This is a genomic window from Streptomyces sp. NEAU-174 (assembly GCF_052665095.1).
Map to the genome: position 1 here is coordinate 115,343 of NZ_JBQTCE010000004.1, position 57,671 is coordinate 173,013.

Annotated in this window: 39 protein-coding genes and 2 pseudogenes (2 of these 41 running past the window's edge); 14 read left to right on the top strand and 27 right to left on the bottom strand. The window is 71.9% G+C overall.

Going from position 1 to position 57,671, the window contains the following annotated elements; genetic code table 11:
- From ACT2CW_RS13515 to hemA, 4 genes are all read right to left on the bottom strand, one after another.
- Positions 1-10,621: the 5' portion of an SDR family NAD(P)-dependent oxidoreductase gene (locus tag ACT2CW_RS13515; RefSeq protein ID WP_445516720.1), read on the bottom strand. It extends 7,472 nt beyond the left edge of the window; only the first 10,621 of its 18,093 coding nucleotides appear in the window; it begins with the start codon at positions 10,619-10,621; the stop codon falls past the left edge of the window.
- Positions 10,622-10,886: 265 nt separating this feature from the next.
- Complete coding sequence (locus ACT2CW_RS13520) at positions 10,887-11,954, bottom strand: arylcarboxylate reductase (RefSeq protein ID WP_445516721.1); 1,068 nt, start codon at positions 11,952-11,954, stop codon at positions 10,887-10,889.
- Positions 11,951-12,892 carry an ACP S-malonyltransferase gene (locus ACT2CW_RS13525; RefSeq protein ID WP_138912789.1) on the bottom strand — a complete coding sequence of 314 codons (942 nt, stop codon included), beginning with the start codon at positions 12,890-12,892 and terminating at the stop codon, positions 11,951-11,953. Before ACT2CW_RS13525 ends, ACT2CW_RS13520 begins: the two co-directional genes overlap by 4 nt.
- A 226-nt stretch (positions 12,893-13,118) precedes the next feature.
- Entirely contained in the window at positions 13,119-14,366 is a 1,248-nt protein-coding gene (gene hemA / locus ACT2CW_RS13530; protein WP_182467301.1) for a 5-aminolevulinate synthase, read from the bottom strand.
- A gap of 260 nt (positions 14,367-14,626) precedes the next feature.
- Here hemA and ACT2CW_RS13535 point away from each other — a divergent pair, with 260 nt between their 5' ends.
- The 3 genes from ACT2CW_RS13535 (at position 14,627) to ACT2CW_RS13545 (ending at position 19,607) form a co-directional block, all read left to right on the top strand.
- Positions 14,627-16,168, top strand: coding sequence for a class I adenylate-forming enzyme family protein (locus ACT2CW_RS13535; protein ID WP_445516722.1), 1,542 nt, complete (start codon positions 14,627-14,629; stop codon positions 16,166-16,168).
- Entirely contained in the window at positions 16,165-17,721 is a 1,557-nt protein-coding gene (locus tag ACT2CW_RS13540) for a long-chain-fatty-acid--CoA ligase (protein WP_445516723.1), read from the top strand. Before ACT2CW_RS13535 ends, ACT2CW_RS13540 begins: the two co-directional genes overlap by 4 nt.
- 122 nt (positions 17,722-17,843) lie before the next feature.
- Positions 17,844-19,607, top strand: coding sequence for a ricin-type beta-trefoil lectin domain protein (locus ACT2CW_RS13545; protein WP_445516724.1), 1,764 nt, complete (start codon positions 17,844-17,846; stop codon positions 19,605-19,607).
- A 14-nt stretch (positions 19,608-19,621) separates the two neighbouring features.
- Here ACT2CW_RS13545 and ACT2CW_RS13550 read toward each other — a convergent pair whose 3' ends face one another.
- The 9 genes and pseudogenes from ACT2CW_RS13550 to speB all read right to left on the bottom strand — a co-directional run bounded on the left by ACT2CW_RS13550 (position 19,622) and on the right by speB (position 28,264).
- Positions 19,622-20,374 carry a class I SAM-dependent methyltransferase gene (locus tag ACT2CW_RS13550; protein ID WP_445516725.1) on the bottom strand — a complete coding sequence of 251 codons (753 nt, stop codon included), beginning with the start codon at positions 20,372-20,374 and terminating at the stop codon, positions 19,622-19,624.
- Positions 20,375-20,646: 272 nt separating this feature from the next.
- A pseudogene (locus ACT2CW_RS13555) lies at positions 20,647-21,558 on the bottom strand (extracellular catalytic domain type 1 short-chain-length polyhydroxyalkanoate depolymerase); the annotation flags it as partial.
- 108 nt (positions 21,559-21,666) lie between these two features.
- Positions 21,667-22,431: an SGNH/GDSL hydrolase family protein gene (locus tag ACT2CW_RS13560; protein ID WP_445516726.1), complete on the bottom strand. Its 765-nt coding sequence runs from the start codon at positions 22,429-22,431 to the stop codon at positions 21,667-21,669.
- A 151-nt stretch (positions 22,432-22,582) separates the two neighbouring features.
- Entirely contained in the window at positions 22,583-23,095 is a 513-nt protein-coding gene (locus tag ACT2CW_RS13565) for a GNAT family N-acetyltransferase (RefSeq protein WP_445516727.1), read from the bottom strand.
- Between the two features lie 93 nt (positions 23,096-23,188).
- On the bottom strand, positions 23,189-24,637 hold the full coding sequence (locus tag ACT2CW_RS13570) for a gamma-aminobutyraldehyde dehydrogenase (RefSeq protein ID WP_445516728.1): 1,449 nt from the start codon (positions 24,635-24,637) through the stop codon (positions 23,189-23,191).
- Complete coding sequence (locus tag ACT2CW_RS13575; RefSeq protein ID WP_445516729.1) at positions 24,634-25,089, bottom strand: YybH family protein; 456 nt, start codon at positions 25,087-25,089, stop codon at positions 24,634-24,636. Before ACT2CW_RS13575 ends, ACT2CW_RS13570 begins: the two co-directional genes overlap by 4 nt.
- 26 nt (positions 25,090-25,115) lie before the next feature.
- Positions 25,116-25,760, bottom strand: a complete 645-nt coding sequence (locus tag ACT2CW_RS13580; protein WP_445516730.1) for a cyclase family protein — start codon at positions 25,758-25,760, stop codon at positions 25,116-25,118.
- Between the two features lie 7 nt (positions 25,761-25,767).
- Positions 25,768-27,309, bottom strand: coding sequence for a purine-cytosine permease family protein (locus ACT2CW_RS13585; RefSeq protein ID WP_445516731.1), 1,542 nt, complete (start codon positions 27,307-27,309; stop codon positions 25,768-25,770).
- Complete coding sequence (speB, locus tag ACT2CW_RS13590) at positions 27,302-28,264, bottom strand: agmatinase (RefSeq protein ID WP_037960149.1); 963 nt, start codon at positions 28,262-28,264, stop codon at positions 27,302-27,304. The genes ACT2CW_RS13585 and speB overlap by 8 nt, the downstream gene beginning before the upstream one ends.
- Positions 28,265-28,374: 110 nt before the next feature.
- Between speB and ACT2CW_RS13595 the strand changes: the two genes are divergently transcribed.
- Entirely contained in the window at positions 28,375-29,835 is a 1,461-nt protein-coding gene (locus tag ACT2CW_RS13595; RefSeq protein WP_164426988.1) for a PucR family transcriptional regulator, read from the top strand.
- 26 nt (positions 29,836-29,861) lie between these two features.
- Here the strand turns inward: ACT2CW_RS13595 and ACT2CW_RS13600 are convergent, their stop codons facing one another.
- From ACT2CW_RS13600 to ACT2CW_RS13620, 5 genes and pseudogenes are all read right to left on the bottom strand, one after another.
- Entirely contained in the window at positions 29,862-30,668 is an 807-nt protein-coding gene (locus ACT2CW_RS13600) for a methyltransferase (RefSeq protein ID WP_445516732.1), read from the bottom strand.
- On the bottom strand, positions 30,665-32,302 hold the full coding sequence (locus tag ACT2CW_RS13605; RefSeq protein WP_445517007.1) for a PucR family transcriptional regulator: 1,638 nt from the start codon (positions 32,300-32,302) through the stop codon (positions 30,665-30,667). The genes ACT2CW_RS13600 and ACT2CW_RS13605 overlap by 4 nt, the downstream gene beginning before the upstream one ends.
- A gap of 78 nt (positions 32,303-32,380) precedes the next feature.
- A pseudogene (locus ACT2CW_RS13610) lies at positions 32,381-33,760 on the bottom strand (NAD(P)/FAD-dependent oxidoreductase); the annotation flags it as partial.
- 71 nt (positions 33,761-33,831) lie between these two features.
- Entirely contained in the window at positions 33,832-34,497 is a 666-nt protein-coding gene (locus ACT2CW_RS13615) for an HAD-IA family hydrolase (RefSeq protein ID WP_414081921.1), read from the bottom strand.
- A 39-nt stretch (positions 34,498-34,536) separates the two neighbouring features.
- Entirely contained in the window at positions 34,537-35,916 is a 1,380-nt protein-coding gene (locus ACT2CW_RS13620; protein WP_445516733.1) for an MFS transporter, read from the bottom strand.
- Between the two features lie 449 nt (positions 35,917-36,365).
- On the opposite strand from ACT2CW_RS13620, the gene ACT2CW_RS13625 reads away from it, so the two are divergent.
- Positions 36,366-37,337 (top strand): D-2-hydroxyacid dehydrogenase, encoded by a 972-nt coding sequence (locus ACT2CW_RS13625; RefSeq protein ID WP_445516734.1) that lies wholly within the window; start codon positions 36,366-36,368, stop codon positions 37,335-37,337.
- 64 nt (positions 37,338-37,401) lie between these two features.
- Here ACT2CW_RS13625 and ACT2CW_RS13630 read toward each other — a convergent pair whose 3' ends face one another.
- Positions 37,402-39,006, bottom strand: coding sequence for a CocE/NonD family hydrolase (locus tag ACT2CW_RS13630; protein ID WP_445517008.1), 1,605 nt, complete (start codon positions 39,004-39,006; stop codon positions 37,402-37,404).
- Positions 39,007-39,201: 195 nt separating this feature from the next.
- Here ACT2CW_RS13630 and ACT2CW_RS13635 point away from each other — a divergent pair, with 195 nt between their 5' ends.
- Positions 39,202-39,948: a TetR/AcrR family transcriptional regulator C-terminal domain-containing protein gene (locus tag ACT2CW_RS13635; protein WP_414081918.1), complete on the top strand. Its 747-nt coding sequence runs from the start codon at positions 39,202-39,204 to the stop codon at positions 39,946-39,948.
- Positions 39,949-39,980: 32 nt separating this feature from the next.
- Here the strand turns inward: ACT2CW_RS13635 and ACT2CW_RS13640 are convergent, their stop codons facing one another.
- Both ACT2CW_RS13640 and ACT2CW_RS13645 read right to left on the bottom strand, forming a co-directional pair.
- Complete coding sequence (locus ACT2CW_RS13640; RefSeq protein WP_086880265.1) at positions 39,981-40,439, bottom strand: RrF2 family transcriptional regulator; 459 nt, start codon at positions 40,437-40,439, stop codon at positions 39,981-39,983.
- A 34-nt stretch (positions 40,440-40,473) separates the two neighbouring features.
- The gene (locus tag ACT2CW_RS13645; RefSeq protein WP_445516735.1) at positions 40,474-41,670 is read right to left on the bottom strand and encodes an acyl-CoA dehydrogenase family protein; all 1,197 of its coding nucleotides are present in this window, start codon (positions 41,668-41,670) and stop codon (positions 40,474-40,476) included.
- A 204-nt stretch (positions 41,671-41,874) separates the two neighbouring features.
- Between ACT2CW_RS13645 and ACT2CW_RS13650 the strand changes: the two genes are divergently transcribed.
- Positions 41,875-44,844 (top strand): SpoIIE family protein phosphatase, encoded by a 2,970-nt coding sequence (locus ACT2CW_RS13650; RefSeq protein WP_445516736.1) that lies wholly within the window; start codon positions 41,875-41,877, stop codon positions 44,842-44,844.
- Between the two features lie 64 nt (positions 44,845-44,908).
- On the opposite strand, the gene ACT2CW_RS13655 is transcribed toward ACT2CW_RS13650, so the two are convergent.
- Positions 44,909-45,649, bottom strand: coding sequence for an SDR family NAD(P)-dependent oxidoreductase (locus ACT2CW_RS13655; RefSeq protein ID WP_445516737.1), 741 nt, complete (start codon positions 45,647-45,649; stop codon positions 44,909-44,911).
- Between the two features lie 214 nt (positions 45,650-45,863).
- Here ACT2CW_RS13655 and ACT2CW_RS13660 point away from each other — a divergent pair, with 214 nt between their 5' ends.
- Positions 45,864-46,700, top strand: coding sequence for an SDR family oxidoreductase (locus tag ACT2CW_RS13660; protein ID WP_445516738.1), 837 nt, complete (start codon positions 45,864-45,866; stop codon positions 46,698-46,700).
- A 95-nt stretch (positions 46,701-46,795) separates the two neighbouring features.
- Entirely contained in the window at positions 46,796-48,460 is a 1,665-nt protein-coding gene (locus tag ACT2CW_RS13665; RefSeq protein ID WP_445517009.1) for an IlvD/Edd family dehydratase, read from the top strand.
- 49 nt (positions 48,461-48,509) lie between these two features.
- On the opposite strand, the gene ACT2CW_RS13670 is transcribed toward ACT2CW_RS13665, so the two are convergent.
- The 4 genes from ACT2CW_RS13670 to ACT2CW_RS13685 all read right to left on the bottom strand — a co-directional run bounded on the left by ACT2CW_RS13670 (position 48,510) and on the right by ACT2CW_RS13685 (position 52,771).
- Positions 48,510-49,520 carry an alpha/beta hydrolase fold domain-containing protein gene (locus tag ACT2CW_RS13670; RefSeq protein WP_164426968.1) on the bottom strand — a complete coding sequence of 337 codons (1,011 nt, stop codon included), beginning with the start codon at positions 49,518-49,520 and terminating at the stop codon, positions 48,510-48,512.
- Positions 49,521-49,653: 133 nt separating this feature from the next.
- Positions 49,654-50,463, bottom strand: coding sequence for a TIGR03943 family putative permease subunit (locus tag ACT2CW_RS13675; RefSeq protein WP_445516739.1), 810 nt, complete (start codon positions 50,461-50,463; stop codon positions 49,654-49,656).
- Positions 50,460-51,488: a permease gene (locus ACT2CW_RS13680; protein ID WP_445516740.1), complete on the bottom strand. Its 1,029-nt coding sequence runs from the start codon at positions 51,486-51,488 to the stop codon at positions 50,460-50,462. The genes ACT2CW_RS13675 and ACT2CW_RS13680 overlap by 4 nt, the downstream gene beginning before the upstream one ends.
- A 128-nt stretch (positions 51,489-51,616) precedes the next feature.
- On the bottom strand, positions 51,617-52,771 hold the full coding sequence (locus tag ACT2CW_RS13685) for a Gfo/Idh/MocA family protein (RefSeq protein WP_445516741.1): 1,155 nt from the start codon (positions 52,769-52,771) through the stop codon (positions 51,617-51,619).
- Positions 52,772-52,882: 111 nt separating this feature from the next.
- Between ACT2CW_RS13685 and ACT2CW_RS13690 the strand changes: the two genes are divergently transcribed.
- Positions 52,883-53,890 (top strand): LacI family DNA-binding transcriptional regulator, encoded by a 1,008-nt coding sequence (locus ACT2CW_RS13690; protein WP_445516742.1) that lies wholly within the window; start codon positions 52,883-52,885, stop codon positions 53,888-53,890.
- Between the two features lie 25 nt (positions 53,891-53,915).
- Here the strand turns inward: ACT2CW_RS13690 and ACT2CW_RS13695 are convergent, their stop codons facing one another.
- Positions 53,916-54,170, bottom strand: a complete 255-nt coding sequence (locus ACT2CW_RS13695; RefSeq protein ID WP_445516743.1) for a hypothetical protein — start codon at positions 54,168-54,170, stop codon at positions 53,916-53,918.
- 158 nt (positions 54,171-54,328) lie between these two features.
- Here ACT2CW_RS13695 and ACT2CW_RS13700 point away from each other — a divergent pair, with 158 nt between their 5' ends.
- The 4 genes from ACT2CW_RS13700 to ACT2CW_RS13715 form a co-directional block, all read left to right on the top strand.
- On the top strand, positions 54,329-55,522 hold the full coding sequence (locus tag ACT2CW_RS13700) for a sensor histidine kinase (protein ID WP_445516744.1): 1,194 nt from the start codon (positions 54,329-54,331) through the stop codon (positions 55,520-55,522).
- A complete protein-coding gene (locus ACT2CW_RS13705; RefSeq protein ID WP_445517010.1) occupies positions 55,468-56,193 on the top strand; it encodes a response regulator transcription factor in 726 nt (241 codons plus the stop codon). Before ACT2CW_RS13700 ends, ACT2CW_RS13705 begins: the two co-directional genes overlap by 55 nt.
- Positions 56,194-56,326: 133 nt before the next feature.
- Complete coding sequence (locus ACT2CW_RS13710; protein WP_445516745.1) at positions 56,327-57,547, top strand: cytochrome P450; 1,221 nt, start codon at positions 56,327-56,329, stop codon at positions 57,545-57,547.
- 2 nt (positions 57,548-57,549) lie between these two features.
- A protein-coding gene (locus ACT2CW_RS13715; protein ID WP_182467272.1) for a TetR/AcrR family transcriptional regulator crosses the window boundary here: on the top strand, positions 57,550-57,671 show its beginning. The gene runs 523 nt beyond the window's last position; the window shows 122 of its 645 coding nt (coding positions 1-122); the start codon lies at positions 57,550-57,552; the stop codon falls past the right edge of the window.

Below are 57,671 nucleotides of genomic sequence, written 5' to 3' on the forward strand. Positions count from 1 at the left end.
GCGTTCCCGAGGCGTACCGGGTCCACGGCCGGTCCGCGGTGTCTTCGGGCCGCGCGTACACCCGTACGGGACGTCCACCGTCCTCCTCGGGCCCGCCTACGGTCAACTGGAGCTGTACGGCGCCCCGTTCGGGAAGCACCAGAGGCGCCTCCAGCGTCAGCTCCGCCACGCGGTCGTATCCGGCCGCGTCACCGGCTCGGAGCGCCAACTCGACGAATGCGGACGCGGGCAGCAGGGCCCGGCCGAGCACGGTGTGTTCGGCGAGCCAGGGATGCGTACGGAGCGAGAGGCGGCCGGTCAGCAACCACCCGTCCGAGTCGGGCAGCGCGGTCGCCGCGCCGAGGAGGGGGTGGTCGGCGGAGGTCAGTCCGGCCGAGGACACATCGCCCGCCACGGCTGAGGGCTCGACCCAGTAGCGCTGGTGCTGGAAGGCGTACGTCGGCAAGTCGACGCGTCGGGCGCCCGTGCCCGCGAACATGGCCGCCCAGTCGACAGCGGCGCCACCCACGTATGCCTCGGCGAGGGAAGTGGCGAACCGGTCGAGCCCGCCTTCGTCGCGGCGCAGCGATCCGACGGCGGTGATGTGCGTGCCGTGGTCCTGGGCCGTCTGCTCCACGCCCATCGTCAGGACGGGGTGGGCACTGGTCTCGATGAAGGTGTCGAAGCCGTCGGCGAGCAGGGCACGGACGGCCTCGTCGAAACGCACCGTCTGACGCAGATTGCGGTACCAGTACCCGGCGTCGAGTTCCTGGGTGTCCAGCACACCCGCCGTGACCGTGGAGTAGAACGGCACCGACGACGGACGTGGAGCGATCCCCGCGAGGGTCTGCCGAAGCTCGTCCTCGATCGCCTCCACATGAGCGCAGTGGGAAGCGTAATCCACGGGAATGCGACGCGCCCGGACCTCGTCCGCCTCGCACGCTGCCAGCAGTTCGTCCAGCGCGTCCGCGTCGCCGGAGACCACGACCGCCGAGGGCCCGTTCACCGCCGCCACCGACAACCGCTCACCCCACGACGCGAGTCGCTCCCGCACTTCACCCACGGGAAGCGACACCGACACCATCCCGCCGAGCCCCGAAAGCGCCCGCAGGGCCTTGCTCCGCAGGGCCACCACCTTCGCCCCGTCCTCCAGCGACAGCGCACCCGCCACACAGCCCGCGGCGATCTCACCCTGGGAGTGACCGATGACGGCCGCGGGCTCGACCCCGTACGAACGCCACAGCTCGGCCAACGACATCATCACCGCCCACAGCACGGGCTGCACCACATCCACCCGCTCCAGGGCCGCGGGGTCGCCGAGCACATCCACCAACGACCAGTCCACGAACGGCGCCAACGCCGCCGCGCACTCTCCCATCCGCTCCGCGAACACCGGCGACGACTCCAACAACCCCGCCGCCATCCCCACCCACTGCGATCCCTGACCAGGGAAGACAAGGGCGACGCGGTGCGAGGAGCCAGTGGCCGCCCCGCGCACCACGCCCGCGGCCTCGCGCCCCTCGGCCAGCGCGGTCAGGCCACTGACGAGTGCGGTACGGTCTGCGCCCAGCACCACCGCCCGCCGCTCGAAGGCCGCGCGCGTGGTGACCAGCGACAGACCCACATCCACGGACGCCGGACCGGCCTCGTCGCCCACCGTCGACAGCAGGCGCGCGGCCTGGTCCCGGAGCCCCGCGTCGGACCGTGCCGATACCACCCACGGCACCACGCTGCTCGGTTCAGAGGTGGCGTCCGTGGCGGCATCGGACACCATCGGCCCCTGCTCCAGGATCACATGGGCGTTGGTGCCGCTCACGCCGAAGGAGGAGACGCCCGCCCGACGGGGCCGACCGGTTTCGGGCCATGGCGTCGGGGCGGTCAGAAGCTCCACCGCACCCGTCGACCAGTCCACGTGCGGTGACGGCTCATCGATGTGCAGGGTCTGCGGAAGCAGGCCGTGCCGCATGGCCAGCACCGACTTGATGACCCCGGCCACACCGGCCGCGGCCTGGGTGTGGCCGATGTTGGACTTGATGGAGCCGAGCCACAGCGGCCGCTCGCCGGACCGTTCCTGCCCGTACGTGGCCAGCAGGGCCTGTGCCTCGATCGGATCGCCGAGCGTCGTACCCGTGCCGTGCGCCTCGACCGTATCGACGTCGGTGGCCGACAGCCGGGCGTTCGCCAGGGCGGCGCGGATCACCCGCTGCTGCGAAGGGCCGCTCGGTGCGGTGAGGCCGTTGCTCGCGCCGTCCTGGTTGACGGCGGAGCCGCGTACCACCGCCAGCACCTGATGGCCGTTGCGCCGCGCATCCGAGACCCGCTCCAGCAGCAGCAAGCCCACGCCTTCGCCCCAGCCGGTGCCGTCCGCTGCCGCCGCGAACGCCTTGCACCGACCGTCGGCCGCCAGTCCGCGCTGACGACTGAACTCCACGAAGAGCTCGGGAGTGGACATCACGGTGACACCGCCGGCGAGCGCCAGCGAGCATTCGCCTTGACGCAGGGACTGCGCCGCCAGATGCAGCGCGACCAGCGATGACGAACAGGCGGTGTCCACGGTGACCGCCGGGCCCTCGAAGCCGAAGGTGTAGGAGATACGGCCGGAGACGACGCTGGCGGCGCTGCTGGTGACCAGATGGCCCTCGATGTGCTCCGCCGCGGCCTGGCGCAGGCTGGTTGCGTAGTCCTGGCCGTTGCTGCCCACGAAGACCCCGGTCCGACTGCCCCGGAGCAGCGTGGGGTCGATCCCGGCCCGCTCGAACGCCTCCCACGAGGTCTCCAGCAGGAGCCGCTGCTGGGGGTCCATCGCCACCGCCTCACGCGGCGAGATCCCGAAGAACTTCGGGTCGAAGTCGCCCGCTCCCTCGAGGAAACCACCTTCGCGGACATAGCTCTTGCCGCGTTCGTCCGGGTCCGGCCCGTAGAGCGCGTCCAGGTCCCAGCCGCGGTCGGCGGGGAACTCGGTCAGCACCTCGCGCCCGGCGATCAGCAGCTGCCACAGGTCCTCCGGCGTTCGCACCTCGCCGGGGAAGCGGCAGCTCATGGCCACGATGGCGATGGGGTCGTCGTCGGTGGCCACGGCGACGGGCAACGCGGCGTCCGCGCCGTTCCGCAGCCCCAACGCCTCGGTGCGCAACAGTTTGACCAGCGCCGTCACGGTGGGGTGGTCGAAGAGCAGGGTGCTCGGCAGGCTCAGCCCGGTGGCCGCGTTCAGCCGGTTGCGCAGGGTCACCGCGGCGAGGGAGTCGAAACCCAGTTCCTTGAAGGCACGGTCGGCGTCGATGGCCTCGGGACGGCGGTGTCCCAGGACGGCCGCCACATGGGACCGCACGAACTCCAGGAGGACTCGGTCTTGTTCCGCCGTCCCCAGCCCGGCGAGCCGGCGCCGAAGTGACCCCTCGGTGGTTGTGACCTCGTTGGGGGTGTCGGGTGAGCCGTGGGCCGTGAGGTCGTGGAGGAGTCGGCGCGAACGGGTGTCCGCCATCGTCCCGGCCAGGGTGTCCCACTCGACGTCGGCGACGATCAGAGCCGCTGCCGCCGGGTGGTTGACGCTCTGCTCCAGGGTGGCGACGGCCGACTCGGGGTCCATCGCGGGGAGGCCATGGCGCCGCCACCGGTCCGCGACGGCTTCTGCCATGCCGTGAGCGGCCCAGGGACCCCAGGCCACGGAGGTGGCCGGGAGCCCCGCACCGCGCCGCCACTCCGCCAACGCGTCCAACGTCGCGTTCGCCGCCGCGTAGTTGGCCTGACCCGCGGCACCCACCGTCCCCGAGAACGACGAGAACAACACAAACGCCGAAAGATCCAGCTCCCGCGTCAGCTCATGCAGATGCCACGCCGCCTCGGACTTCGCCCGCAACACACCCTCAAACCGGTCCACCGACAGCCCGGCCAGCACACCGTCATCAAGCACACCCGCCGCATGCACCACAGCCGTCAGCGGGAACTCCTCCGGCACCCCGGCCAACACCCCGGCCAGCGCATCCCGATCGCCCACATCACACGCCGCAACCGTCACCCGAGCACCGATCTCCCTGAGCTCGGCACACAACTCATCCGCACCCGCAGCCTCAGAACCACGACGCGACACCAACAGCAGATGCTCCGCACCCACCCGCGCCAGCCACCGCGCCACATGGGCACCCAACGCACCCGTACCACCGGTCACCAGCACCGTGCCCGACGGCTCCCAGCCCCCGACGCCATGTGCACCCTCGATCGCGCGCACCACACGGCGGCCGAACACGCCCGACGACCGCACCGCCACCTCGGTCTCGTCGGCACGGCCACTCACCACGCCCACCAGCCGGTCCGCCACCCGCGCATCCCACACCTCGGGCAGGTCGAGCAGGCCACCCCAGCGCTCCGGCGCCTCCAGCCCGGCCACCCGGCCCAGCCCCCACACCGCCGCCTGTTCCACACCCAACGGGCTCTCCGAACCGCCCACCGCCACCGCACCCCGCGTCACACACCACACACGGCCGCCCACGCCCGCATCCCCGACCCCCTGGAGCAGGGACAACGTCAGCGCCAGCCCCAACGGCACCGACCCATACTCACCGTGCCGCCCCTCTGCCAGCGCCAGCAGCGACACCACACCCGAGGCGTCGGAGACCTCGGTCTCCTCCAGGGCCCGGCGCAGCCGGTCCGCCATCACCGCACGGTCGGCGTCGTCCTGCCCCAGCTCGACCACGACAGGCAGGGCACCGCGCCCAGCCAGCGCGGCAACACACTCCGCAACCCACTCATCCCCGGCCAGCCCCGCCGGGACCGCCACCAGCCACGTGCCCGTCAGCGCAGCGCCCACCACGTCCGAAACGGGCGCCCACGACGCTTGATAGCGTCGGCGATCAGACGTCAGCGCCGGGGCCGTGCCGCCGCGGACCGGCTCCAGCCAGAAGCGCTCTCGCTGGAACGCATACGTCGGCAGCTCCACACGGCGGGGGCTGGCCGGCGCCAACAGGGCTGACCAGTCGACCTGCCGCCCCCGTACATAGATCTCGGCGAGTGCTCCTTGCAGGGAAGGGATCTCATCCCGGCCGACGCGCAGCACCGATGCGAAGGCGGCGTCCGGCGCGCACTCCTGCCCCATCCCGGACAGCACCCCGTCCGGCCCCAGCTCCAGGTAGGTGGCGACTCCCGCGTCCGCCAGACTCCGTACCCCGTCCGCGAACCGGACGGCCTCGCGGACGTGCCGTACCCAGTACTCGGCGGAGCACAGCGCCTCGGGATCAGCGACCAGGCCCGCCACGTTCGACACGACGGGGATGCGCGGAGGCGCATACGACAACCCCTCGGCCACCCGCCGGAACTCCGCCAGCATCGGCTCCATCAGGGGCGAGTGGAAAGCGTGGGAGACGCGCAGCCGCTTGGTCTTGACACCCTGAGCGTCGAACCGCCCAGCGACCTCCGTCACCGCTTCTTCCGCACCAGAGATCACGGTCGAGCGCGGACCGTTGACCGCCGCTACGCTCACCTCGGCTTCGCGACCGGCCAGGAGCGGCAGTACGTCCGCCTCGGCAGCCTGCACAGACACCATCACGCCACCCGACGGCAGCGCCTGCATCAACCGCCCACGAGCCGCCACCAACACACACGCATCCGCAAGCGACAACACCCCCGCCACATACGCCGCCACCAGCTCACCAATCGAATGCCCGGCCACAAAGTCCGGCCGTACGCCCCACGACTCCACCAACCGGAACAGCGCCACCTCCACCGCAAACAACCCACACTGCGTAAACCCGGTCTCATCCAGCCCCTCCGCACCCCCGAACACCACATCCCGCAGCGAACGCCCCAAAACCCCGTCGAACTTCCCACACACCTCATCGAGCGCGTCCGCGAACACCGGAAACGCCTCATACAGCTCCCGGCCCATCCCAACCCGCTGACTGCCCTGACCCGAGAACAACACCGCCAACTTCCCCGGCACCACAGAGCCACGCACCACACCCGCCGCCGGTACACCCTCCGCCAGCGCCCGCAACCCAGCCGCAAACCCCTCACGGTCACCGGCCAGCACCACCGCCCGGTGCTCGAACATCGACCGCGTGGTCACCAATGCCGAGCCCACATCCACGACCGACGCCTCAGCGCCCGGCTCCCCGCGCACAGCCGACAGCAAACGCTCCGCCTGCGCCCGCAACGCACCCTCGGACTTCGCCGACACCACCCACGGCACCGACGCCGGGGCCTCCCGCCCCTCATCCACCGGCTGGGCAACGCCCGCCTCTGCGGGAGCCTGCTCCACGATGACATGGGCGTTCGTCCCGCTGATGCCGAACGACGACACACCCGCGCGCCACGACCGGCCCGTCTCCGGCCACGCCACCGCATCCGTCAGCAGCTCCACCGCACCCGCCGACCAATCCACATGCGGCGACGGCTCATCGACATGCAGTGTCCTCGGCAGCACACCATGCCGCATCGCCAGCACCATCTTCATCACGCCCGCGACACCAGCCGCCGCCTGCGTATGACCGATGTTGGACTTCACCGACCCCAGCCACAGCGGCCGGCCCTCGGCACTCCGCTCCCGCCCGTAGGTCGCGAGCAACGCCTCGGCCTCGATCGGGTCGCCCAAAGCCGTGCCCGTGCCATGCGCTTCGACCGCGTCCACGTCGGCGGGGGAAAGTCCGGCGTTTGCCAACGCCGCCCGGATCACGCGCTGTTGGGAGGGCCCGTTCGGCGCGGTCAGGCCGTTTGACGCACCGTCCTGGTTGATGGCGCTGCCCCGCACCACCGCGAGCACCTGGTGACCGTTCCGCCGCGCGTCCGACAGCCGCTCCAGCAACAGCATCCCCGCGCCCTCGGCCCAGCCCGTGCCGTCCGCCGCCGACGCGAACGGCTTGCACCGGCCGTCGGGGGCCAACCCCTGCTGCCTGCTGAACTCCACGAACAGCCCCGGCGTCGGCATCACCGTCACACCACCGGCGAGTGCGAGGGCGCACTCGCCCTGGCGCAGCGACTGGACCGCCAGATGCAGGGCGACCAAGGAGGACGAGCAGGCGGTGTCCACCGTCATCGCCGGGCCCTCGAAGCCCATGGTGTAGGAGATGCGGCCGGATGCGGCGCTGACGGTGTTGCCGGTCAGCAGGTATCCCTGGAGCTCATCCGAGGCGTCGTGCATTCGCGGGCCGTAGTCCTGGGACATCGCACCCACGAAGACGCCGGTCCGGCTCCTCTCCCGCCCGGCCGGATCGATCCCCGCGCGTTCGAAGACCTCCCAGGAGGTCTCCAGCAAGAGCCGCTGCTGCGGGTCCATCGCCAGCGCCTCGCGCGGCGAGATCCCAAAGAAGGAGGCATCGAAGTCCCCGGCGTCGTAGAGGAATCCGCCTTCGCGGGTGTACGTCGTCCCGGCTCGTCCGGGGTCGGTGTCATACAGCCCGGACAGATCCCAGCCCCGGTCCGCCGGGAACGCCCCGATGGCGTCGCCACCGGAGGCGATCAGCTGCCACAGCTCCTCGGGCGACCGCACACCACCGGGGTAGCGGCAGCTCATGCCCACGATCGCGATCGGCTCGTCCGGGGCCACGCCGACCGGTGCCGGCGCGGTCTCCTCTCGCCCGTCGTCGCCCATCAGCCTGTCCCGCAGATGGCGTACGAGCGCCCGGGGCGTGGGGTGGTCGAACAGCAGCGTGGTCGACAGCCGCAGTCCGGTCGTGGTGTTCAGACGGTTGCGGAAATCGACGGCGCCGAGCGAATCGAAGCCCAGTTCCTTGAAGGTCCGACCCAGATCGACGGCCTCCGGCCCTTCGTACCCCAGTGCGGTGGCGACCTGATCACGTACCAGGTCCGCCAGCGTCTCGCCTCGCTGGGCGTCATCCAGCGGGGCGAGACGCGCGCGCAGCAGCGACGCCGCGTCGGTCGCCGATGTGTGGCCCACGCCGTCATCCGGGTCGGTCGCAGCGGCCTCGGTGAGCATGCTCGGCTGTGGCAGGGCCTGGACGTCCAGCCAGTACCGCTCCCGCTGGAACGCGTACGTGGGCAGCTCAACGCGACGCGCACCCGCCCCCGCGAACATCCGAGCCCAGTCGACAACGGCACCACCCACATACGCCTCGGCCACGGACGTCAGGAAACGATCCAGGCCGCCCTCGTCACGGCGCAGCGAACCGATGGCCGCCACGTCGGAGCCATGCTGCTCGGCGGTCTGCTCCACCCCCACCGTGAGTACGGGATGGGCGCTGGCCTCGATGAACACCTGGAAACCATCGGCCAGCAGCGCGCGCACGGCCTCGTCAAAGCGCACCGTCTGACGCAGATTCCGGTACCAGTACCCGGCGTCCAGCTCGACCGTATCGAGCACCCCACCGGTCACCGTCGAATAGAACGGCACCGACGACGACCGAGGAGCGATCCCCGCGAGGGCGTGCCGAAGCTCTTCCTCGATGGCCTCAACGTGAGCGCAATGCGAGGCGTAATCCACCGGAACACGCCGCGCCCGGACCCCCTCCGCCTCACACGCGGCCAGCAACTCCTCCAACGCGTCCGCATCACCGGACACCACCACGGCCGACGGCCCATTCACCGCCGCCACCGACAACCGCTCACCCCACCGACCCAACCGCTCCCGCACCTCACCCACGGACAGCGACACCGACACCATCCCGCCCAACCCCGACAACGCCCGCAACGCCCTACTCCGCAACGCCACCACCCGCGCCGCATCCTCCAACGACAACGCACCCGCCACACACGCCGCCGCAATCTCACCCTGCGAATGCCCCACCACCGCCGAAGGCTCCACACCATACGAACGCCACAACTCCGCCAACGACACCATCACCGCCCACAACACCGGCTGCACCACATCCACCCGCCCCAACGCCACCGCATCACCGAGCACATCCACCAACGACCAGTCCACGAACGGCCCCAACGCCGCCGCACACTCACCCAACCGCTCCGCAAACACCGGAGACGACTCCAACAACCCCACAGCCATCCCCACCCACTGCGCCCCCTGACCAGGAAAGACCAACACCGCACGACCATCACCACCCACCACCACACCCCGCACCAACCCCGGAGCAGACCCACCCTCAACCACCGCACCCAAACCCCCAGCCAAAGCCCCACGGTCCGACCCCAACACCACCGCACGATGCTCAAACGCACTACGCGTCGTCGCCAGCGAGAACCCGACATCCCCGGCCGACAGCTCCGCCCGCTCCTCCACGTACGACGCCAGCCGACCCGCCTGCGCCCGCAAAGCCGCCTCGGAGCGCCCCGACACCACCCACGGGATCCGGGCCGGAGCGTTCTTCCGCTCGGCCCCCGCCACGTCCCGAGCCACCGCGAGCTCCGGTGCCCCGGACAGCACCACATGGCAGTTCGTCCCGCCCACTCCGAACGAGCTCACCCCGGCGGTCAACGCCTCCCGTGTCCCCGCCACGTCCGCGAGCCACGCCTCGGAGGTCGTCTGCACCCGCAGCTTCAGCCGGTCCAGCGGAATGTCAGGGTTGGGCGTCCGGAAGTTGAGGCTGGGGAAGAGTTCGCCGTGCTTGAGCCCCAGGGCCGTCTTGATGAAGCCGACGACACCGGCCGCGCCCTCCAGGTGGCCCACGTTGGTCTTGGCCGACCCCACCAGCAGCGGGGCGTCGGTGGGTCGCCGTGGCGCGCCCAGGACCGCTCCCAGTGCCGCGGCCTCGATCGGGTCGCCGACCTTCGTACCGGTGCCGTGGAGTTCCACGTACTGGACACCGGCGGGGTCCACTCCGGCCTGCCGGTAGGCGCGGCGCAGGAGGTCCTCCTGGGCCTCCTGGTGGGGGGTGGTGAGGTGGTCCCCGCCACCGTCGTTGTTGAGTGCGCTGCCCCGGATGACGCAATACACGGGGTCCCCGTCGGCGAGGGCGTCCGCGAGGGGCTTGAGGACGACGGCGCCGCCGCCCTCGCCGCGTACGAAGCCGTTGGCGCGGGCGTCGAAGGTGTAGGTGACGCCGTCCGGTGACAGCCCGCCGAACCGGGCGGCGCTGATGCCGCTCTCGGGGGCGAGGTTGAGGTGGACGCCGCCGGCGATGGCGATGGATGTCTCGCCGCGGCGGATGCTTTCGCAGGCCAGGTGGATGGCGGCCAACGAGGACGCCTGTCCGGCGTCGAGGGTGAGGCTGGGGCCGCGCAGCCCGAGGTGGTAGGAGACGCGGTTGGCGATGATGCCGCGGTGGAGTCCGGTGAAGCTGTGCCGGTCGATGGCCTCGGGGCCGCCCCGCCGGATCAGCGTGGCGTAGTCGTCCGCGATCACGCCGATGTACACGCCGGTGCGGCTGTCGCGGAGCCGGTCCGGAAGGATTCCGGCGTCTTCGAGGGCCTCCCAGGTCAGTTCCAGGGTCAGTCGCTGCTGGGGGTCCATGGCCGCGGCCTCGCGTGGCGAGATGCCGAAGAAGGCGGCGTCGAAGTGGTCGATCCGGTCCCGGTCCAGGAATCCGCCCCGCCGAGGGGCATCAGTGGCCCCGCCCCGCCGAGGGGCACCGGTGTCCGCGTCCCACCGTCCTTCGGGGGCCTCCGTGATGGCGTCGGCGCCGTCGCGGAGCAGTTGCCGGAAGGTGGCGGGGTCGGGTGCTCCGGGAAGGCGGCAGGACAGTCCGACGACCGCGATCGGCGCGTCCGTCGTGCTCGGCGAGGTGCCGTCGGAACCCTTCATGAGCGTGACTCCCTGGATCCAGGAACGTAGGACGCCGGGCGCACACCAGCGCAACGCGAAGGTCTGCGCCGCGTCCGGACAGGACAGCGGGACAGGAGAACGAGATGGCGAAGCGGGCGGGGAACGGACGGGACATGGGCGGGCGGACCATCCCGCGTGGCGGATGCCACGCGGGCGCTCATGCTCCGCGGCCGGTGACCGTGGTCCGTGGTGCGTGGACCGTGTTCCCCGGGCTTCGTGGATGTCTTGTGGGTCTGGGCGGGGCCTAGTAGATGCCTTCCGGCGCCGATCGCACGACCTGAAGTGGCTTGACGTTGGCGACGCCGTCACACGGCCACTCCGGGCCCGTGTCGTACCGCACCGCGAGGTCGCGCTCCAGCACATTGGGCAGGAAGAGGTCATCGTGCAGGACGGTCAGCCGGACCTGGCCCTGTTCGCCGTATCCGACCACCTTGGACCAGTCGTCCTTGTCGACGACCGCCATGGTCACCTGCGGGTAGTTCGGCAGGTACGGCATGAGGGCGCCGTCGTCCTCCGCGGGCAGGCCCACGGTGTTGCCGAAGGTGTTGGCGTAGGTGACGACGACCAGTCCGCCGTCCAGGGCCTTGTGGAAGGATCTGCGCATCGCGGGGGTGGCGTGTGTCCCGCTGAGCCGTACGCCCTTCAGCCGCGCCACCAGCTCGGGCCTCGCCTTGATCAGGGCCTGTAGCAGGGCCGGGGTGGTGACGAGGTAGTCGACCGGCTGGTGCTCCAGGACCGCGGCGATCTGCTCGGTGATGTGGGCCGTGTACTCCTGCGCGTCCTTCAGCCTGCCGTCGCGGAGCAGCCGCTTGACCCAGCGGGGGTCGAAGTCGATGCCGTACACCCTGCCGTCGTACAGGTCGGCCAGGTCCACCGCGCCGTGTCCGATGAGATGCGGTCCGGTGGGGGTGGCCTGGAGCCAGGTGCGGCCCGGTTCGAATCCCTCGCGCTCGATCACCCAGCGCCGCCAGGCGGCGCGGTGCTCGAGCATCGGCTCGGTGTAGAACACCCGGCAGGGGTTGCCGGTGGTGCCTCCGGAGTCCCAGACCCGGCCGGTCAGGGGCCGGGGCACGGCCTGGGGCACGAGCTCGGCGGGGTCCAGGGTGCGCAGGTCGCCCAGCGGCATCGGACCGAACGCGGACAGCTCGTCGTGGCGGGTGATGTCCCGTGGGTCGATGGCCAGTTCGGCGGCGCGCTTGAGCCAGTACGGGGTGCCGGTGTCGGGATCGAAGTGGCGGCGGACGACCCGGCGGGTCCAGGCGTCGATGTCCTGCGACAGCCACTGGTCGATCTGCTCGGTCACGTCCTTCACTGGGCCACCCCCGCTTCCGTGGAAGGGAGTTCGATACCGAAGTCGTAGACGGCGGTCATCGCCTCGAAGACATGGTCCGGGGATTCCACGTGGACCACGGGGAACGCCGCGCTCTGGAAGGTGCCGAACGCGGCGGGGCCGAGCACCAGGCCCAGTTCGGTTCCGCCGTCCTCCAGTCCGCCGATCATGTGCGGGACACTCACGGGGGCGGTGGGGTTGCGGCGGAAGAGATCGCGGATCTCCTCGGCGGTGGTGAGGGCCTTGCGCTCCATGCACGAGTGCACGGGCACCCGTGGGTCATGGAAGGTCATGGCCTCCAGCGTGGGCTCGAGGAAGTCGCTGATGTGCTGCTGGAGCGGCGAGTGGAACGCCGCGCCGTGGTCGTCGGACACATGCAGCGCGCCGGCCGGGAACCCCGCGCCGAACTCCTGGAGCGCGGAGCGGTAGCCGCCCAGCAGCACCATGCGCTCCTGGCCGGTGCCGACCTTCCCGAGGTCGGCGGAGAGATACACATCGGGGACCCCGGCGAGCAGGTCGTCGGTGGCGGTGTCGTAGGGGATCCGCAGCATGGCGACGGCCTGCGGGCCGTTGTCCGCGGCCGGCGGTGGCACTTCCCGCAATCGCATCAGGAGGGTGAAGAGATCCTGACGCTCGACGGCTCCGGCGAGAGTCGCGCCGACCAGTGCGCCGAAACTCAGCCCGCATACGGCGGCCGGTGTTATGCCGTATTCCTCGGCGAGAACATCGGCAATTCCTAATACGGCCGCGGCCTGACGAATGGCACCGATGCCTTGTCGGTGCTCCTGTCCGGGTTGCCGTTCCTCTTCGAATATCCGCTGGACGTCGATACCCGTCCACTCGGCGATCCGTTGATAGGTGTGCTGCACACTCGGAAAGAGTTCATACAGCTCCGCGCCGGCTCCCGGCTGATCGTTCATACCACCGTCGAGGACATACGCAAGCGTCACCCCGAAACCCCCGTTTCCGCCCGTTCGCGCCGGGCCAAAGCATGCCGCATCGCCGCGGCACCCCATGAACTGCTCCCCCGAGATCCCCGTTCCGCTAGCGGGTCTCAAGAATCACCCAGCTGTTCGCGTTCGCTCATCAAACCTCTCGCCGCCAAGGCGTGTCAAGCAAGATCCACACGCCTTGCGCCACCTTTGCCTAACCCCGGCCGGCCCCATTGCGCAACCGTATTCCGGCCTCCTCACGGGGGCCGCCGAGCTCCTCCCAGACCTGGTCAAGGGCCTTGACGAACATCTCCACCTCGGAGGTGGAATGGACGGCTCCGGGGGCCACCCGCAGGATCTCCTCACCGGCCCGTACGCTGGGCGCGTTGATCGCCTGCACATAGATGCCGTGCCGCTCCAGCAGGGCCGTGGACATGCGCTTGCACAGGACCTCGTTCCGCACCAGCACGGACACGATGTGGGTGAGGTCGGAGATGAAGGGGATCCTGCGCTCCTTCAGCAGCCGGTGCATCAACTGTGCGTTTGCCCACAGCCGTTCCCTTTCGGCCTCCGAGGAGCGCAGATGGCGGACGGCGGCGAGGGCGGCGGCGGCCACGGCGGGCGGCATCGCGGTGGTGAAGATGAAGGAGCGGGAGAACATCCGGACCGCCTCGATCACCTCCGCCGGGCCCACGATGTATCCGCCGTTGGTGCCAAAACCCTTGGCCAGCGTGCCCATGATGACGGTGAACCGGTCGGCCAGCCCCTCGCGCGCCGCGATGCCCGCGCCCTGCGGGCCGTACATGCCCACCGCGTGCACCTCGTCGAGGAAGGTCATGGCACCATGGCGCTCGGCGATGTCGGCGATCTCCGCGAGTGGCGCGATGTCGCCGTTCATCGAGTAGACCGACTCGGTGACGATCAGCTTGGGCGCGTCGGGGTCGGCGGCCGCGAGCAGTTCCTCGAGGTGCGCCGTGTCGTTGTGCCGGAAGATCCGCTTCTGGGCGCCGCTGTGGCGCAGACCGTCGATGATGGAGGCGTGGTTCAGCGCGTCGGAGAAGACGACGCACCCCTCCATGCGGCCCGCGATGACGGACAGCGCGCCGTCGTTGGCGGTGTAGCCGGAGGTGAACAGCAGCGCGTCGTCCTTGCCGTGGAGCGCGCTGAGCTCCTTCTCCAGCAATACGTGGCAGTGGTTGGTGCCGCCGATGTTGCGCGAGCCGCCGGCGCCCGCCCCGTACTCGTCGACGGCTTCCTTCATGGCCTCCAGGACGGCGGGGTGCTGGCCCATGCCGAGGTAGTCGTTGCTGCACCAGACGCTGATCCGGGAGGTGTCCTCGACACCGCTGACGCTGGCGGCGGGGAACTGACCGGCGAGCCGTCCGATCTCCAGGAACTCCCGCTTTCCACCGTCAGAACCTTCGGTGAGGCGCGAAAACAGGTCCAGATATTGGGTCGTCACGTCCACTCACTTCGCTTTTAGGCTACTTGGGGATCGCGCAGAAAGCGGGATGAGCCGTAGCGACCCCCCGCCGACGCCAATCTACATGCGGTCGGCCGTCAATCGGTATGCCGAAAGGCAACCTCCGCACACCCGACCCGGTTTCACGGCAGGAAACTGACGGGTGGATGGAAGAAGGTTGCCACGCCGGGGGCAGGGTGTCATCCTTCAGCGGGAAACGGCACCTTGAACTCATCGGCACACGGCGAACTGGAGTTTCGATGTCTCCGACCGACAATTACGTCCGACGGGTCCTCGAGGCTCTGTCGGCCGATTCGGAGCGGGTTGCCCTGCTTCGCGACGATGAGCGGTTCACCGCCGGTGAGTTCACCCGCACCGTGGTCGCGGCGGCGGAATTGCTGCGCCGCCAGACAGCGGAGGAAGAAATTCCGGTCGTGGCCGTACTGACGGTCGCCAACACCCCGGCCACCATCATTCTGCGCTATGCGGCGAACCTCATCGGTGCCACGGTGGTCCATCTGCACTCCACCAACGCGGTGGACCCTACCGATCAGCTGGCCACCCGCGAGCGGCACGAGATCCTGAAGAAGACCGGCGCCACGTTCCTCGCCGTGGACGAGGAGAACCTGGGCCTGGCCCGGGAGCTGTGCGAGCGTCTGCCGGAGCCGCCCCGGCTCGCCGCGCTGGGCTCCCTCGGCCCCGATGTGCTGGACCTGACCACGGGCGACGCGGACGCCTTCGATCTGACGGTCGTGGAGACCGACCCCGAGCGTCCGGCCGTGGTCCTGTTCACCAGTGGCACCAGCGGCAGCCCGAAGGGTGTCACACTCCCCTTCCGGGTCCGAACTCTCTATCTGCGGGCGGGACTTGACGCACCCGGCCCGATCACCTATCTGTCCACGCTGCCGGTGAGCCACTCCAACGGCTCCGGCGCCGACCTCGCCCTCGCCTCCGGTGGCACGGTGGTGCTGCACGAGGGCTTCGACGCGAGCGCGGTGCTCGACGCGGTGGAGCGGCACCGGGTGTCCGCGCTCACCCTCACCCCTCCGCAGCTGTACATGCTGGTGGACCACCCCGCCATCAAGGACACCGATCTGTCGAGCATCCAGATCATCTCCTACGGCGGCTGCCCCGCCGCCGCGGCCCGGCTGGCCGAGGCGGTCGAGGTGTTCGGCCCGGTCCTGCTCCAGTTCTACGGCACCACCGAGACCAGCGGGATCAGCGTGCTCGCCCCGCCGGACCACTTCGACCCCGAACTGCGGTCCACCGCCGGCCGGCTGACCGCCGAGGTGCGCGTCCGTGACGTGGATGACGAGCGCGATCTGCCGGCGGGTGAGATCGGCGAGATCTGCGTACGGTCGCCGTTCAACATGCTCGGCTACTGGCGCGAGCCGGAGCTGACCGCGGAGGCCGTACGCGACGGCTGGGTGTACACCGGTGACCTCGGCGCCCTCGACGAGCGCGGCTATGTGCGGCTGCACGGCCGGGTGGGCGAGGTGATGAAGACCAACGGTATCAAGGTCCATCCCACCGCCGTCGAGAACGCGCTGCTGACCCACCCCGATGTGGCCCAGGCCGCGGTGTACGGAGTGGCCGACGGGGACCGGGTGGAGCACATCCACGCCGCCGTGGTGCTCAGGACCGGTGGCGTCGCGGACTTCACCTCGCTGCTCGACCATGTGTCCGGTGAGCTCTCGCCCAAGCATGTGCCGGCCGCCATCACCTTCCATGACGACCTTCCGCTGACCGGCGCGGGCAAGCCGGACAAGCAGCGGCTGGCCGCCCAGCGGGCCGGGGCATGACGCTCACCGCGGCGGCGGTGCTCGCCGAGTCCGCGCTGCGGCGCCCGGACCACCCCGCGCTCGTCTTCGACCCGCGGCGCATCACCTACCGCGAGCTGTGGGACGCCACCCGGCGGTACGCCGCCGTACTGCGCGACCAGGGCATCGGCCCCGGCGATCGGGTGGCGCTGCTGCTGCCGAACACCCCGCACTTCCCGATGGTGTACTACGCGGTGCTGGCGCTCGGCGCCGTGGCCGTCCCGGTGCACGGTCTGCTGCGCGCCGACGAGATCGTCCATGTGCTCCGCGACTCGGAGTCGAAGGTGCTGGTGTGCGGGGCGCCGATGCTCACCGAGGGCGCCAAGGGAGCGGAGGTGGCCGGGGTTCCGGTGGTCACCGTGCTGGAGGAGCACGACGGCGGCCGGCCGCGGCTGGACGCCCTCGCCGAAGGCGCCGAGCCCATCGAGCGGTGTGTTCCGCGCGAGCCCGACGACCTCGCCGTGGTCCTGTACACCTCGGGCACCACCGGCCACCCCAAGGGTGCGATGATCACCCACTTCAATCTGGTGATGAACGTGAGCACCACGATGCGCTCGCCGTTCGACCTCGGCCCCGACGATGTGCTGCTCGGCTGCCTCCCCCTGTTCCACACCTTCGGGCAAACCTGCGGGATGAGCACCACCTTCCTGGCGGGCGGCACGATGGTGCTGATGAACCGGTTCGACGGCCCCCGGGCACTGGACCTGATGGTCACCGAGGGGTGCACCGTCTTCATGGGCGTGCCCACCATGTATCTGGCCCTGCTCGACGCCGCCGCCGAGGACCCCCGCCGCCCAGCCCTCGACCGCGCGTTCTCCGGGGGCTCGGCGCTTCCGGTGAAGGTGCTCGAGGACTTCCAGGAGGTCTTCGGCTGCCCGATCTACGAGGGGTACGGGCTGACCGAGGCATCGCCGGTGGTCGCCTACAACCAGAGGGCGTGGCCGCGTAAACCCGGGACGGTGGGGCGCCCGATCTGGGGGGTCGAGGCGGAGATCGCCGCGGCCGATGTGGAGGACCGGGTCGAGCTGCTGCCCACGGGCGCGGTCGGTGAGATCGTCATCCGTGGCCACAATGTGATGGCCGGTTACCTCAACCGCCCGGAGGCCACGGCCGAGGTGCTGGTCGACGGGTGGTTCCGCTCGGGTGACCTCGGCACCAAGGACGCGGAGGGCTATCTCACCCTCGTGGACCGCAAGAAGGACCTGGTGGTGCGGGGCGGTTACAACGTCTACCCGCGAGAGGTGGAGGACGTGCTGATGCGCCACCCGGCCGTCGCCCAGGTGGCCGTCATCGGACTGCCCGACGAGGTGTACGGCGAGGAGGTGTGCGCGGTGGTGCGGCCACGCTCCGGGACGGCTCCGGACGCGGCGCTCGGCTCGGGGATCGTGGCGTGGGCGAGGGAACGGCTCGCCGGGCACAAGTACCCCCGCCGGGTGGAGTTCATCGACACCTTCCCGCTGGGCCCGAGCGGCAAGGTGCTCAAACGCGAACTCGTCGGCCGCTTCACCACCGGGCAGGAGCCAACCGACCAGTAGCCAACCGACCGGTAAAGAATTGTCGCCTCAGGGGAGTTACTGGCGGATACCTTTACCCGCACCCGCGCCCTCCACCACTATGGGCACTCGTCTCACTGTCGGTGACGCGAGGAGTGGTGAGGGTGACCGACCCGCACGGAACCGAACCCGATGCCACCACCGGGCAGCGGTCGTACGCCCAACTGTCCGACACCGAGCTCACCGAACGGATCCGCTCCGGGGCGCCCACCGCCCTCCCCGCCACCCAGGAACTGAGGGAGCGCCACCTCCCGGCGGTGCTGTCCTACGCCCGGCTCTGCGGCAGGACCCAGGCCGACGCCGAACAGCTCGCCGACCTGTCCTTCGGCCTCGCCGCGCAGGAGACCTGCCGGGGTATCGATCCCTGGGGGCCGTGGCGCCACCATCTGCTGCTGCTCGTCCAGCGGGTGGCCGCCACCTGGGCGGAGGGCAGCCGGGAGGAGCGGTTGGATCCCGCGTTCGCCGAGTGGCTCGGCCACTCCGGTACCGCCACGGGCGGTGCGGCCGGACTCCCGGGGCCGAGGGGGCGTTCGGCCATGCTCGGCGGCTTCCTCACCCTCTCGGCGCGCACCCGCGATGTCCTGTGGTACAGCGTGGTGGAGGAGGAGCCCGACACGGTGGTGGCCACCTTCGCGGGCGTGGCGCCGCACACCGTCCCCACGCTCCGGGAGACGGCACAGAGCGCGCTGCGCGAGGCATGGCTGCGGACCCATCTGGAGCGTGGCGGCGAGCAGATGTGTCGGGGGTTCAGGGGCCTCATCGAGGCGGCGGTACGGCCGGAGAACCCCCGGCGCTGTGATGACCTGGACCGCCATCTGTCCGGCTGCCTTTCGTGTGCCGGGGTGTACGGCGAGCTGCTGCGGATGGACGAGGATCCCCGGCCCGTGATCGCCGATGGGCTCCTGGGGTGGGGCGGGACGTCCTACGTCACGGCGGAACCGGTCGCCGGTGTGCCCTCGGTGGGGTCGGCGGCGGCGTCGCCCGCGGAGCCGCCACGGCCGGAGCCTCCCCTGGTCCCCGCTCCCCCGCCGCCGTACCCACCGGGGCCCGCCGGAGTCCCGTCGAACGTACCGATGGACGGTGGATCCACGGGACGTTGGCGCCTGCGGACCAGGATCGGCTCCCGGCCGCCCGCGACGGCCGCACTGGTCGCGGTGGCGGCCGTGGCGGCGGTGGCCCTCACCGTCGCCCTCCTGGTGTCCGACGGGGACGACATGGCCCCGGCCGGCCGTGCGAACACCCCCGCGCCCACGGCCACCCCGGCGGCTCCTTCGTCAGACCCCACGACGGATGCGCCGGCTCCGACGAAGAGGCCACAGCGCCCGCCGAACCCCGGTGGCATGACCCAACCGCCCACGACCGCGCCCGCCACCACTCCCCCGAGCACCGCCCCCGCGCCCTCCGCCCCGATCCCGGACGACAGCTTCACCGTGGTGGTCAACGCCGCCTCCGGGCTCTGTCTGGACATCCGCGACCAGGAGGTGGAGAAGCGCGCGGACGCCGTCCTGGCCCAGTGCAGCGGGAGCGACACCCAGCGGTGGCGGCTGGACTCGGAGGGGCTGCTGCACACCGAGGCCGATCCCGACTTCTGTCTGGACTCGCGCGGGGACACCGACCGGGGTGTGGGCATCTGGCCGTGCTCGTCCGCCGACGGCGACAACGGCGAGAACCTGCGGTTCGCGGTCGACCGCGACGGGGTGATCCGCCCTCATATCGCGCCCGACTTCGCGGTCACCCCGGACGGCGACGACCCCGACAGCGAGGTCGAGCTGCGCTCGGCCGAGGACCGGAACGACCAGCGGTGGAACGCCGGTCTCGGAGATGCCTCGGCCGATGTGTCGGTGTCGGACCCCACTCCGGCACGCTGATCCGCAGCGGCACCTCAGGGCGCGGTGCTCCCCGCCCCCTCCGGGCGGCGGAAGAGGGCCGTCCACAGGAACGGCTCCCCGAAGAGCGGGGAGCCGGACGGCTCGTCCCGCATCCGGCGCAGCTCGATCTCGGTCAGCTCGGAGAAGATCCAGCGCAGGGAATCCGGTGTGTAGGCGAGGCCGCCCTGAAGCCCGGATTGACGGTAGAAGGCCGCGTCGGGCAGTTCGGAACCCATCACACCCGCCGCGAAGCAGCTGAGGGCGAGATGGCCGCCGGGGGCCAGGGCGCGTTCGAGGAGCGCGAGGTAGCTGATCCGGCGGTGCGGCGGCAGATGGTGGAAGCAGCCGGAGTCGCAGATCAGGTCGTACGGCCCGGCCAACTCGCCGGCGGTGAGGGCGAAGGCGTCCCCGCGGTGGAACCGGACCTCGGCCCCGGCCTCATGGGCGCGCTCCTCGGCCCAGGAGATGGCCGTGGGCGAGAGGTCGACGGCGTCCACCGTGAACCCCCGGGAGGCGAGGTGGAGGGCGTTGCGGCCGGGGCCGCACCCCAGGTCGAGGGCCCGGCCCGGAGCGATCAGGCCACGGTCGAGGTATGACACCAGATGCTCATCGGGCTTCGCCACGAAGAACGGGACGGACTTGGCGCGGTCCGCGTAGAAACCGTCCCACCACGAGGCGCCGCCGGCCGTCCAGCGGTCGGCCTCCGGTGCGAAGAGGCCGTCCAGGAGCCTCAAGACGTCGTCCACCGTGCGTATGTTCCGGTCCACGCGCTCCCCTTTCCCGAGGGGTGAAACATAGCCACGGGATCGGCGAAAGGCCAGATCACAGGGGGTGCGGCAGGGGCACGGGCGGGCGTCGGCGGGGCCGGGGGCGGGGCGGCGGAGGAGTTGTCCACGGCCGTGGGCACCGGCCGCCCACATGCCCGCGGAAGAGCGCCAAGGGGCCGGTTTCGGCGGCCCCGAGGCGCCTTTCTCAGAACGCTGCTGAACGGTTCTCCGTGTCGGCTCGCCCTTCGTGTTTCCAGCCCGTCAGCGGGTCATCCGGCGTCCAGGCCGAAGAAGGTAATGGCCCGTGCGGCCATCCCGGCGGCCGGGAGGGAGTGTCCGGTGCCCTGCACGCTGATCGCCTCAACGGGGGCCTGGTTGCCCGTGGCGCCGTAGCGGGTCCGGGTCCAGGAGGACTGCGGATGGTCCGTGAAGACGGGGGTCTGGCTCACCCCGAGCACATTGGTCCACTGCTTGATCTCCTCGCCGAAGTTCGGATAGCGCAGGGTGTTGTCCGCGGTGCCGTGCCACAGCTGCATCCTCGGCCTGGCACCCTGGTATCCGGGGTAGGCCCCGCGTGCGAGATCGCCCCACGCCTGCGGTGTCTTGGTGATGGTGCCGTTGGCGCAGGCGGTGTTCCAGCCGGATCCGTCGGTGGTGGCGAAGCAGCCGAAGGGCACGCCCGCGAAGGCCGCGCCCGCCTTGAACACATCCGGGTAGTCGCCCAGCAGGACGTTGGTCATCATGGCGCCCGACGAGGCGCCGGTGACGTACACCCGGTTGGGGTCGGCGTTGTGGCGCTGCTGGGCGTAGCGGACCATCGAGACGATGCCCACCGGGTCGCTGCCGCCGTCGTGCCGCAGCGCCTGCGGGGAGGAGACGTCGAAGCAGGCGCCGCTTCTGGTGGCGGAGGGGTAGATGACGATGAAGCCGTACCGGTCGGCCAGGGAGGCGAACTCGGTGCCGGAGTAGAACGCGGGCCCCGAGCCCGTGCAGTAGTGCACCGCCACGAGGACGGCGGGCCGTGCCGCGACGTTGTTCGGCACGTACTCGTACATGCGGAGGTTGCTCGGATTGTTGCCGAAGCCCGTGACCTCGGTGAGCGAGGCGGCCGCCGCGGGCGGCGGTGCCAGCAGGAACAGCGTGGCGAGCAGCGGCAGTACGCCGCCGAGTAACGCCGCGGCCATCGACCCCGGTGTCCTTGGGCGGCGCCTGGGCGTGGGGGTGGCTTCCGCGGCGGCGGGAGTGTGGTTCATATGACGGTCCTTCCTGGGCTGTGACGGTGAAGGGGCGGCTCATGCCGCCCGTGCGGCCGACCCGTTACCGTGCGCCCCGGACCCGGTGGTGGCGAACGTGGGGTTGCCGATGCTGCCCGGCACCGATCGCAGCGCCCGCCACCAGACGTCGGCCATCTTGTCGTAGCCACCGGCGTTGGGGTGCACCCCGTCGGCTAGGTCCGCGGGTGTCAATGCGCTGTACATGTCAACTAGATGGACACGCTTGCCCGCGTTGACCTTGCTCTGCACGATGCCGGGGATCGCCGCGTTGTACGCCCGTACCGTCGAGTCCATGAAGCCCAGCGGGGTGATGGTGGCGACGAAGAGCTCCGCGTTCGGCGCCTGGGCGGTGATGTGGTCGATCAGGGTGGAGAGCCTGGCCGGCGCCCCGGCGGGGTTGCTGCCGTAGATGTCGTTGGTCCCGATGTGCAGCAGGATCGTGTGCGGGTTCTGGGTGCGCAGCCAGTTCACGACGTTGTCGTCGATCTGCTGGATCGTCCAGCCGGAGTGGCCCTCGTGGTCGTGATCGCCGAGGCCGGACGGGCCGTTGAAGAGCGAGCCGACGAAGTCGACTTTGTAACGGCCCGCCGTGAGCTTCTGCCACAGGCCGACGCGGTAACCCCCCGGGACGTTGAATCCGTCGGTGATCGAGTCGCCCAGCGGCATGACCTTCACACCGCCGTTGGACTCGGCGTGCGCCGGACCGGCGCCGAGCGGGACGAGAAGGGCGAGAAACGCGACCAAGGCGATCAGGGCGGCGAGCGGATGTCTGGTGCGTGCCATGCGCTTTCCTTTCGGCGGTCCATGAGGTTCGGTCCGTGGGCGCCCGCGGAACGGGTGCGGACGCCTTGGTGCGGAACACATCATGGGAGCCATGGGAGCGCTCCCATACCGGTGTAGAGCAGCGCACCGCCACCGTCAAGCCCTCTCGTCCTCAGGGATGGACGGCGATCTGCCGGCGGAAGCACACCCGGTGCTGTCCGGGTCCGTCGTAATCCCCGTGCACAGGCAGGCCGTTGACCTGACGGTCGCCCTCCTCGAGCATGAACCCCATGGCCCGGTGGAAGGCCACGGACCCGGTGTTCAGGGGCGAGGTGATGGCGTGCACCTCACGGCGGCCCGCCTCGGCGGCACGCTGGAAGAACGCCGTGTAGAGCCTGCGGCCCACGCCCTGCCCGCGCAACTCGGGCGCCACCCCGACGAAGTGGATGTACGCCTCGTGGTCGTTGTCCGCGGCGTGGAAGCCCACGAGGAACGCCTTGATGCCGTCGCCGTCCTCCAGGACCAGGCTGGTGCCGGAGAAGAATTGCAGAAACAGCCTGGGCAGCAGCATGGAAAGCTCACGCGCCTGATCGGGGGTGCGTGAGTCGCCCCACCACTCCCGTACGCACTCGACGATCGTCCCGTGGTCGGAGACGTGGGCCCGGCGCAGTGTCATCTCACTCATGTCGCAACAGGCTACGCACGTACGGCACCGGGTGTGTCATCACCGCGCCGGGTCGGCGGCGCGGTGATGACGGGCCGGAGTGGCGGCGGTTGTTCAGAGGGCCGTCATGACGTGCTTGACGCGGGTGTAGTCCTCGAAGCCGTACGCGGAGAGGTCCTTGCCGTAGCCGGACTTCTTGTAGCCGCCGTGCGGCATCTCGGCGGCGAGGATCATATGGGTGTTGATCCAGACGCAGCCGAAGTCCAGGGCCTTGGACATCCGCATCGCGCGGGCGTGGTCCTTGGTCCACACCGAGGACGCCAGCGCGTACTCCACACCGTTGGCGTACGTGACGGCCTCGGCCTCGTCGCGGAAGGACTGCACGGTGATGACCGGGCCGAACACCTCGTTCTGGACGATCTCGTCGTCCTGCTCGAGCCCGGAGACCACGGTGGGCGCGTAGAAGAAGCCCTTGTCACCGACCCGGTGGCCACCCGTCTGCACGGTGGCGTGCGCGGGCAGCCGGTCGATGAAGCCGGTGACCTGGGCCAGTTGGTTGGCGTTGTTCAACGGCCCGTACAGCACGTCCTCGTCGTCGATGCCACCGCCGGTCCTGATCGCTGCGGCGGCCTTGGCCAGCGCGCTCACGAACGCGTCGTGGACCGACTCGTGGACCAGGACACGCGTGGCCGCGGTGCAGTCCTGTCCGGCGTTGAAGAATCCGGCGAGGGAGATGCCCTCGACGGCCGCCGCGATATCGGCGTCCTCGAAGACCACCGCCGGGGCCTTGCCGCCCAGTTCAAGGTGGACCCGCTTGATGTCCTTCGCCGCCGACGCGGCGACCTGCATGCCCGCGCGCACCGAGCCGGTGATGGCCGCCATCGCCGGGGTGGGGTGCTCGACCATCAGCCGGCCGGTCTCGCGGTCGCCGCACACCACGTTGAAGACGCCGGACGGGAGGCCCATCTCCTCGAGGATCTCGCCGATGATGCCCGCGAGCAGCACGGTGGACGCGGGGGTGGTGTCCGACGGCTTGAGGACGACGGTGTTGCCCGCGGCGAGGGCCGGGGCGAACTTCCACACGCCCATCATCAGCGGGTAGTTCCACGGCGCGACCTGGGCGCACACCCCGATCGGCTCCCGTCGGACGATCGAGGTCAGGCCCTCCATGTACTCGCCCGCCGACCGGCCCTCCAGCAGACGCGCGGCTCCGGCGAAGAACCGGATCTGGTCGACGATCGGGGCGATCTCCTCGGTGAGGGTGAGGGTGCGCGGCTTTCCGGTGTTGCGGCACTCCGCCTCCGCGATCTCCTCCGCCCGCGCCTCGACGGCGTCCGCGATCTTCAGCAGCAGCCGCTGCCGGGTGGCCGGGGTGGCGTCGCGCCAGGCGGGGAAGGCCGCCGCGGCGGCGGTCATCGCGGCGTCGACGTCGGCGGCGCCGGACCGGGGCGAGGTGGCGTACACCTCGCCTGTGACCGGGTCGGTGACCTCCAGGCGGCGGCCGTCGGCCGCGTCGGTGTACTCGCCGTCGATGTGGTTGCGCAGTACGAGAAGCTCGCTCATCGTTCCGTTTCCGTGATCGTGGCCGTGGCCGTCGTCGCAGCCGTATCCGTGGCCGTGGCCGTCGTCGTGCCGGGCGCTGCCGAGAGGTGTTCATGCACGGCCAGCCAGTGGCCGTGGGGCTGACGGCGGAAGACGATGGTCTCGCGCTCGTGGCTGGTCTCCACACCGGCCGTGGTGCTCACCGTGGTCTCCACCAGGTGGGTGAACACCGCGCTGTCGCCGAGGAGTTGGACCAGCCGGTCGGTGGAGACGCAGGACAGGACGCGGAAGCCGTCCTCCGCGACCCAGCGGTCCCACAGGGCCCGGTAGTCCGCGGTGGAGCCGAGCCGTTCTGAGGTGGTGTGGAAGACGAATGTGGCATCGGGCGCGAACGCCGCGAAGTAGTCGTCGAGGCGGCCTTCGCCGAACGCCGCCACCAGGGCGTCGGCGGCCCGCAGAACCTCGTCGTGCATGGGGTGGTGCTCCTTGCGTGGGTGGTTCAGCCGACGCGGGCCACGGCCCGCACCGGGGCGCCGTCGGCGGCGGGGAGCCGCAGCGGCAGCAGGGAGACCTCGATGGGCTCTCCCGCCGTCTGCGCGTCGAGCAGGGGGTCGAGACCGGTGAGGTTCTCGGCGATGACGGCGTGGGCGCCGCACAGGATCCGGTGGGCGGGGAGGTCGTCGGCGGGGGTGGCATCGACGCTCAGCGCGTCGATGCCGACGGTGCGGATCCCGGCGTCCACCAGGAGTTCGGCGGCCTCCGGGGTGAGATACGGATGGGCGAGGTAGTCGTCGTGGCCCCAGTGCCGCGACCAGCCGGTGGCCACCAGCACGATGCTCCCGGCCCGCAGCCGGCCCTCGAACAGGGACGGCCCGAGCGGTGTCCGGGGCTCCGCGCCACGGGCGTCCACCACCACCGCCCGCCCCCAGAAGCGCTCCAGGGGCAGCCGGTCCAGGGTGGGCAGCGCGTCGTCGATATGGAACGGGGCGTCGACATGGGTGCCGGACTGCGACCCCATGTCCAGGTGCAGCACGTTCACCCCGTCGGCGGCGACGCTCAGCGCGGGGGCGATGGCCACCCGCGGATCGCCGGGGTAGACCGGCATGCCCGTGACCAGGGGTACGGAGAGGTCGATGAGGCGCACGGTGGTCTCACGCCCCTTCCGCCACCGCGGGCACGGGCACACCGGCCTCCGTGGTGATCGGCGGTACGGGCGCGTCCGAGGCGCGGACCAGCCGCGGTCCCTCGGGCCCGTACACCTCGCGCGGCTCGGGGAAGAGCCACAGCAGCGCCAGATAGAGGAGCGAGGCGGTGGCGAGGCCCACCGGCAGCGAGATGTCCGCGCCGCGGGCCAGATCGCCGAACGGCCCGACGAACTGGCCGGGGACGTTGACGAAGAGCAGGGCGAGCACCGCCGCGGTCAGCCAGGCGCCCATGCCACGCCAGTTCCAGCCGTGGTGGAACCAGTAGCGGCCACCGCGCTGGCGCCGGTTGAACACCTGGAGCGAGTCGGGGTCGTACCAGCCGCGCCGGGTCACATAGCCGAGCACCATGATGATCATCCAGGGGGCGGTGCAGGTGATGATCAGCGTGGCGAAGGTGGAGATGGACTGGGACAGATTGGCGGCGAACCGGCCCAGGAAGATGAACCCGATCGAGAGCACCCCGACGAACAGCGTGGCCTGCACCCGGCTGAACCGGGTGAACACGCTGGAGAAGTCCAGGCCGGTGCCGTAGAGCGAGGTGGTGCCGGTGGACAGGCCGCCGATGAGGGCGAGCAGGCACACCGGCAGGAAGTACCAGCCGGGCGAGATGGCCAGCAGTCCGCCGACGTAGTTCGGCGCCCCGGCGTCCATGTACGGCGCGGCCTTCTTGGCGATGATCGAGGCGGTGGCCAGGCCGAAGAAGAACGGCAGGATGGTGGCGATCTGCGAGGCGAACGCCGCCGTGACGACCTTGCGGCGCGAGGTGTCGGCGGGGATGTAGCGCGCCCAGTCGCCGAGGAAGGCGCCGAAGGACACCGGGTTGGACAGCACGATCAGTGCCGAGCCGATGAACGCGGGCCAGAACCCGGCCGTGGCCGTCGAGGGGAACACCCCCTGGTAGCCGGGGTCGAAGTCCCCCACGAAGGCGAAGAAGCCGAGGACGAACAGCGTCGAGGCCGCCACCACCGCGATCTTGTTGACGAAGAGCATGAACCGGAAGCCGTACACGCACACCGTCAGCACCAGCGCCCCGAAGACGCCGTAGGCGAGCGCGAACACCCCGTCGTTCTGTGGCACGCCCATGAGCCGGTGGGCGCCGCCGACCAGCGCGTCACCGGAGGACCACACCGAGATGGAGAAGAACGCGATGGCGGTGAGCAGCGACAGGAAGGAGCCGACGATCCGCCCGTGCACCCCCAGGTGTGCCGAGGAGGAGACCGCGTTGTTGGTGCCGTTGCACGGGCCGAACACCGCGAGCGGGGCGAGGATCAGGGAGCCGCCCACCACGCCGAGCAGGGTGGCCGCCAGGCCCTGCCAGAAGGAGAGCCCGAAGAGGACCGGGAAGGCGCCGAGCACACAGGTGGCGAAGGTGTTGGCGCCGCCGAACGCGACGCGGAACAGGTCGAAGGGGGTCGCGGTGCGGTCCGCGTCGGCGATGCGCTCGACGCCGTAGCTCTCGACCTCGGTCAGTGCCGGGGATTCACTCATCCGTCTTCTCCCGCTTCCCTTGCAGTGCGAGCAGGCTGATCAGGTCGTAGGCGACGTGGGAGGCCGCGACCGAGGTGATCTCGGCGTGGTCGTAGGCGGGCGCCACCTCCACCACATCCGCGCCGATCAGCCGGCATCCGGCCAGGCCGCGCAGGATCTCCAGGAGCTCGCGGGAGGTCAGGCCGCCCGCCTCGGGGGTGCCGGTGCCGGGGGCGTGGGCCGGGTCGAGGCAGTCGATGTCGATGGAGATGTACAGCGGCCGGTCGCCGATGCGCTGGCGCAGCTGGTCGGCCACCTCGTCGGCGCCGCGCCGGTAGACATCGGCGGAGGTGACGATGCCGAAGCCCAGCTTCTCGTCCTCGGTGAGGTCCTGCTTGCCGTACAGCGGGCCGCGGGTGCCGACGTGCGAGAGGGCTGAGGTGTCGACGATGCCCTCCTCCACGGCCCGGCGGAACGGGGTGCCGTGGGTGTGCTCGGCGCCGAAGTAGGTGTCCCAGGTGTCCAGGTGGGCGTCGAAGTGGAGCACCGCGACCGGGCCGTGGCGCCGGGCGGCGGCGCGCAGCAGCGGGAGCGCGATGGTGTGGTCGCCGCCGATGGTGACCAGGCGGGTTCCCTCGGCCTGGAGGCCGCTCGCGGCGTCCTGGATGGTCTCGATGGCCTCGCCGATGTCGAAGGGGTTGACGGCGATGTCACCGGCGTCGGCCACCTGCTGGGTGGCGAACGGGGACACGTCAAGGCCCGGGTGGTAGGGGCGCAGCAGCCGGCTGGCCTCGCGGACCGCGGCGGGCCCGAAGCGGGCGCCGGGGCGGTAGGAGACACCGCCGTCGAACGGGACGCCCACCACCGCCACGTCGGCCCCCGCGACCTCGTCGAGGCGGGGCAGCCTGGCGAAGGTGGCCGGGCCGGCGAAGCGCGGGACCCGGGAGGAGTCGACGGGCCCTCGGGGTTCGGTCATGGTGTTGCAGTCCCTTCTTGACGTGCGCCGGTGGGGTCCGGTCGAGCGAGTCTGCACAGCGGAGGAACCGCGCGACAATCGTTGCTGAGACAAAGAGTTAGGCTCAATTTGTGGTGAACAACAAAGAGCAGGGTGTGACGGTCGACGATCTGCTGTCGTATCCGGCCCTGCAACTGCGGTTGATCGCGGGTGGCGCGGGGCTGCACCGCTCGGTGTCCTGGGCGCATGTGAGCGAGCTGGACGACCCCACGCCCTGGCTGCTCGGCTCCGAGATGATCATGACGACGGGGATAGCGATGCCCCGCTCGGCGGCCGGGCAGCGCGCCTATCTGGAGCGGCTGGACGACGCCGGGGTGGCCGCCCTGGCGGTCTCCGCCCAGCTGCGGATGCCCCCGCTGCGCCGCGCGTTCTTCGACGCCGCCGAGGAGCGGGGGATGCCGGTCCTGGAGATCCCGCTGGCCGTGCCGTTCATGGCGGTGGCGCAGGAGGTGGCCGCCGCCGTCCAGGAGGACGCCCGCCACCGGCTGGGCGCCCAGCTCCAGGTGTTCGGCGCGCTGCGCTGGCTGACCTCGGAGAACCTGGACACCGCGACGCTGTTCGGCCGACTGGAGAAGCTGTCCGGCTACGACATCTATCTGTGCACCACCCAGGGCCGGCCGCTGCTGCCGGGTGTGCCCGCGCCCGACGCGTCGGTGATCCCCGGCTCGGCGGACGCCCCGCCGACCATCCCCGGTGGCTTCGCCCTCCCGGTCCCCTCGCCCGGTGGCCCGGCGGGTTTCCTCATCGCCTTCGAACGGGAGGGCGCGCGCCCGGCGGGGCTCGCCGTGGTGCAGCACATCGCCACGGTGGCCGCCCTCCAGCTCGCCATGGTCCGCACCGAGCGGGAGACGCTGCGCCGCGAGGGCGCGGAGATCCTGGCCGAGCTGCTCCAGGGCGCCCTCGAACCCGCGGTGGCGCGCCGCCATCTGCTGCGCCACTCCATCGAGGGCGAGACCGTGCTGGCGGTGGTCAGGGGCGTCACCGAGGACGCCGTGCTGCGGGCGCTGGAGGATCAGCCGTGTCTGCTGCTCAAGCGCGGCGAGGACCGTTATCTGCTCGGTGCGCCCGACCTGGGCGAGGCGGTCGAGTCCCTGCCGGGTGTGGCCGCCGGGATGAGCCGCCCGTTCAGCCCCGGCTCCCCGCTGCGGATCGCCCAGCGCGAGGCGCTGTGGGCGGCCTCCCACGCCGTCGCGTCCGGCCGTGCCCTCGTGCGGTACGGCGACGATGTCACCGGCCGCTGGCTGCCCGACGACCCGGCCGCGCTCACCGACCTGGTCGAGCATGTGCTGGGCGAGGCGCTGCGCTACGACACCGGCCACGGCTCACGGCTGCTGACGTCGGTGCGCACGTGGATGGAGCGCGACCGCCGTACGGACGAGGCGGCGGCGGCGCTCCATGTGCACCCCAATACGCTCGCCTACCGGCTGCGCCGCTTCCATGAGCTGACCGGCCGCGATCTGTCCACCACGGGCGCGTTCGCCGAGGTCTGGCTGGCGATCCGGGCGGCGAGCCAACTCGGTCTGCTCGACTGAGCGTGGTTCCTCGGCGCGTTCGGCGCTCAGCGCGGGCGCCGGCCCCAGCAGGTGATGAGCGGGGCGGTGGTGACGTCCATGCCCTCGCCGCGCAGATGGTCCAGATGGCGCTCGATCTCCCGCTCGGTGGCAAGGCCCCCCGCCACCAGTCGCCCGCGCAGCTGACGCACGGTGGCCGCCTCCAGCTCCCGGCAGGCCGGGGAGGTCAGCGGGAAGCAGCCCTCGGCGCGTACGTCGTGCAGCCCGGCGCCGCGCAGCAGGGCGGGCAGGGTGCGGCCGAAGCCGAGGTCCACACCGCGCTCGGCGAGCAGCGCGCGGAACCCGCGGCGGATCCGGTTGGCCAGCTCCTCGGCAGGGCCGCGCTCATCGGGGCAGGCCAGGGGCTGGAGCGCCGGGTCGGCGTCCTCCACGACCAGCCATCCGCCCGGCCGCACCGCCCCGGCCATCCGCCGCAGCGCCTCGGCCCGGTCGGGCAGGTGCACCAGCACCAGCCGGGCGTGGACGAGGTCGAAGCCGTCGCCCGGCGGCTCGTCGCGGGCCACGTCGTGGCGCCGTACCTCGATCGGTCCGGTGGCCGGGCCGGAGAGCTCCATGAGCCAGGAGGTGTCGATGTCGGTCACCAGCACCCGCCCGGTGGGCCCGACCCGCTCGGCGAGGGCGCTGGGCACTGAGGGCCCGCCCGCTCCCACCTCCCAGCAGCGCCATCCGGCGGTCAGGCCGAGCTGGTCGAGGTGGCCCAGGGTCCAGGGGTCGAAGAGCTCGGCCAGCGCGTCGAAGCGCCGGCCGGCCTCGCGCTTCCGGTTGTCCAGCAGATAGCCGGTCTCGGATGTCATGCGCCCCATCCTCCCGCGCCGGCCGCCGTCAGCGTGTCCAGGGCGGTGACGGCGACATGGAGCTGGGTGCGCTGCACACCGGACTCCAGGTCGCGGCCGAGGAGCCGTTCGATGGTGTGCAGCCGCTGGTAGAACGCCTGGCGGGACAGGCCGATCTGTTTGGCGGCGATGGACTTGTTGCCCGCGGCGAGGTAGTGGCGCAGCGTGGTCAGCAGATCGCCCGCGTGGCGCTCGTCGTACTCGATCAGCCTGCCCAGCTGGTGCTCGACATACCTCTGCACACGGATATCGTCGCGGAGCGCGTACAGCAGCTCGGGCAGTCCGACGTCGGAGGGCACGTGGAACGGCCGGTGCGGGGTGCCGGGGCCGATGGCGTCCACGACCTCCTCGGCCTCCCGGAACCCCCTCGCCACCTGGTCGATCTCGGTCACCCCCGGCCCGACGGCCACCACCGCCGGCGCGCCCAGTGTCTCCTCGGTGAGCCGGCTGACCCGCTCCACCACCGGCTGCCAGGCGCTGGCCCGGGCCAGGGCGAGCAGCACGCCGGTCCGGTCCGGGGAGAGCCGCCCCACCAGGGCCCGGATGCCGGAGCCTTGCAGGGCGTCGGCGAGCCGGTCGTCCAGGCCCGTCTCGTCGGCGGTGGCGCCGTGGTGGCCGATGGCGAGGGCGATGAGGCGGTGGCCGACGACCGGTATGCCGAGTGCCTCGACGCGGATGCGTGCCTCGGTGCGGCCGCGGTAGCTCCAGCGCAGCAGCTCCAGCAGGGCGCAGGTGTGGGCCTGGCGGTCCCACTGGGTGTGGCCGGTCAGCCGGGCGAGGGTGAGGGCGGTGGCGGCGCGTCCCAGGATCATGGTGTGTTCCGGGTCGGCCACGGGGGCGGTCGCGTTCGGCACCGCCACCAGCCGCCCCCAGCGCCGACCGTTGTGCTCGACGGGGGCCACCAGCCAGCCCTCGGGGCCACTGGTCTGCGTGGTGTCGGGGGTCGGCGTGGCGCGGGAGCGGCGCTGCCACGCCTCCAGGATCTGGCCGGCCGTGCCGCCCGCCGTACACGAGAACACCGCGTGGTGCAGCAGGTTCTCCAGGACCACCGGGCGGCCCATCAGATCGGCGGCGGCGCGCACCAGCTCCTTCGGCTCGGCGTTGCGCAGCGTCAGCCCGGTGAAGATCTCATGCACCTGCTGGGAGCGGCGCAGCAGCTCGCCCTGCGCGTCGAGGATCAGCGCGTGGACGGTCTGGGTCACCTCGATGAAGCGGATGCCACGGGACAGGACGATCAGGGGGAGGTCCCGGGCGCGGCAGGCGGCCACCAGGTCCGGTGGCGCCTGCTGGTAGCGGCGGCCGAGCTCCACCACGAGCCCCGCGGCGCCGATGTCGGCCAGCTGGTCCACATAGCCGCGCAGCCGGCTGGGGTCGTTGGGCTGGGGCATGCCGGTGGTCAACACCAGCTCCCCGCCTTCGAGGAACGAGGCGGGGTCGAGCAACTCGGTGACGTGCACCCAGCGGACCGCGCGGGTCAGCTGTTCCTCACCGGCCATCACACGGGGAAGTCCCGCGACGATGACGGGAAGACGCAGGACGTCGGCAACCGTGAGCAACGGCATCTGGACGGACTCCCTCCGGATACCGCTCATCATCGCAGAGCCGGGCCGCCGCGCCCAGGGCCGTCGGACCGGGCCCGGGCGCGTCTGCCCCCCTCCCCCCCCACAGCATTCTATTAGGTTTTCGATGGTGGCGATGGGTGAGGTACGGACACGTCCGCCCGCCTCGTGGCGGTCGGCGAGGCGGTAGGCGGTGTACAGGCCGCGCACCCCCAGCCAGCGGAACGGCTCGGGCTCCCAGGTGCCCGGGGCGTGGCCGGTCCACGGCAGCCGGGTGAGCCGGGTGTCGCGAGCCAGGACCAGATCGGTGAGGGTGCGGGCGGCCAGATTGGTGGAGGTGACGCCGTGGCCGACGTACCCACCGGCCCAGCCGAGCCCGGTGGCCCGGTCCAGGCCGACCGTGGCGGACCAGTCGCGGGGCACGGCCAGCACCCCGCACCAGGCGTGGTCCACCCGGGCCCCGGCCGTCTGCGGCAGCATCCGCTCCAGGGTCCCGGTGAGCTGGCCGATCGTGCGCTCACCAACCCGCCCCTCGTTATCGGTGCGCGAGCCGAAGCGGTAGGGCACTCCGCGCCCGCCGATCGCGATCCGGTCGTCGGCGGTGCGCTGGGCGTACATATGGCCGTGAGCGGTGTCCCCGAGGGTCTCCCGGCCCTCCCAGCCGATCTCCCGCCAGATCCGGGCGGGCAGCGGCTCGGTGACGATCATGGAGCTGTTCATGGGCAGCCAGGTGCGCCGCAGCCCCTTGAGGGACGCGGTGAACCCCTCGGTGGCCCGGAGCACGACGGGGGCCCGCACGGTGCCGTGCGCGGTGAGCGCACGTCCCGGTTCGATGGCGGTGACCGGAGACTTCTCATGGATGGTGACACCGAGCCGCTCGACGGTGTCGGCGAGGCCACGGACCAGGGCGGCCGGCTGCAACCGGGCGCAGTGCGGGGTGAAGGCGGCGGCGGTGACCCCCTCGATACGGATGCGCGCCGCGGATTCGGCGGGGGTGAGCAGCACCGAGTCGGCCACCCCCCACTCATGGTCCTGCTCGACCTTGTGGCGCAGCCGGGTGGCCTGGGCCGGGGTGCGGGCGACGCGCAGGGTGCCGCCCTTGACGATGCCCGCGTCGATGCCCTCGCGGGCCGCCACGTCGATCACCTCGTCCACCGCCTCGTTCATGGCCCGCTGCCAGTCCAGGACCGCGGACCTGCCGTAGGCCCTGGCCATCCGGTCGCGGGCACCGGGGATCAGCCCGGAGGCCCAGCCGCCGTTACGGCCCGAGGCGCCGAATCCGGCGAACTCGGCCTCCAGGACGGTGATCCGGAGACCGGGGTCGGCGTGTTTGAGGTAGTACGCGGTCCACAGCCCGGTCAGTCCGGCGCCGACGACGCACACATCCGCATCGCGGTCGCCGGGCAACGCCGGGCGGGGGGTGGGGAGTTCGGCGAACCAGTGGGCGACGCGGCCGTTGACCGGTGCCGGCCGGCCGGCCGTGGTGGCGGTCATGGATTCCCTTCGCGGCGAAGAGCGGTGGGTGGTTGCGGTGGCATGGGTGGCGGTGGGGCCGTGGGCGAGCGTCAGACGCCGAGCAGCGGAGGCAGCCCGGACAGGTCCTTGATCTCCTCGTAGGGCTGGAAGGCCTCCGAGCCGGGGAAGCCGTAGCGGTTCACCCAGATCCGCCGCATGCCCGGGTACCGCTTGGTCGGCATGATGTCGTACTCCCAGCCCTGGGCGGTGTGGATGATGTCCTCGGGGCCGCGGCCGGTGGCCGTCATGAGGTACTCGAACGCCCGCGGCAGCGGCTTGTACGCACCGGCCTGCTCGGCGGTGAGCACATAGTCGAAGTCCACACCCAGCGCCTCGACAGCGTAGGTGATCAGGTCGTCCTCGCTGTTGGAGAGGATCGCGATGTCGTACTCGCCCTTGAGGCGGCGCAGCGCGTCGGGGACCTCGCGGAAGGGGGTGAACTTCTTGATGGCCTCGATCAGCGCCTCGCCGTCCTCGTCCCGGTACTCCAGGCCGTGCAGCGTCATGACATTGCGCAGGGTGCGGCGGACCACTTCCCGGTAGGGCAGGTACTCGTCCAGGACGCCCTGGAAGCGCATCACATACGCGTCGTGGTGGAACTGATCGGGGTCCACGCCGAGTTCGGCGAGCCGGTCCTTGACGATCTCGTGGGTGGCGGTGCGGGTGTCGAAGTTGATGAGCGTGCGGTAGCAGTCGAAGGAGACCAGCTTGCGCATGGGCTCAGTCCTTTCCATTGAACGAGCTTTGACGGGGCGTCAGGCGCGGCTGCTGGCTTCGGCCAGGCCGAGGTTCTTGGTCTCGGGGGCGAGGACGACGGACACCACCAGGCCGATGAGCGTGATGGCCACCCCGATGGCGAGGGTGCCGCGTACCCCGAGGTCGGCGGTGGCCATCGGGAGCAGGAAGGTGCTGGAGGCGGAGCCCACCCGGCTCATGGCGGTGGCGACGCCGACGCCGGTGGCCCGCAGATCGGTGGGGAACAGCTCGCTGGGGTAGACGAATTGCAGCCCGCTGCCCGCGGCCTCGAAGAACTGGAAGGCGGCGAAGAGGGCCACCACCAGGGCCGCGTAGTGCAGTGGCAGCACGGTGAGCGCGATCAGGGAGATGTTGACGCACAGGAAGCTGCCGATGAGCAGCGGACGCCTGCCGATGCGGTTGACCACGACCAGCCCCAGGCCCGTTCCGGCGACCGCGAGCGTGGTGATCAGCGCGCTGGCGCCGAAGGTGCCGGTCACCCCGAAGGACTCCAGCATCTGCGGCTGGAAGGACCGCACCGCGAAGGCCGGCGCCACCTGACAGATCCAGAACAGCGAGCAGAACAGGGCGGGGATCCCATAGCCGCGGCGGAACATCTCGGCGAGGTTGCCGAGCCCGGAGCCGCCGCGCCGGTCCTGGCGGACCTCCGCCAGCAGCTCCTCGGCGCTGACCTCCTGGCCGAGGTGGCGGCGTACCACCTCCCTGGCCTCCTCCACCCGTCCCCGCGACGCCAGCCAGCGCGGCGACTCGGGCACGCCCGCCCGCAGGAGCAGGAAGAGCACGGCGGGGACCGCGCCGGAGGCGAGCATCCAGCGCCAGTCGTCGTCACCGGTGCCCAGCAGCAGCCAGCCGGCCCAGAAGCTGACCCCGTACCCCACCCACCAGGCCAGGACCAGCCCGGACAGGGCGGGGCCGCGCATCCGGCGGGGCACCAGTTCGGTGGTGAGGGCCGAGGCGATCGGGTAGTCGGCGCCGATCGCGATGCCGATGAACAGCCGCAGCACCACCAGCTGCCACGCCTCGGTGACGAAGAACTGAAGCGCCGAGCCGATCACGAACGCGACCAGATTGAGCACATACATCAGATGGCGGCCCACCCGGTCGGTGATCGGGCCGAACACCACACCGCCGAGGAAGACACCGACGAGGACGGAGGCCGCCACCAGCCCGGTCCACATCGTGTCCAGGTCCAGGGCCGGGGTGATCAGGCTGAGCGCCACCCCCATGATGCCGAGCAGATAGCCGTCGCAGAACGGACCGCCCATGGCGACGGCGACCATTCTGCGATGGAAGGCGGTGACGGGGGCGTCGTCCAGGGTGGCGACGGAGCCCTGGACGGGCTCTCGGGAGGGATCGCGGGAGGTTCTGGGAAGGGACATGCTTGCATCTCCTGGGGACGAGGAGGGCCGCTGGGGACGAGGAGGGCCGCTGCGGCGCGGGCCGATGCCGGGGCGGTGGCGGGCATCGTGGATCAAGCATTCGGTGGACACGCACGGCGTGGTACGCGGTGGGGACGGACGCCTACGACGGGGCGGCGGCCGGAGGGCGGGGTGCGCCCGGGGAGAGGAACGGGCTCCGGGGACGGGGCGGGACGGGATGGGCTCCGGAGCGACCGGTGGCGCGTTCCGGCTGGCCATCACCCTGGTTCAGCCGTCGGCCACCGTCAACGTCCACCGTGTTCCGTCCCCCGTCATCGGGTGGACACTCTGTCCGTTGTCCACCGCCGCGGTCTCGGCCACGCTTGAGGCGTCCGCCCGTACCCGTCACGCCCGTGGGAGCCCCGTCATGACCGATGCCACCGCCGCGGCCGCCGCCGTGGGAGCCGGACGTGGCTGACCGACTGGTCGTCCTTTACCGGGACCATCTGCCGCCCAACCGGGCGCGGATCGAGTCCCTCGCCGAGACGGTGTACGCCACCGAGGAGGAGCTGCCGCTGTTCCTCCCCGGCGCGGACGCCCTGCTCGCATGGTGGCCGCTGACCTCCGCGGTGGCCGGCGCCTGGCCGGACGATCCGGCGAAGGCCCCGCGCTGGGTGCATGTGGCGGCGGCCGGGGTGGAGCCGTTCCTCTTCCCCGCGCTGACCGGCAACCCCGAGGTGGTGCTCACCAACGCGCGGGGCGTCTACGACCGGCCCATCGCCGAGTACGTCCTGGGGCTGATCCTCTCCCTCGCCAAGGACTTCCCCGGCACCTGGGAGCATCAGCGCCGCCGGGAGTGGCGGCCCTCGGACAGCGAGCGCATCGGCAACCGTACGGTCCTGGTCTGGGGCACCGGCTCCATCGGGCGGGCCGTCGCCCGGCTGCTGCGCGCGGTCGGCATGCGGGTCAGCGGCGCCGGCCGCACACCACGGGCCGCCGACCCGGACTTCGGCGTGGTGCACGGCCCGGCGGGCCTGCGCGAGGCGCTGGGCGAGGCGGACTATGTGGTCCTCGCCGCCCCGCTCACGCCCGCCACCCGTGGCATGGTCGACGCGCCCGTACTGGCGGCGATGAAGCGGGGCGCGCGGCTGGTCAACGTCGGGCGTGGCCCGCTGGTCGACGAGCAGGCCCTCGTCGACGCCCTGGTCCAGGGCAGGCTGGCCGGGGCGGCGCTGGACGTCTTCACCCATGAGCCGCTGCCGGTGGAATCGCCCCTGTGGGAGATGCCGGGCGTCATCATTTCCCCGCACACCGCGGGCGAGGTCACGGACTGGCGCGCCGACCTGGGCGAACTCTTCCTCGACAATCTGCTCCGCCGGCGCGAGGGCCGCCCCCTGCGCAATGTGGTCGACAAGGCCCTCGGCTATGTGGTGGACGGATGAGACGGCCGCTACGTGACGGATGGTCGAGACGGCCGCTGACGCCCCCCGCGCGTCAGCGGCCGTTTCACCGTTCGGCGCGGACCTGAGGCAACTCCAGCGCCGAGCCCCCGTGCACGGTGATGCGCACGGGCGTGAGGGTGGTCGCGTCGAGCGTCGGCTCGCCGCTTCCGGTGTTGCGGGCGAAACGCGGGTGGGCGCCGCCGCTGAGCTGGAGACGGACCCGGTGGCCGGGGGCGAAGCGGTGGGCGGCGGAGCTCATCGGCACGGTGACCTCCAGCGGGTGCGCGGGTGTGGTGGGCAGCCGCACCAACCCGTCGCACACATTGACGGAGCGGCCCTTCTCGTCGACGTCGCAGAGCCGGGCGAAGACATCGGCGTACCCGGTGTCCGTGGAGATCCGCAGCCGTGCGGCCACCGGGCCGAGGACGTCCATGGGCTCGTCCATCGGCTCACTGGTGAACGTCAGCACATCGGGCCGCCCCTCGAGGTCGCCGTTGTCACGGCTCCCGGCGGCAGGCGAGAGCAGTGGTCCGCCGATGGACGGGGTGGGGTCGGCCGGGTCGTAGCGGAAGGCGGCGAGCGGGGCGGATGCCTCGGACGGCTGCCGGATGAGCCGCCCGTCCCCGGCGGGGAACCACTGGCCGACGGCCGGGGAGGGTGGCCACTCGGCCAGGTCCCGCCACTGCCCCTGGCCGCCGATGTGCACCCGCACCCCGGTCGGGCGCAGCCCCGAGCGGTCGTCACACAGATGCGCGCGCAGCCAGGCGAGGCTTTCGGCGAAGACCTCAGGCCAGCCCTTCTGGAGCGCGGAGGTGTGGGTCCAGGGGCCGACGAGCAGGGAGGTCTCGCAGCCCGCCCGGCGCAGCCGGCCGTACTGCTCGAAGGTCTGGTCCACCAGCGCGTCATGCCACCCGCTGATCAGACAGGTGGGCACGCGAGAGGTGGCCGCGGCGCCGCCCGTGGACGCGCCCTCCCAGAACGGGTCACCGGCGTCGGGGTGGGACATCACCTCGTCCAGCCAGGGCACTTCTCCCCCCAGTCCGCGGACGTACGAGCCGCGCAGCGGCAGCGCCCGGGTCATCTCCGCGAGGTGGCGCCGCAGCCGCAGCGTGGCCCGCAGGAAGGGGCCGAACCCCCGGTGCTGGGAGGTCATACCGGAGCCGACGAGCAGCGCGTTCTCCAGTTGCAGGGCGCCGCCGCGGTGGAACAGGGCGTACGGGTCGTGCAGACCGACCTGCACCACCATCGCCCGCAGCTCCGGCGGCGGGTCCAGGGCGAGCGCCCACTGCACATAGCCGAGGTAGCTCGGCCCGAGGGTGCCCAGCGCGCCGTTGAACCAGGGCCGGTCGCGCAGCCAGTCCACGGTGGCCCGGCCGTCCGCGGCCTCGTTCCGCCAGAAGTGGAACTCGCCGCCCGAGCCACCGGTGCCGCGGCAGCTCTGGAGGACGACATGGAAACCCTGCTCGGCGAAGAGCATGCCGTACATGGGTGACCAGGGCACTCCCCTGCCGTAGGGCGAGCGCACCAGCAGGGTGGGGAAGTCGCCCTCCGCGCGGGGGAAGTAGTGGTCCGTGCGGAGGAGGCTGCCGTCGGCCGCCGGGACCTCGAGGCCCGGCTCCCATCCCGCCTCGTACCGCCTGGCCGGCAGACCGCGCCAGGTCGCCCTCATCATCCGTGCGGACAGCGGCGGCTTGCCCGGGGGCGCGCCCCAGGTGGTGCCGGCCCCGCCGTCCGTGGCCCCGGACACTCCACCACGCGTGTGTGACGTCATCCCGCGTTCCCCCTTCACTCCCGCGTTCCCCCTCCACTAATCCCGTACCACGTACGAGAATAGTAGATGCTTGGATGGATTCCGCAAGTCGCCATGCGGGGAAGGAGCGATCTGGTCGTGGTGCGCGGTGACGGATCCGACGCCGGAGGCGTCGACCCCCAGCAGCTGTGGCTGGACTCCGACCGCCCCCGCAAGGGGCGCAAACCCGCCTTCAGCCGGGCGGCGATCACCGCCGCGGCGGTCGCCCTCGCGGACGCGGAGGGAATCGACGCGGTCACCATGCGGCGAGTGGCCTCCGAGGTCGGCGCCGGGGTCATGTCGCTGTACAGCTACGCCCCCGACAAGGAGACGCTGCTCCAGCTGATGGTCGACCAGGTGAGCGGCGAGCTGTCACCGCCGGACCCGCTGACCGGCGACTGGCGTGCCGATCTGAAGGCCATCGCCCATGCCCAGCGGGCTCTGATGCTCCGCCACCCCTGGCTCCCCACCGCGCTGTTCAACCGCCGCTGGTCCCTCGGGCCCAACACCCTGGCCTTCCTGGAACACGCGCTCGCCGCCCTGCGGCCCACCGCGCTGGACGGCGGCGCGAAGCTGGAGGTGTTCAGCCTGATCACGGGCTTCACCGCCAGGCTCGTCGCCGACGAGATCGCCCAGGCCGCGCTCTCCGCCTCACCCGAGCGGGCCGCCGCCGAAGCCCGCTATCTCGCCGCGGTGGCCGCCGACGGACACCACCCGGAGCTCGCCGAGGCCCTCTCCGCCCCGGTGCGCCCGCTCACCCCCGACGCCACGTTCGCCCGGCTGCTCGACCGCATGGTCGACGGCCTGGACGCCGGCTCGTAAGGCGGCCCGGGGGCTGCCGGCCGGCCCAGGGGCTAGGGGTTGGTCCACGCCTCCGGGTCCTCGGCGAGCCCCAGGACGTCGCCGGGCAGCTTGGCCGCGGCCACCTCCGCGAGGGTCACCTCGCCGAGGATCTTGCGTACGTTGGCCCGTACCGCGATCCACAGCGGCAGCAGCGACTCCGCCGGTCCGCAGTACGACAGCTCGGGCGGGCGCACTCCGCGCACCGACACCAGCGGGCCGTCCACCACCCGGATCACCTCGGCGATGCTGATCGTGTCCGCCGGGCGGGCCAGCCGGTAGCCGCCCTTGCCGCCGCGCTGGCTGGCCACCAGGCCGCCCCGGCGCAGATCCCCCAGGATCCCCTCGAGGAACTTGTGCGGGATGCCCTGCGCGCCGGCGATCACCTCGGCCTTGACGGAGGTGTCCTCCCCCGCCACGGCCAGTTCCAACGCCGCCCGCACCGCATAGTCCGCCTTCGCCGAGATCCGCATGCGCCGATTATCCGCCACCCTGAGGTCCGGGCCGTCAGAAGGGCAGGGTGAACGGGGGGTGCTCACCGTTGAGGAAGTAGTCCCCGACCTCGTGGAGCCGGTGGGCGACGGGGTCGTAGAGGGTGTGGGTGCGCGCGTTGCGCCAGAAGCGGTCGAATCCGTAGGCCGAGGAGGCGGAGCGGGCACCGACGACGTCCAGGGCGCGGGCGGTGGCGTCGTGGGCGGCCCGGGAGGCGGCGGCCTCGGCCGCGGCGGCCAGCACGGTGATCTCGGCACATTCGTCGTCGGTCAGGTCCTCGCCGCGCGCGAGACCGCCGTCCAGGGCCTCCAGCGCCTGGTCGGCGAGGGCGGCGGCGGAGAAGGTGGCGACGGTGAGCTCCCCATACGTGGTCAGCGCGTACGGATCGCGCGGGGAGGTCTGTGGCCAGGGCGCGTGCACCGCCCTGGTGTACTCGCGGGCCTCGGCGAGCACCCCCTGCGCGATCCCCAGACATATCTGCGCCGAGACCAGACGGCCGGTCGGCGCGGCCAGACCACTGAACGGCGAGAGGGTGTCCTCGTCCCAGGAGAGCGGACCGAGCACCGCGTCGTCCTCGACCGGCACCGCGTCGAACTCCACGCTTCCGCCGGCCGCCAGCCGCTGCCCGAAGGTGTCCCCGTCGTCGCCGCCGCACACCACGCCGGGGTGGGCGGTGTCGACGAGCACGGCCAGCGGTTCGCCGGTGTCGGCGTGGGTGACGCGGACGGCCAGCCGGTCGGCGACCAGCACGCCGGTGGCGTACCCCTGGCGTCCGTTCACCAGCCTGCCGTCCTTCCCGGAGGTGAGCGTCAGCCGTGGCTCGCGCGGGGCCAGACCGCCGCCCCAGCACCACTGCCCGGCCGCCGACTCGCGCTCCACCCGGGCGGCGAGATCGGCCCCGCCGAAGAAGCGGGCGCTGAAGGACAGCAGGTAGTGACAGCCGAGCACCTGGCCGATCGCGCCGTCGGCCGCGGCGATCTTCCGTACCACCGCGCAGGCCGTGGACCAGCCCGCGCCCCCTCCGCCGTGCTCGACGGGGATCAGCAGCGCCAGCAGCCCCGCCTCGCGGAGTCGGGCGATCTCGTCGTACGGCGTCTTGCCGGCCTGGTCGCGGACGACCGCGTCCGTGGCGAGGTCGTCCGCCGCCTCGCCGGCGATCTGAAGCCACCACGCGCGGTCGAGTGTTTCGGCCGCCGCATCCACCACCGTCACGCCCGCTCCCCTCCATCCGGCCGGACTTCATCATTCCCTATTTTTCCAGTAGGGAAAATAGGGAACTTGACGGGGGACGTCCAGTGACGTGATGTCCGGCATATGCCAGTGCTACGTTTGTCCGAGAACGCCCTATTCCGTGAGTGAGGTTCTGGGATGGTGGTGCGGCGCGGGACAGACGCGGTGGGGCGCGGGACAGACCCGGTGGGGCGCTCCCACTCATGGGGCGATGAGCGGCTATCCCTCCTCTCGGCGGTCGGCACGGCGCTCACCGACCGCGAGGTGATGCGGCACGCCCTGGACCAGGCGGTCTCCGAGCTGGGCGGCCTCGCGGGCCTGGTGCACTGGTCCTGCGGCCCGGCCGGGAGCCGTACGCTGCGCCTGGTCCTCGCCAGCGGGCTGCCGCTGTCCGCCCTCGGCGGCTGGGAGGAGATCTGCCAGGATGAGGCCCCGCTCGCGCCCGCCCGAGCCGTGCGGGACGGCCGCTTCGTATGGCTGCCGGCGTCGTCCGGAGAGGCCGCCGGGGTCGGGGAGAACGGCCGCACCGCCTCCGGGCGCCTCCCGGCCGCGACCACCGTGGCGTCCGTTCCGCTGACCGGGCCGGACGGGCCGGTGGGCGCGCTGTCCGTCCTCACCGGCCCGCGGGAGCCGACCCCGGAGCAGGCCGCCTTCCTCGAGGCGGTGGGACGCTGGGCGGAGCGCCGCCTGTCGCGCTCGGTGGCCGGGGTCGGCGACTGCGACGAGCAGCCCTGGTGGCAGCAGCGGCCGGGCGGTTCGGTGGTCCAGCAGTCCCTGGACGCGGTCAAGGCCGGCTCCTGGGAGTGGGGCATCCACACCGGTGAGATGCGCTGGGACCGGGCGGGGCTGAGACTTCTCGGCCTCCCCGGCGACTACGAGCGGCGGATCGAGAGCTGGCTCGACCTCATCCACCCCGAGGACATGCCGCGGGTGATGGCCGCCACCGAGAAGTCGCTGCGCGAGCGGAGCGGCTACGAGGCCGAGTACCGGGTCCGCCGTCCCGACGGCACCACCGGCTGGGTGCAGAGCCGGGCCCATCTCGAGCTCGACGAGAACGGCGAGCCGGTCCGCATGCTCGGGAAGGTCTGGGACACCACCGAGAGCCGGATGGCCCGGGAGTCGGTGGGGCAGGCGCTGCGGTACATGAGCGACGCGTTCTTCGCGGTGAACCGGGACTGGCGGATCACCTTCCTCAACGTCGAGGCCGAGCGCCTGGTCGGCTCGGCCGGAGAGGTGCTCGGCCGGCCGCTCTGGGAGGGCCCCGCGGGCACGGTCCCCGAGCTGGAGGACCGCTGCCGGCGCGCCGCCGCCGACGGCAGGCCGGCCGGGTTCGACATCCGGTGGCCCACCGACGACCGCTGGTACCACATACGGCTGGTCCCGGTGCCCGATGGGCTGACGGCCTATCTCACCGATGTCACCGAGCGGCGCACCCAGGCCGCGCGGCGCGCGGAGGCCGAGCGCGTCGGCGCCGAACAGGCCGCCCGGATCAGCGAGTTGGGCAACGCGCTCGCCGAGGCGGTGACCACCGAGGACGTCGTCCAGGTCATGGCCGCCCATGTGCTGCCGCCGTTCGACGCCTCGGGCCTGCTGATGCTGTGTCTGGAGGGCGGCCGGCTGAACGTGGTGGGGTCCGTGGGCTATCCCCGGGCCTTCCTCAGCCGGGTCGACGGGGTCCCGGCGTTCGGGGGCTACCGTCTGCTCAACGAGGTGCTCGGCTCGCGCCGGCCGCGCTTCATCTCCTCGACCGAGGAGTACGAGCAGCTGTTCCCGGATCTCAGCGGCAACCCCGCCCTCGCCCGGAAGAACGCCTGGGCCGTGCTCCCCCTGATCGCCTCGGGCAACGCCATCGGCACCTGCACCGTCTCCTTCGACGAACCTCGTTATCTGTCCCCCGACGAGCGCACCCTGCTCACCGCCCTCAGCGGAATGGTCGCCCAGGCACTGGCCCGGGCCCGGCTCTACGACACCGAGCACGCCCGCGCCCAGGCGCTCCAGCGCGGTCTGCTGCCCCGGGTCCTGCCCTCCCCGGCCGCCCTCACCCCCGCCGTGCGCTATCTGCCCGCCAGCAGCGGTACGGACATCGGCGGCGACTGGTACGACGTGATCCCGCTGTCCGCGGAGCGGGTGGCCCTCGTCATCGGCGATGTGATGGGACACGGTCTGGCGGAGGCCGCCACCATGGGGCGACTGCGCACCGCCGTGCACACGCTCGCCAACCTCGAACTGCCTCCCGAGGAGGTCCTGGCCCATCTGAACGAGGTCGTCAGCGATCTGGGCGACGACTCCTTCGCCACCTGTCTGTACGCGGTGTACGACCCCATCACGGGGTACTGCTCCCTCGCCCGCGCCGGTCATCCGCCGCCCCTGATCGTGCGCCCCGACGGCAGTGTGGAGTGCCTGGAGCCGACGCCCGATCCGCCGCTGGGCGCCGGGGAGCCCCCGTTCTCCACCGTGGATCTGCGGTTGCCCGACGGCAGTCTGCTGGTGATGTACACCGACGGCCTGGTGGAGTCCGCGGCGCGTGACATCGACACCGGTATCGCCGAGTGCACCCAGGTGCTGACCAGCGAGTACGGGCGGCTCCTCACCTGTCCGCCGCCCCGTCCGCGTACGAGCGACCGCAGGGCGGCCGGTCGGCACGGCGGGACCGACCACGACCGGCTCGACCGGCTGTGCGACCTCCTGGTCGGGGCCATGCTGCCCACGAAGCGGCTGACCACCGACGACACCGCCCTGCTGATCGCCCGGCTGCACGGGCTGGCGTCCGGGAACACCGCCGGGTGGCCACTGCCGGAGGACCCGGTGGCCGCCGGTCTCGCCCGCGCGCATGTGCGCGAACAGCTCGAGGCATGGGGCCTCGACGAGCTCGTCGTGACCACCGAACTGCTGGCCAGCGAGCTCGTCGCCAATGTCGTCCGGCACGCCAGGGGGCCCACCCGGCTCCGGCTGATCCGCGGCAGATCGCTGATCTGCGAGGTCTCGGACGCCAGCGCCACCACTCCCCGGATCCGCCGGGCCGCCGAGACGGACGAGGGAGGCCGGGGGCTGCAACTGGTCTCCGCGCTCTCCCAGCGCTGGGGGACCCGCTACACCGCCGAGGGCAAGTGCATCTGGACGGAACAGCCCATCGCGTGGACCGGCGCGGCACCGTAAGGGCGGCGTCCTACGCCGAAAGGCCGCCCACCCTACGCCGAAAGGCCGCCCTACGGGATGCGCGTCAGCCGAAGGCGACCTCGCCGCCCCGGGCCTCCAGGATGGCGCCGGTGATGTAGCTCGCCCGCGAGGAGACGAGGAAGAGCACGGCCTCGGCGATCTCCTCGGGCGCCGCGGGCCGGTCCAGGACCGTGGCCCGCGCCACGGTCCGCAGGGCCTCCTCCCCCATCTCGGACGTGCCCGGCGTGCGGACCGGGCCCGAGCGGACGGCGTTGACCCGGACTCCCCGGCCGCCGAACTCATCGGCCCACACCCGGGTCAGCAGCTCCAGCGCCGCCTTCGAGGCGCCGTACGCCCCGGCGGCGCGGGCGGGGGCACCGGCGGCGATGGTGCTGAGGTTGACGATGGTCCCGTGGCCCCGGGCGGCCATGCCCGGTGCGAGCCGCCCGACCAGCAGCAGCGGTGCGCGGGCGTTGATGGCCATATGGACGTCAAACATCTCGGACGAGGTCCCGGCGGTGTCCGCGAACCGGTACACACCCGCGTTGTTGACCAGGATGTCCACGTCCCCCGCCTCGGCGGCCAGCCGCCGCACATCGTCTGCCTCGGCCAGATCCGCCGCCACGAACCTGGCCGTGGCGCCCCCCGCGGACACCTCCCGGACCACCTCAGTACCCCGGCGCGCGTCCCGGCCGTGGACGACGACCTCGGCCCCCAGCGCCCCCAGCCGCAGGGCCACGGCCCGGCCGATCCCCGCCGTGGCGCCCGTGACCAGGGCCGTGGCACCGGACAGCTCACCACTCATGCGGACACTCCTCACCGTAGGCCGGACACCGCTCCACACCACACGCACCGGATGCTTACCGCACCCACCCCCACCGCGCGGTACGGCTCGCCGCCCAGCGGCTGAACGGGCGTCCGCGCGAAGCCGCCGAACGGCGCCCGGCCGGCCTCGGCTTCGCCGATGACTCCGATGACACGATCTTCCGTGCGGCGCTCGTCTTTGCTGTACTGCGTGGGTGCGGGAAACAACGTCAACCGGCCATGTCGCCCTGGTGACAGGGGCGAACCAGGGGATCGGCGCCGCGACGGCACGAGCGCTGGCGGCCCGCGGGGTCGCGGTGCTCTGCGCCTATCTGCGCCCGCCACACAGCACACAAGGCACACAAGGCACCGGTCAGGCGGACGCCCCGGATCCGTACCACGCCGCGCGATCCACCGACGGTGAAGAGGTCACGGCGGAGATCCGCCGGGCCGGAGGGCGGGCCGAGGCGTTTGAGGCGGACCTTCGCGATCCGGCGGTTCCGGAGCGGCTCTTCGACCTCGCCGAGGACCGTCTGGGCCCGGTGGACATCCTGGTCAACAACGCCTCGGGGTGGGTCCAGGACACCTTCACCCCCGATCCGGCCGACCGGTTCGGCCGGCCGCTGCGCCCCGTCACCGCGGAGACCTGGTCCCGGCAGTTCTCGGTGGACGCGATGGCGCCCGCGCTGCTGATCGGCGAGTTGGCCCGCCGCCACCGGGCACGCGGTGCCGACTGGGGGCGGATCGTGGGCCTGACCTCGGGAGGGGAGCTCGGTTTCCCCGGCGAGGTGTCCTACGGCGCGGCGAAGGCCGCGCAGACCGACTACACCCTGTCGGCGGCCGCGGAGCTGGCCGAACTCGGCATCACGGCCAATGTGGTGCGGCCGCCCGTGACCGACACCGGATGGGTCACCGACGAGGTCCGGCGGTTCGTCGCCGCGAGCGCCACCCACTTCCATGTCGCCGATCCGGCCGAGGTCGCGAAGACCATCGTCTTCCTCGCCTCGGACGAGGCCGCGCTCATCACCGGAAACGTCATCACCCTTCGCTGACAGGGATCTCCAGAGGGAGTGCAGAAGTGACTGACACGGGAACACATGGCCGTCGGCGCAGCGCGGCCTGGTTCGGTGCGGAGGGCCGGTCCGGGATGGTCTACCGGTCCTGGATGCGCAACCAGGGCTATACCAGTGAGGTGTTCGACGGCCGTCCGGTGATCGGCATCGCCACGACGTGGTCGGAGCTGGCGCCCTGCAACAGTCATCTTCAGCGGGTGGCGGAGTCGGTGAAGCGCGGGGTGTGGCAGGCCGGTGGCTTTCCGCTGGAGTTCCCCGCGATGGCGCTGGGCGAGACGCTGATGCGGCCCACCGCGATGCTGTACCGCAATCTGCTGGCCATGGAGGCCGAGGAGCTGATGCGGGCCAATCCGCTGGACGGTGTGGTGCTGCTGTCCGGCTGTGACAAGACCACCCCGGGTCTGCTGATGGCCGCCTCCAGCGTCGATCTGCCGGCCATCATGGTCACCGGCGGGCCGATGCTGAACGGCAAGTACCGGGGCGGGGACGTGGGCTCGGGCACCCAGGTGTGGCGGTTCGAGGCCGAGTTGGCGGCCGGGCGGATGACCCAGGAGGAGTGCCACTTCGCCGAGGGCTGCATGGCCCGGTCCAACGGACACTGCATGACCATGGGCACCGCGTCCACCATGGCGTCGATGGCCGAGGCGCTCGGTATGCAGCTGCCCGGTTCGGCGAGCTGGCCGGCGGTGGACTCGCGGCGGTACGAGACGGCGCAGCGCGCCGGGCAGCGGATCGTGGCCATGGTGGAGGAGGATCTGCGGCCGTCGCAGATCATGACCCGGAAGGCGTTCGAGAACGCGATCCGGGTCAACGCGGCCATCGGCGGCTCCACCAACGCGGTGATCCATCTGCTGGCCATCGCGGGGCGGCTGGGGGTGCCGCTGGCCCTCGACGACTTCGACGCGCTGGCCCGGGAGGTGCCCACGCTGGTCGATCTCCAGCCCTCCGGACGGTTCCTGATGGAGGACTTCTGCTACGCCGGTGGGCTGCCGGTGGTGATGCGCGAACTGGGCGCGCTGCTGCACCCGGAGCCGACCACGGTGACCGGCCGTACGGTGGCGGAGAACGTCGCCGACGCCGAGTGCTGGAACCGCGAGGTGATCCGGACGCTGGACGACCCGTTCCAGGAGGCGGGCACCGGCACCGCCGTACTGCGCGGCAATCTCGCGCCGAACGGCGCGGTGATCAAACAGTCCGCCGCATCGCGCCATCTGCTCACCCACCGCGGCCGGGCCCTGGTGTTCGACACCCCGGAGGACTACCTCGCCGTGCACGCCGACGAGGATCTGCCGGTGGACGAGCACACCGTGCTGGTGATCCGGGGCAGCGGCCCGCGCGGTTACCCGGGCATGCCGGAGGTGTCCAATGTGGTGCTGCCACCCAAGCTGCTGCGCAAGGGCGTCGAGGACATGGTGCGCATCTGTGACGGCCGGATGTCCGGCACCGGCTTCGGCACCGTGGTGCTCCATGTGTCCCCCGAGTCCGCCGTCGGCGGCCCGCTGGCGCTGGTGCGCGACGGCGACTGGATCACCCTGGACGTCCCGGCGCGTACGCTGACCCTGGACGTGGGCGAGGCGGAGCTGGAGCGCCGGCGGGCCGCCTGGGAGGCCCCGCCGCCGGTCGCCGACCGGGGCTGGAGCAGGCTCTACACCGAGCATGTGCTCCAGGCGGACCAGGGCCTGGACCTGGACTTCCTGGTCGGCGGCAGCGGACATCCGGTGCCCCGCGAGTCCCACTGATCCTGACGGTCACCGCGCGGTGGCACGTACGGCCATCGCGCGGCCGCCGTCAGTTGGCCAGGAGCCTGCGCAGCCACCGCAGCCGCGCCTCCCGCGCGTCGTGCGAGACGGCCGCATGCGGTGCCATGCCCGAGAATCCGTGGAAGGCACCGGGCCAGACGTGCAGTTCGGCCTGTCCCCCCGCCCGCCAGATGCGGGCGGCGTAGTCGACGTCCTCGTCGCGGAAGGTTTCCGCGGCCCCCACGTCGATGAACGCGGGCGGCAGACCGGACAGATCCGTCGCGCGGGCCGGTGCGGCGTAGGGCGAGACGTCGTCGGTCCCGCGTGCGGCGCCGAGCAGTGCCGTCCATCCGGCCTCGTTGGCGGCCCTGTCCCACACCCCGACACCGGTCATCTGCCGGGCGGAGGGCGTGTCGTTGCGGTCGTCCAGCATGGGGCACATCAGCAGCTGTCCGAACAGGGCGGGGCCACCGCGGTCCCGGGCCATCAGGGCGACGGCCGCGGCGAGGCCGCCACCCGCGCTGCCCCCGACGACGATGACGCGCCCCGGGTCGATACCCAGCTCGGCGGCGTGTTCGGCCGTCCAGGCCAGGCCGGCGTAGCAGTCCTCGACCGGCCCGGGATGCTGGGTCCCCGGCGCCAGGCGGTACTCGACGGAGACCACGGAGAGCCCCAGTTCCTGGCCGAGGTCGAGCATCTCCGGCACGCCCGTGCGGTTGTCCCCGACCGTCATGCCGCCGCCGTGGATGTGGTAGAGCACCGGCACCTCAGTGGCCGCGTCCGCCAGGCGGCAGATCAGGAGGGAGACATCCGGTGCGCCCACCGGGCCGGGGACGGACCGCTCCTCGACCCGGAAGGCCCCGTCGCGCTCCAGGGCCTCGTTCGTCACCGGCTCCATCCCGGGCACGTTCTGAGGGGGTGTCGCACCCGGATCGGCCCCGGAGCCGCCGGGTGGCAGGAGCTCATGGATGGCCGCGAGCGCCGTGACGAGTTCCGGATCGAACGGCGGCGGTGGCCCGAGCGGCGCCGTGGCCGTCCGGTCCGGCGAGGTGTGCTCCATGGTCGGCTCCCAGGGTGGTGACAGGAAGAACTCCTATGGTCGGCCGCCCACCGCCCCCAAGATCAGCAGCCGCTCGGCGGATTCTAGCGACCGGGTGGCGCGGCGGAAGGGCGACTTGACGAATGGTCAGCCATCAGCCGTTCCAGCTCTCGTCGTACGGATCGCGCGGGGCCGGGACCGGCCTGGACCGGCTGACCTCGAGATACGGGATGGCGCCACCGCCCACCGGGTCCTTGGTCCGCTTGCGGGTGTAGGTGCCGATGACCTGGAGCCAGGTGTCGGGTTCCAGCACCGCGGGGATCCGCCCGGTCAGGCCGATCTTGACGGGCTGGGCGTCGGCGGCGCAGCAGTTGAGCGCCATCCGGACGAGGTAGGGGGCGCCGTGGCCGTCGAGGGCGACAAAGCCGGTGATCTTGACCCTCCGGTGCTCCAGGGAGCGCCCGTGGTCGTACACCGCGCGCCCGGCGTAGTCGGCCACGTTGAGCGGCAGCGGGTCCCCGGCGGGCAGGGTGGGGAAGCCCCAAGGGCGTTGCAGCGCCGTGCCGGTGTGCATGGCGGTGTACGAGCCGAGCGCGGGCGGCGCCACCAGGATGAGGGCGAACAGCGGGAGCACGAGGAGCCAGGAGACGCGTGGCTCCCGGTGGGCGTGGCCGCCCTCGCCCTCACCGTGGCTGTCTTGGACCTCACCGTGGCTGTCTTCGACCTCACCGTGGCCACCTTCACCCTCACCATGGCCGCCCTCCCCCGCGGCCTCACCGGCCGGGCGCGTCCGCCGCTCGTACCAGACGGTGGCGACGGCGGCCGCCATCAGGACGACACCGGCCGCGAGGAGCAACGGCCGCAGCCCCGCCTTCACATAGCGCAGATAGAGGTCGGTGGATCCGGCCCGCAGCACCGCCCCGCCGACCAGGAACAGCACGATCGCCTGAGCCTTCCGGTTCACAGCAGCACCGCCCCGACCAGGGTCGACACCAGGACGGCGAGGACGAAGGTGGCGGGCGCGAACCGCAGCGCGAACCCGCGGCCGAACGTGCCGGTCTGCATGGCGAACAGCTTCAGGTCGATCATCGGCCCGACGACGAGGAACGCCAGCCGGGCGGTGAGCGAGAACTGCGACAGGGACGCGGCCACGAAGGCGTCGGCCTCGGAGCAGATCGACAGCAGCACCGCGAGGACCGCCAGGGCGAGGATCGACACGACCGGGTCATCGGCCGCGCCGCGCAGCCAGCTCGCCGGGACCACGGCCTTGAGGGTGGCCGCGGCCATCGCGCCGACGACGAGGAAGCCACCGGCGTGCATCACATCGTGGCGTACGGACGCCCAGAACGCGGCGCCCTTGCCGTGGCCGTGGAAGGCGGGGCGGTCCGGTGGGCGCAGCCAGTCGGCCCGCCCCAGCCGCTGCCACAGCCAGCCCATCACACACGCCACGAACAGACTCGCCACGAACCGGGCGAACACCATCTGCGGCTGGCGGGGGAACGCGACCGCGGTGGCGGTCAGCACGATCGGGTTGATCGCCGGGGCGGACAGCAGGAACGCCAGCGCGGCCGCGGGGGTGACGCCCCGGCGTACCAGCGCCCCGGCCACCGGTACGGAGGCGCATTCACAGCCGGGCAGCACGGCCCCGGCCACGCCCGCCACCGGCACCGCGACGGCGGGCCGCCGTGGCAGCGCGCGGGCGAAGAACGACGGCGGGACGAACACCGCGATGAGCGCCGACAGCAGCACCCCGAGCACGAGGAAGGGCAGGGCCTGGAGGACCACCGCGGTGAACACGGTCATCCAGCTCTGCGCCACCGGGGCCGACAGCGCCCGGCGGACCGGCCCCTGCGCGACCACCACCACGAGCAGCAGCATGATGAGGCCGAGGGAGGAATCGAAGCGCCCGCCCCGCGGATCGCCCGCGTCGCGGCGGCCGGCCTCGGTCGAGGCCGCTTCGGTCGAGGCCGCTTCGGTCGTGGTGGTCACGGGTGAGGTACCTCCGGCGTCGAGGGTGCGTGGCGCGGTTCCCCGCCCCCTCCAGTACGCCGGTTCGGCCCCGTGTGCTCACCGCGGCCACCAAGAGCCGGAAGTCACCCTGGCGTCCGCCGCCTCGCTCAGCCGGTCCTCACCCACGTGCCCAGGTCGGCGGAGCGGGTCATGGCGTCCAGCACGGTGGCGCTGTGCACGGCGTCGTCCAGGGTGGCGCCGTGGGCGGTGCCCTCCGCGATGGAGCGCAGGAAGTGGTACCCCTCGATCACCTTCAGATCGTCATAGCCCATGCCGTTGGCCGAGCCGGGCTGGAAGGCGGCGTACTCGCCGTGCCCGGGGCCGACGTACACGGTGGAGACGGGCTGGTCCTGGTACGCGGTGCCACGGCTGACGCCGAGTTCGCCCATGCGCCGGAAGTCCCAGAACACCGCGCCCTTGGTGCCGTGGATCTCGAGGCCGTAGCTGTTCTGTTCGCCGACCGAGACCCGGCACGCCTCCAGCACCCCGCGGGCGCCGGAGGCGAAGCGCAGCAGACAGGAGACGTAGTCCTCGTTCTCCACCGGGCCCAGCTCACCGCCGGTGGCCCGGGTGTGACCGGCGGTGGCGCCCGTGGGCCGGGCCCGCTCGGGCACGAACACGGCGGTGTCGGCGGTCAGCGCGTCGATCTCGCCGAGCAGGAAACGGGCCAGGTCCACCCCGTGCGAGGCGAGGTCGCCCAGCACTCCGCTGCCGCCGCGCGCACGTTCGTACCGCCAGGTCAGGGCGCCTTCCGGGTGGGCGGCGTAGTCGCTGAAGAGGCGGACCCGGGCATGGGTGACGGTGCCGATCTCCCCGGCGGCGATCATGGCGCGGGCGGTCTGGACGGCGGGTGCGTTGCGGTAGTTGAACCCGACCGCGCCCTGGACCCCGGCCTCGGCCACGGCCCCGGCGACCGCGCGGGCGTCGTCGGCGGTGAGCCCGACCGGCTTCTCGATCCAGATGTGCTTGCCCGCCCGGGCCATGGCGACGCCGATCTCGCGGTGCAGGAAGTTCGGCGCGGCGATGCTCACCGCCTGGACCCGGGGGTCGGCGGCCACCTCCTGCCAGTCACGGGCGGCGGCGGCGAAGCCGTACCGCCCGGCGGCCTCCTCGGCCCGGCCGGGCACCTCGTCGGCGACGGCGACCAGTTCGGGCCGTAGGGACAGCTGCGGAAAGTGGTGCGGCAGCCGGACGTACGCCTGGGTGTGCACCCGTCCCATCCAGCCGAATCCCACGACGGCGACCCCGAGCGTACTCACCATGACTGCCCTTCTTTGGACCGTTCCAGATCTCTCCCGGCCCACACTGAAAGCCCTCCTCGCAGGTGTCAACCCCTTTGACAACCGTGTCCAGCTTGTGGAACGGTCCAGACCATGAGACCACCGACGATCCGCGATGTCGCCGAACGGGCCGGAGTGTCGAAGTCGCTGGTCTCCCTGGTGCTGCGCGGCTCCCAACAGGTGCGCCCCGAGAAGCGGCGGGCCGTCCTGGCCGCCGTCGAGGAGCTCGGCTACCGGCCCAACGCCGCCGCGCGCAGCCTCAGCGAGCGGCGCACCCGGACCGTCGGGGTACTCCTCAACGATCTGCGCAACCCCTGGTTCGTGGAGCTGCTCGACGGCCTCAACTCCGAGCTGTACGCGAGCGGTCTGCGCACCCTGCTGGCCGACGGCCGGCAGGGCCGGCGGCTCGGCGAGGATCTCACCCACACCTTCACCGAGCTGCGGGTGGACGGCCTGATCGCCGTGGGCACGCTCCCGGACCCGGCGGCGGTGCGCACGGCGGCCGCGCGGGTGCCCACGGTGGTCGCGGGCACCCGCGAGCCCGTACTGCCGAACGTGGACATCGTCGCGGGCGACGACGAGCTGGGCGCCCGTCTGGCCACCGAGCACCTCATCGACCTGGGCCACCGGCATATCGCCCATATCGCCGGGCAGGGCGTGGTGGGTGAGCTCCGCCGCCGGGGCTTCGAGGCGGTCATGCGCGAGCACGGCCTGTCCGGGTCGGCGACCGTGGAGCAGGGCGATCTGACCGAGGAGGGCGGCTACCGGGCCACGGTCCGGCTGCTGGGCGCGCCGCACCGGCCCACCGCCGTCTTCGCGTTCAACGACATGGCCGGGGTGGGCGCCCTGTCGGCCGCCGAGGAGCTCGGCCTGCGGGTGCCGGGCGACCTCTCCCTCGTCGGCTACGACAACACCTATCTCGCGCGGCTGCGCCATCTGTGGCTGACCACCGTGGACAACGCGGGTCATGACATCGGCCGCCGCGCCGCGCGCCGCCTGCTCGACCGGATCGCCGACCCGGCCCGCCCCGGCGAGGTGGCGCTCACCGCACCGGTCCTCGAGGTCCGCGGTACGACGGCGCCGCCGCGTCCGGCGGACTGACCTTCGCCGCCGCCCGCACCCGCTGTCACCGGCCGCGGTCTCCTCCGCTGCGTCGATCGCCGAGCGCACCGCCCGCCGCGCCCACCGCCAGGCCGAGGACGACCATCACGACATAGCTGTAGACCTCATGGCCGTCGGGGACGAGGAAGCGGACGAACCCCATGAAGTGGAGCCAGCCCCACCATTCGTGCAGCAGACCGCTGCCACCGCCGACGACGAGGGTGAAGGAGAGCAGATGCGACACTGCGGCGAGCGGGGAGGTGTCCTTGGTGGATGTCATGGCCCGAACCTAGGCGGGCCGCCCCGGGCGGCGGATCGGGCACAAGGCGGCGCGGCGCTGACCAAAGGAGGCCATCCGCCACCGGGGCGTGGTACTTAAGTATCCGCTCGCGGCACGAGTCCCCGCTCGCCCGCCCGGTCCGCGTAGATTTCCGGGACATGCGCCGCATCCACCGCACCCGCCGGGACTGGGCAGCCGATCTGGGGCTGATGCTCTTCGCCGCCTGCTTCGCCGCCGCGAGCTCCGACTCCCTACCGATCGAGGAGGACCTCGATCCGCTGTGGCTGACGGTCGATCAGGTGATCGGCGGGCTGGGGTGTGCGACGGTCCTGCTGCGGCGGCGGTGGCCGGTGGCGCTGGCGGTGGCGCTGCTGCTGGCGGGCAGCGAGCTCTCGCACTATCTCACCGGTCCGGCGATGGTGGCGGTGTTCACGGTGGCCGCGACCCGGCCGTGGCGGGCCACCGCGTGGGTGGCGGCGGTGGCCTTCGTACCGCTTCCCGTCTTCCTGTGGCAGCTGCCGGAGGTGTCCGGGGACCGGAAGAGCTCGGCGCTGACGTACTTCGCGCTGATCGCCGGGGCCATCGGATGGGGGTTGTTCCGGCGGTCCCGGCAGCAGCTGATCGCCTCCCTGCGGGTGCGCGCCGAACTGGCCGAGGCGGACGTGGAGTTGCGGGCCGAGCGGGCCCGCCGGGAGGCGCGGGAGGAGATCGCGCGGGAGATGCACGATGTGCTGGGGCACCGGCTGACGCTGCTGAGCCTGCACGCGGGGGCGCTGGAGTTCCATACGGAGGCACCCCGGGAGGAGATCGGAAAGGCCGCCGGGGTGATCCGGGAGAGCGCCCGTCTGGCGCTGACCGATCTGCGTGAGGTGATCGGGGTGCTGCGCGCGGGACCGGCGGAGGACGAGCGGCCCCAGCCCGAACTGGCGGATCTGGCCCGGCTGGTGGCGGAGGCCCGGGCGGCGGGCGGCCGGATCGAGCTGACCGGGCCGCCCGAGGACCCGGCACCGCCGCCCGTGGTGGGGCGCACGGCGTACCGGATCGTCCAGGAGGCGCTGACCAACGCGCGCAAACACGCGCCCGGCGCGGCGGTCACGGTGCGGGTGGCCGGAGGCCCGGCCGACCGGCTGACGGTGGAGGTCCACAACGCGCCACCGCCCGGGGCGGCCACGGACGGCGCCGGTACCGAAGGCGGCGGCCAGGGGCTGATCGGGCTGGCCGAACGGGCCCGGCTGGCGGGTGGCGAGCTGAGCGCGGGCCCGGCCCAGGGCGGTTTCCGGGTGCGCGCCTGGCTACCCTGGCCCGCGGCGGACACGGTGTCCGCCGCGGCCCGGGGAGGACGGCGCGGGTGATCCATGTCCTGCTGGTGGACGACGACGCGATCGTACGGGCCGGGCTGCGCCTGATGCTGGGTGGCGCCCCGGACATCGAGGTCGTCGCGGAGGCCGCCGACGGCGCGGAGGTGCCGGCCCTGGTCGCCGCGCACCGGCCCGATGTGGTGCTGATGGACATCCGGATGCCGGGCGTCGACGGGCTGACCGCCACCACCGAGCTCCGGGCCCGGCCCGGCGCCCCGGAGGTGCTGGTGCTGACCACCTTCCACACCGATGGCCATGTGCTGCGGGCGCTGCGCGGCGGCGCGGCCGGGTTCCTCCTCAAGGACACTCCGCCACGGGACATCGTCGCGGCCATCCGCACGGTGGCCGCCGGGGATCCGGTGCTCTCCCCCGCCGTCACCCGCCGGCTCATCGAGCAGGTGGCGGGCGGCGGGCAGGAGGACCGGGCCACCGCCGCCCGGGCCCGGCTGGCGCTGCTGGGCGAGCGGGAGCGTGCGGTGGCCCGGGCGGTCGGGCGGGGCCGCTCCAACGCGGAGATCGCCCGGGAGCTGCATCTGGCGCTGCCGACGGTGAAGGCCCATGTGTCGCGCATCCTGACCCGGCTGGATCTCAACAACCGCGTGCAGATCGCCCTGCTGGTCCATGACGCCGGCGCCTCGGACGACTGCGCGTCGGACGACGGCTGAACGCCACCCCTCGTACCTCGGGGTGTGAACGATGAGGGCGGCCAATTTAAATCAGTCGCTTGACTTAAGCACGGCCCATGGGGTTGCCTGATCTTGTCGATGGCAGCCCCGCCCCGGACCGAGGGAGAGCGTCGTGACTCCAGGAGACGGCGAGCAGTTACTCAGCTATCCGATCCCCAGCGATACGGCGCTGGGGCCACCCGCCGAATGGGCCCGGCTGCGGCAGCGGTGCCCGGTGGCGAAGGTGGCGCTGCCCAGTGGCGACGAGGCGGCACTGCTGACCCGCTACGACGATGTGAAACAGGTGCTGTCCGACCCGAGGTTCACCCGGCTGCTGAACGCCGATGACGCGGCCCGGGTCTCGGACAGCGAATCGGGCGGGGTGTTCAACAGCTCGATGGCGCAGTCGCTCCCGCAGGACGGCGAGGGCCATCAGCGCTGGCGCCGGATGGTGGCCAAATGGTTCACGGCCAAGCGCATGAACGCGCTGCGGCCGGGGATCGAGGCGATGGCCGAGCGGCTCATCGACGACATGCTGGCGCACGGCCATCCGGCGGATCTCAAGGCCCACCTCGCCTTCCCGCTGCCGGTGTGGGTGATCTGCGATCTGCTGGGCGTCCCCGACAGCGACCGCGACCGGTTCGCCCACTGGTCCGACACCCTGCTCAATCTCACCCGGTACCGGCAGGACGAAGTCGACACCGCCCAGGCCGAGTTCGCGGACTACATGGCCGCCCATGTGGCCGCCAAGCGGGCCGGGCCGGGCGAGGATCTGCTCAGTGAGCTCATCACCGCCACCGATCCCGGCGGCCATCGGATGTCCGACGCGGAGCTGGTGGCCACCGGCCAGGCCCTGCTGGTGGCCGGGCACGAGACCACCGCGAACATGATCGGGAAGATGATGGCCATGCTGCTGGCCGACCGAAGCCACTGGGAGCGGCTTCTGGCCGACCGCTCGCTGGTGCGCACCGCCGTGGAGGAGGCGCTGCGGTTCGACGCCAACCCGGGGTTCGGGATGCCCCGGTACATCGGCGAGGACACCGAAGTGGCGGACACCGCGCTGCCGCGCGGCACCACCGTGGTGTGCAGCATGGCCGCCGCCAACCGTGACGAGACCGCCTTCGAGGGCGCCGGCCAGCTGACGCTCGACCGCAGCCCCAACCCCCATCTGGCGTTCGGCGTCGGGGCGCACTCCTGCCTGGGCCAGGCGCTGGCCCGCACCGAGTTGCAGGCCGTGCTTGATGTACTGCTGCGCCGCCTCCCCACCCTTGAACTCGCCGTACCCGTGGCGGAGTTGCGGCGGCTGGAGGGCCTGGCCGTGGGCGGGCTGTGCGACCTTCCGGTGCGGTGGTGACCATGGCGGGCAGGGCCGTACGGCACGAGCGGACCGATGCCACGCGCGGGGCGATCCTCGCCGCCGCGGAGCGGCTGTTCGCCGAGCGCGGGGTGTACGCGGTCTCCAACCGCCAGGTCAGCGA

What these genes read in the sequence shown, in the direction of transcription:
- ACT2CW_RS13525 (WP_138912789.1), bottom strand. Translation starts at nt 12,892, where the DNA reads ATGAACGATCAGCCGGGAGCCGGCGCGGAGCTGTATGAACTCTTTCCG.
- ACT2CW_RS13535 (WP_445516722.1), top strand. Translation starts at nt 14,627, where the DNA reads ATGTCTCCGACCGACAATTACGTCCGACGGGTCCTCGAGGCTCTGTCG.
- ACT2CW_RS13540 (WP_445516723.1), top strand. Translation starts at nt 16,165, where the DNA reads ATGACGCTCACCGCGGCGGCGGTGCTCGCCGAGTCCGCGCTGCGGCGC.
- ACT2CW_RS13560 (WP_445516726.1), bottom strand. Translation starts at nt 22,431, where the DNA reads ATGGCACGCACCAGACATCCGCTCGCCGCCCTGATCGCCTTGGTCGCG.
- ACT2CW_RS13565 (WP_445516727.1), bottom strand. Translation starts at nt 23,095, where the DNA reads ATGAGTGAGATGACACTGCGCCGGGCCCACGTCTCCGACCACGGGACG.
- ACT2CW_RS13570 (WP_445516728.1), bottom strand. Translation starts at nt 24,637, where the DNA reads ATGAGCGAGCTTCTCGTACTGCGCAACCACATCGACGGCGAGTACACC.
- ACT2CW_RS13575 (WP_445516729.1), bottom strand. Translation starts at nt 25,089, where the DNA reads ATGCACGACGAGGTTCTGCGGGCCGCCGACGCCCTGGTGGCGGCGTTC.
- ACT2CW_RS13585 (WP_445516731.1), bottom strand. Translation starts at nt 27,309, where the DNA reads ATGAGTGAATCCCCGGCACTGACCGAGGTCGAGAGCTACGGCGTCGAG.
- speB (WP_037960149.1), bottom strand. Translation starts at nt 28,264, where the DNA reads ATGACCGAACCCCGAGGGCCCGTCGACTCCTCCCGGGTCCCGCGCTTC.
- ACT2CW_RS13600 (WP_445516732.1), bottom strand. Translation starts at nt 30,668, where the DNA reads ATGACATCCGAGACCGGCTATCTGCTGGACAACCGGAAGCGCGAGGCC.
- ACT2CW_RS13605 (WP_445517007.1), bottom strand. Translation starts at nt 32,302, where the DNA reads ATGATGAGCGGTATCCGGAGGGAGTCCGTCCAGATGCCGTTGCTCACG.
- ACT2CW_RS13615 (WP_414081921.1), bottom strand. Translation starts at nt 34,497, where the DNA reads ATGCGCAAGCTGGTCTCCTTCGACTGCTACCGCACGCTCATCAACTTC.
- ACT2CW_RS13620 (WP_445516733.1), bottom strand. Translation starts at nt 35,916, where the DNA reads ATGTCCCTTCCCAGAACCTCCCGCGATCCCTCCCGAGAGCCCGTCCAG.
- ACT2CW_RS13630 (WP_445517008.1), bottom strand. Translation starts at nt 39,006, where the DNA reads ATGAGGGCGACCTGGCGCGGTCTGCCGGCCAGGCGGTACGAGGCGGGA.
- ACT2CW_RS13635 (WP_414081918.1), top strand. Translation starts at nt 39,202, where the DNA reads ATGCGGGGAAGGAGCGATCTGGTCGTGGTGCGCGGTGACGGATCCGAC.
- ACT2CW_RS13640 (WP_086880265.1), bottom strand. Translation starts at nt 40,439, where the DNA reads ATGCGGATCTCGGCGAAGGCGGACTATGCGGTGCGGGCGGCGTTGGAA.
- ACT2CW_RS13655 (WP_445516737.1), bottom strand. Translation starts at nt 45,649, where the DNA reads ATGAGTGGTGAGCTGTCCGGTGCCACGGCCCTGGTCACGGGCGCCACG.
- ACT2CW_RS13665 (WP_445517009.1), top strand. Translation starts at nt 46,796, where the DNA reads ATGGTCTACCGGTCCTGGATGCGCAACCAGGGCTATACCAGTGAGGTG.
- ACT2CW_RS13670 (WP_164426968.1), bottom strand. Translation starts at nt 49,520, where the DNA reads ATGGAGCACACCTCGCCGGACCGGACGGCCACGGCGCCGCTCGGGCCA.
- ACT2CW_RS13685 (WP_445516741.1), bottom strand. Translation starts at nt 52,771, where the DNA reads ATGGTGAGTACGCTCGGGGTCGCCGTCGTGGGATTCGGCTGGATGGGA.
- ACT2CW_RS13690 (WP_445516742.1), top strand. Translation starts at nt 52,883, where the DNA reads ATGAGACCACCGACGATCCGCGATGTCGCCGAACGGGCCGGAGTGTCG.
- ACT2CW_RS13695 (WP_445516743.1), bottom strand. Translation starts at nt 54,170, where the DNA reads ATGACATCCACCAAGGACACCTCCCCGCTCGCCGCAGTGTCGCATCTG.
- ACT2CW_RS13700 (WP_445516744.1), top strand. Translation starts at nt 54,329, where the DNA reads ATGCGCCGCATCCACCGCACCCGCCGGGACTGGGCAGCCGATCTGGGG.